Annotated in this window: 44 protein-coding genes, 1 other RNA gene and 1 pseudogene; 22 read left to right on the plus strand and 24 right to left on the minus strand. The window is 74.1% G+C overall.

Annotation, left to right across the window (positions count from 1 at the left end):
* Nucleotides 1-160 precede the first annotated feature (160 nt).
* Nucleotides 161-2,110 carry a helix-turn-helix domain-containing protein gene (locus LWC33_RS27805; protein WP_233307651.1) on the plus strand — a complete coding sequence of 650 codons (1,950 nt, stop codon included), beginning with the start codon at nucleotides 161-163 and terminating at the stop codon, nucleotides 2,108-2,110.
* Nucleotides 2,111-2,335: 225 nt separating this feature from the next.
* Here LWC33_RS27805 and LWC33_RS27810 read toward each other — a convergent pair whose 3' ends face one another.
* From LWC33_RS27810 to LWC33_RS27820, 3 genes are all read right to left on the minus strand, one after another.
* Nucleotides 2,336-2,881, minus strand: a complete 546-nt coding sequence (locus LWC33_RS27810) for a hypothetical protein (protein WP_233307652.1) — start codon at nucleotides 2,879-2,881, stop codon at nucleotides 2,336-2,338.
* Between the two features lie 151 nt (nucleotides 2,882-3,032).
* Entirely contained in the window at nucleotides 3,033-3,587 is a 555-nt protein-coding gene (locus LWC33_RS36275) for a phage holin family protein (protein ID WP_233307653.1), read from the minus strand.
* 41 nt (nucleotides 3,588-3,628) lie between these two features.
* Complete coding sequence (locus LWC33_RS27820) at nucleotides 3,629-4,396, minus strand: trimeric intracellular cation channel family protein (protein ID WP_233307654.1); 768 nt, start codon at nucleotides 4,394-4,396, stop codon at nucleotides 3,629-3,631.
* Nucleotides 4,397-4,801: 405 nt separating this feature from the next.
* On the opposite strand from LWC33_RS27820, the pseudogene LWC33_RS27825 reads away from it, so the two are divergent.
* Together LWC33_RS27825 and LWC33_RS27830 are read left to right on the plus strand one after the other, a co-directional pair.
* A pseudogene (locus LWC33_RS27825) lies at nucleotides 4,802-5,098 on the plus strand (universal stress protein); the annotation flags it as partial.
* Nucleotides 5,099-5,346: 248 nt separating this feature from the next.
* Nucleotides 5,347-5,622: a universal stress protein gene (locus tag LWC33_RS27830; RefSeq protein WP_233307655.1), complete on the plus strand. Its 276-nt coding sequence runs from the start codon at nucleotides 5,347-5,349 to the stop codon at nucleotides 5,620-5,622.
* A gap of 186 nt (nucleotides 5,623-5,808) precedes the next feature.
* Here the strand turns inward: LWC33_RS27830 and LWC33_RS27835 are convergent, their stop codons facing one another.
* Nucleotides 5,809-7,779 (minus strand): potassium transporter Kup, encoded by a 1,971-nt coding sequence (locus tag LWC33_RS27835; protein WP_372476705.1) that lies wholly within the window; start codon nucleotides 7,777-7,779, stop codon nucleotides 5,809-5,811.
* Between the two features lie 174 nt (nucleotides 7,780-7,953).
* An RNA gene (rnpB, locus tag LWC33_RS27840) (RNase P RNA component class A) lies at nucleotides 7,954-8,347 on the minus strand.
* Nucleotides 8,348-8,441: 94 nt separating this feature from the next.
* Here rnpB and LWC33_RS27845 point away from each other — a divergent pair.
* The 3 genes from LWC33_RS27845 (at nucleotide 8,442) to LWC33_RS27855 (ending at nucleotide 11,627) form a co-directional block, all read left to right on the plus strand.
* Nucleotides 8,442-9,527, plus strand: a complete 1,086-nt coding sequence (locus tag LWC33_RS27845; RefSeq protein WP_233307656.1) for a hypothetical protein — start codon at nucleotides 8,442-8,444, stop codon at nucleotides 9,525-9,527.
* A 103-nt stretch (nucleotides 9,528-9,630) separates the two neighbouring features.
* On the plus strand, nucleotides 9,631-10,392 hold the full coding sequence (locus LWC33_RS27850; RefSeq protein WP_233307657.1) for a sulfite exporter TauE/SafE family protein: 762 nt from the start codon (nucleotides 9,631-9,633) through the stop codon (nucleotides 10,390-10,392).
* Nucleotides 10,392-11,627 carry an SLC13 family permease gene (locus LWC33_RS27855; RefSeq protein WP_233307658.1) on the plus strand — a complete coding sequence of 412 codons (1,236 nt, stop codon included), beginning with the start codon at nucleotides 10,392-10,394 and terminating at the stop codon, nucleotides 11,625-11,627. Before LWC33_RS27850 ends, LWC33_RS27855 begins: the two co-directional genes overlap by 1 nt.
* Here the strand turns inward: LWC33_RS27855 and LWC33_RS27860 are convergent.
* From LWC33_RS27860 to cobC, 4 genes are read right to left on the minus strand one after another with little or no spacing between them, the layout of a single operon-like run.
* Nucleotides 11,624-12,313 carry a histidine phosphatase family protein gene (locus tag LWC33_RS27860; protein ID WP_308191020.1) on the minus strand — a complete coding sequence of 230 codons (690 nt, stop codon included), beginning with the start codon at nucleotides 12,311-12,313 and terminating at the stop codon, nucleotides 11,624-11,626. The genes LWC33_RS27855 and LWC33_RS27860 overlap by 4 nt on opposite strands.
* Complete coding sequence (locus LWC33_RS27865; protein ID WP_233307659.1) at nucleotides 12,310-13,047, minus strand: zinc ribbon domain-containing protein; 738 nt, start codon at nucleotides 13,045-13,047, stop codon at nucleotides 12,310-12,312. The genes LWC33_RS27860 and LWC33_RS27865 overlap by 4 nt, the downstream gene beginning before the upstream one ends.
* A 25-nt stretch (nucleotides 13,048-13,072) precedes the next feature.
* Nucleotides 13,073-14,203: a Nif3-like dinuclear metal center hexameric protein gene (locus LWC33_RS27870; protein ID WP_233307688.1), complete on the minus strand. Its 1,131-nt coding sequence runs from the start codon at nucleotides 14,201-14,203 to the stop codon at nucleotides 13,073-13,075.
* Between the two features lie 20 nt (nucleotides 14,204-14,223).
* Complete coding sequence (cobC, locus tag LWC33_RS27875) at nucleotides 14,224-15,354, minus strand: Rv2231c family histidinol phosphate aminotransferase CobC (protein ID WP_233307660.1); 1,131 nt, start codon at nucleotides 15,352-15,354, stop codon at nucleotides 14,224-14,226.
* 24 nt (nucleotides 15,355-15,378) lie between these two features.
* On the opposite strand from cobC, the gene LWC33_RS27880 reads away from it, so the two are divergent.
* The gene (locus LWC33_RS27880) at nucleotides 15,379-15,837 is read left to right on the plus strand and encodes a low molecular weight protein-tyrosine-phosphatase (RefSeq protein ID WP_308191021.1); all 459 of its coding nucleotides are present in this window, start codon (nucleotides 15,379-15,381) and stop codon (nucleotides 15,835-15,837) included.
* 2 nt (nucleotides 15,838-15,839) lie between these two features.
* Nucleotides 15,840-16,652 (plus strand): fructosamine kinase family protein, encoded by an 813-nt coding sequence (locus LWC33_RS27885; RefSeq protein WP_372476706.1) that lies wholly within the window; start codon nucleotides 15,840-15,842, stop codon nucleotides 16,650-16,652.
* 120 nt (nucleotides 16,653-16,772) lie between these two features.
* Here LWC33_RS27885 and LWC33_RS27890 read toward each other — a convergent pair whose 3' ends face one another.
* From LWC33_RS27890 to LWC33_RS27915, 6 genes are all read right to left on the minus strand, one after another.
* Nucleotides 16,773-17,714, minus strand: coding sequence for a GNAT family N-acetyltransferase (locus tag LWC33_RS27890; protein ID WP_233307661.1), 942 nt, complete (start codon nucleotides 17,712-17,714; stop codon nucleotides 16,773-16,775).
* Between the two features lie 52 nt (nucleotides 17,715-17,766).
* On the minus strand, nucleotides 17,767-19,212 hold the full coding sequence (locus LWC33_RS27895; RefSeq protein ID WP_233307662.1) for a WS/DGAT/MGAT family O-acyltransferase: 1,446 nt from the start codon (nucleotides 19,210-19,212) through the stop codon (nucleotides 17,767-17,769).
* Between the two features lie 34 nt (nucleotides 19,213-19,246).
* Nucleotides 19,247-20,491: a class I SAM-dependent methyltransferase gene (locus tag LWC33_RS27900; RefSeq protein WP_233307663.1), complete on the minus strand. Its 1,245-nt coding sequence runs from the start codon at nucleotides 20,489-20,491 to the stop codon at nucleotides 19,247-19,249.
* Between the two features lie 2 nt (nucleotides 20,492-20,493).
* Nucleotides 20,494-21,915 carry an FAD-binding oxidoreductase gene (locus LWC33_RS27905; RefSeq protein ID WP_233307664.1) on the minus strand — a complete coding sequence of 474 codons (1,422 nt, stop codon included), beginning with the start codon at nucleotides 21,913-21,915 and terminating at the stop codon, nucleotides 20,494-20,496.
* Nucleotides 21,916-22,010: 95 nt separating this feature from the next.
* Nucleotides 22,011-22,991 carry an aldo/keto reductase gene (locus LWC33_RS27910; RefSeq protein ID WP_233307665.1) on the minus strand — a complete coding sequence of 327 codons (981 nt, stop codon included), beginning with the start codon at nucleotides 22,989-22,991 and terminating at the stop codon, nucleotides 22,011-22,013.
* A 100-nt stretch (nucleotides 22,992-23,091) separates the two neighbouring features.
* Complete coding sequence (locus LWC33_RS27915) at nucleotides 23,092-24,168, minus strand: polyhydroxyalkanoate synthase family protein (protein WP_233307666.1); 1,077 nt, start codon at nucleotides 24,166-24,168, stop codon at nucleotides 23,092-23,094.
* Nucleotides 24,169-24,241: 73 nt separating this feature from the next.
* Between LWC33_RS27915 and LWC33_RS27920 the strand changes: the two genes are divergently transcribed.
* The 3 genes from LWC33_RS27920 to LWC33_RS27930 all read left to right on the plus strand — a co-directional run bounded on the left by LWC33_RS27920 (nucleotide 24,242) and on the right by LWC33_RS27930 (nucleotide 27,118).
* A complete protein-coding gene (locus tag LWC33_RS27920; protein WP_233307691.1) occupies nucleotides 24,242-25,384 on the plus strand; it encodes an acyl-CoA dehydrogenase family protein in 1,143 nt (380 codons plus the stop codon).
* Nucleotides 25,385-25,481: 97 nt separating this feature from the next.
* Nucleotides 25,482-26,120, plus strand: a complete 639-nt coding sequence (locus tag LWC33_RS27925) for a DUF47 domain-containing protein (protein WP_233307667.1) — start codon at nucleotides 25,482-25,484, stop codon at nucleotides 26,118-26,120.
* A complete protein-coding gene (locus tag LWC33_RS27930; protein ID WP_233307668.1) occupies nucleotides 26,120-27,118 on the plus strand; it encodes an inorganic phosphate transporter in 999 nt (332 codons plus the stop codon). The genes LWC33_RS27925 and LWC33_RS27930 overlap by 1 nt, the downstream gene beginning before the upstream one ends.
* Nucleotides 27,119-27,151: 33 nt before the next feature.
* Here the strand turns inward: LWC33_RS27930 and LWC33_RS27935 are convergent, their stop codons facing one another.
* The 4 genes from LWC33_RS27935 to LWC33_RS27950 are packed head-to-tail and all read right to left on the minus strand — an operon-like array spanning nucleotide 27,152 to nucleotide 31,073.
* Nucleotides 27,152-28,000, minus strand: coding sequence for a PPK2 family polyphosphate kinase (locus LWC33_RS27935; RefSeq protein WP_233307669.1), 849 nt, complete (start codon nucleotides 27,998-28,000; stop codon nucleotides 27,152-27,154).
* A gap of 51 nt (nucleotides 28,001-28,051) precedes the next feature.
* Nucleotides 28,052-28,900 (minus strand): ABC transporter ATP-binding protein, encoded by an 849-nt coding sequence (locus tag LWC33_RS27940; RefSeq protein ID WP_233307670.1) that lies wholly within the window; start codon nucleotides 28,898-28,900, stop codon nucleotides 28,052-28,054.
* Nucleotides 28,897-30,006: a FecCD family ABC transporter permease gene (locus LWC33_RS27945; RefSeq protein ID WP_233307671.1), complete on the minus strand. Its 1,110-nt coding sequence runs from the start codon at nucleotides 30,004-30,006 to the stop codon at nucleotides 28,897-28,899. Before LWC33_RS27945 ends, LWC33_RS27940 begins: the two co-directional genes overlap by 4 nt.
* Nucleotides 30,006-31,073: a FecCD family ABC transporter permease gene (locus LWC33_RS27950; protein ID WP_233307672.1), complete on the minus strand. Its 1,068-nt coding sequence runs from the start codon at nucleotides 31,071-31,073 to the stop codon at nucleotides 30,006-30,008. Before LWC33_RS27950 ends, LWC33_RS27945 begins: the two co-directional genes overlap by 1 nt.
* Before the next feature lie 267 nt (nucleotides 31,074-31,340).
* Here LWC33_RS27950 and LWC33_RS27955 point away from each other — a divergent pair, with 267 nt between their 5' ends.
* From LWC33_RS27955 to LWC33_RS28000, 10 genes are all read left to right on the plus strand, one after another.
* Nucleotides 31,341-32,057 carry a pyrimidine reductase family protein gene (locus LWC33_RS27955; RefSeq protein ID WP_233307673.1) on the plus strand — a complete coding sequence of 239 codons (717 nt, stop codon included), beginning with the start codon at nucleotides 31,341-31,343 and terminating at the stop codon, nucleotides 32,055-32,057.
* A gap of 134 nt (nucleotides 32,058-32,191) precedes the next feature.
* The gene (locus LWC33_RS27960; RefSeq protein ID WP_233307674.1) at nucleotides 32,192-32,713 is read left to right on the plus strand and encodes an Asp23/Gls24 family envelope stress response protein; all 522 of its coding nucleotides are present in this window, start codon (nucleotides 32,192-32,194) and stop codon (nucleotides 32,711-32,713) included.
* Nucleotides 32,710-33,069, plus strand: coding sequence for a hypothetical protein (locus LWC33_RS27965; RefSeq protein ID WP_233307675.1), 360 nt, complete (start codon nucleotides 32,710-32,712; stop codon nucleotides 33,067-33,069). Before LWC33_RS27960 ends, LWC33_RS27965 begins: the two co-directional genes overlap by 4 nt.
* A complete protein-coding gene (locus LWC33_RS27970; protein ID WP_233307676.1) occupies nucleotides 33,066-33,416 on the plus strand; it encodes a hypothetical protein in 351 nt (116 codons plus the stop codon). The genes LWC33_RS27965 and LWC33_RS27970 overlap by 4 nt, the downstream gene beginning before the upstream one ends.
* A complete protein-coding gene (locus LWC33_RS27975; RefSeq protein ID WP_233307677.1) occupies nucleotides 33,413-33,592 on the plus strand; it encodes a hypothetical protein in 180 nt (59 codons plus the stop codon). Before LWC33_RS27970 ends, LWC33_RS27975 begins: the two co-directional genes overlap by 4 nt.
* A complete protein-coding gene (locus tag LWC33_RS27980; protein WP_233307678.1) occupies nucleotides 33,589-34,035 on the plus strand; it encodes an Asp23/Gls24 family envelope stress response protein in 447 nt (148 codons plus the stop codon). The genes LWC33_RS27975 and LWC33_RS27980 overlap by 4 nt, the downstream gene beginning before the upstream one ends.
* Before the next feature lie 12 nt (nucleotides 34,036-34,047).
* The gene (locus LWC33_RS27985; RefSeq protein ID WP_233307679.1) at nucleotides 34,048-34,593 is read left to right on the plus strand and encodes a DUF6286 domain-containing protein; all 546 of its coding nucleotides are present in this window, start codon (nucleotides 34,048-34,050) and stop codon (nucleotides 34,591-34,593) included.
* Nucleotides 34,590-35,246 carry an alkaline shock response membrane anchor protein AmaP gene (gene amaP / locus LWC33_RS27990; RefSeq protein WP_233307680.1) on the plus strand — a complete coding sequence of 219 codons (657 nt, stop codon included), beginning with the start codon at nucleotides 34,590-34,592 and terminating at the stop codon, nucleotides 35,244-35,246. Before LWC33_RS27985 ends, amaP begins: the two co-directional genes overlap by 4 nt.
* 21 nt (nucleotides 35,247-35,267) lie before the next feature.
* Nucleotides 35,268-36,032 (plus strand): 3-hydroxybutyrate dehydrogenase, encoded by a 765-nt coding sequence (locus LWC33_RS27995; protein WP_233307681.1) that lies wholly within the window; start codon nucleotides 35,268-35,270, stop codon nucleotides 36,030-36,032.
* Nucleotides 36,033-36,067: 35 nt separating this feature from the next.
* Nucleotides 36,068-37,648 carry an alpha/beta fold hydrolase gene (locus tag LWC33_RS28000; protein ID WP_233307682.1) on the plus strand — a complete coding sequence of 527 codons (1,581 nt, stop codon included), beginning with the start codon at nucleotides 36,068-36,070 and terminating at the stop codon, nucleotides 37,646-37,648.
* A gap of 113 nt (nucleotides 37,649-37,761) precedes the next feature.
* Here the strand turns inward: LWC33_RS28000 and LWC33_RS28005 are convergent, their stop codons facing one another.
* From LWC33_RS28005 to LWC33_RS28020, 4 genes are read right to left on the minus strand one after another with little or no spacing between them, the layout of a single operon-like run.
* Nucleotides 37,762-38,742 carry a glycine betaine ABC transporter substrate-binding protein gene (locus LWC33_RS28005; protein ID WP_233307683.1) on the minus strand — a complete coding sequence of 327 codons (981 nt, stop codon included), beginning with the start codon at nucleotides 38,740-38,742 and terminating at the stop codon, nucleotides 37,762-37,764.
* The gene (locus LWC33_RS28010) at nucleotides 38,742-39,542 is read right to left on the minus strand and encodes an ABC transporter permease (RefSeq protein WP_233307684.1); all 801 of its coding nucleotides are present in this window, start codon (nucleotides 39,540-39,542) and stop codon (nucleotides 38,742-38,744) included. Before LWC33_RS28010 ends, LWC33_RS28005 begins: the two co-directional genes overlap by 1 nt.
* The gene (locus LWC33_RS28015; RefSeq protein ID WP_233307692.1) at nucleotides 39,539-40,732 is read right to left on the minus strand and encodes an ABC transporter ATP-binding protein; all 1,194 of its coding nucleotides are present in this window, start codon (nucleotides 40,730-40,732) and stop codon (nucleotides 39,539-39,541) included. The genes LWC33_RS28010 and LWC33_RS28015 overlap by 4 nt, the downstream gene beginning before the upstream one ends.
* Before the next feature lies 1 nt (nucleotide 40,733).
* The gene (locus LWC33_RS28020; protein ID WP_232872633.1) at nucleotides 40,734-41,381 is read right to left on the minus strand and encodes an ABC transporter permease; all 648 of its coding nucleotides are present in this window, start codon (nucleotides 41,379-41,381) and stop codon (nucleotides 40,734-40,736) included.
* A 287-nt stretch (nucleotides 41,382-41,668) separates the two neighbouring features.
* Between LWC33_RS28020 and LWC33_RS28025 the strand changes: the two genes are divergently transcribed.
* Nucleotides 41,669-41,887, plus strand: a complete 219-nt coding sequence (locus LWC33_RS28025; RefSeq protein ID WP_233307685.1) for a hypothetical protein — start codon at nucleotides 41,669-41,671, stop codon at nucleotides 41,885-41,887.
* 28 nt (nucleotides 41,888-41,915) lie between these two features.
* On the opposite strand, the gene LWC33_RS28030 is transcribed toward LWC33_RS28025, so the two are convergent.
* Nucleotides 41,916-43,592, minus strand: a complete 1,677-nt coding sequence (locus LWC33_RS28030; protein ID WP_233307686.1) for a heparan-alpha-glucosaminide N-acetyltransferase domain-containing protein — start codon at nucleotides 43,590-43,592, stop codon at nucleotides 41,916-41,918.
* Between the last annotated feature and the right edge of the window lie 321 nt (nucleotides 43,593-43,913).

Consider the following 43,913-nt stretch of genomic DNA (forward strand, 5'->3'; position numbering starts at 1 on the left):
CGTGTGTCACGACTCGCCCGAATCAGCGCGCTTCACCGGTGGATCCAGGCTGAGCCGCGGGACGACCACCGGACCGCCGGCCGCTCGGCGCCATTGCCCCCGTCCCACCCGCCCACCTACAGTGCTTAACGATCGTTCGTCCAGCACCGGGAGGCCGACGATGTCCCCCCTGCAGTCCCCCGAGCGACCGGTCCCGGCGACGCCCGTCGCCGAGACCCTCACCCGCGTGGTGGCGCTGCTCGCCGACGACGCCCCGGCCGGGGCCGTCACCGACGCCGTCGCCGGGCTGCCGGGCGAGCCCCTCGCCGCACGGGCGGCGGCCGACGCGCTCGCCGTGCGCGACCTGCTCGACCTCCGCCGTCGGCGGGAGCGCGAGGGCGCGGCGCTCAACGCGACGGCCCGCGACCTGACCTCGCTGCGTAGCAGCGGCGAGGTGCTGCGCGCGATCGTCGAACGGGCGCGGCGCCTGCTGGGCTCGGACTCCGCCTACATCGCCCTGGTCGACGAGGCGACCGGCGACGCCTACATGCGGGTCACCGCAGGCACCCGGACCGACGGGATCCGGGCCGTCCGGCAGCGGCCCGGGTACGGGGTCGGGGGCTACGTCATCCAGACCGGGCAGGCGCTCGCGACCTCCGACTACCTCGTCGACGAGCGCATCCGGCACGACCCGCTGGTGGCGGCCGCGGTCGGCGCCGACGGGATCGTCAGCATCGCCGGCGTGCCGATGAGGACCGGCTCCACGGTGATCGGCGCGCTCTTCGCCGCGCACCGGGTCCGGCGCGACTACGACCAGGCCGAGATCGCGCTGCTGTCCTCGCTGGCCGCCCACGCGTCCGTCGTGATCGAGAACGCCCGCCTCTACGAGCGCATTCAGTCCGTGACCGCGGAGCTGCGGGAGGCCGGGGCCCGGCTCGCGGCCCAGCGGCACGCGCTCGAGCGGGCGGCGTTCGCGCACGAGCAGCTCATGCCCCTCGCCCTCGAACGGACGGAGGTGGCCGAGCTCGTCCGGGTGGTCCGGCGCATCCTCGGCGGCGGCGCGGTGCTCCTCGCCGGGGACGGCCGGGTGCTCGCCGAGTGCCGCGACGACTCCGGCCGGGCCCCCGCCGACCTGCAGGCGCACGAGGTCGAGGTGCGCGTGGGCGAGGAGTCGCTCGGGTGCCTGCGGCTCCTCCGCCGCGGGCCCCTGTCCCCCGCGGACGAACGCACCCTGGAACGCGCGGCCCAGACGGCGGCCCTGCTGCTCGTGATGGACCGGCAGGCCGCGCTCGTCGCCCGGGAGGTGCACGCCGAGCTCCTGGCCGACCTGGTGGCCGACCGCGCGCCGGACTGGGCGGTGCTGCAGCGCCGGGCGGTCCGCTCGGGCATCGCGGACTTCGAGCGACCGCATTCGGTGGTCGTCGCCGGCACCTCCCGCCCGCAGCAGGGACCGCGGGCGTTGCCGGGACCGGACCAGCCCGTGCTCGGTGCGGCCGTCGCGATCGCGGAGCGGTACGGCGGGCTGGCCGGGGTGCACGGGGAGACGATCGTCCTCCTCCTGCCCGGGCTCGACCCCGACGACGCGGCCCGCCTCGTGGTGGCCGAGCTGTCCGCGGTGGCCGGCCGACCCGTCACCGCGGGGGCCGCCGGGCCCGGCGCGGGCGCCCGGGTGCTGCGCGGGCTGCACCGATCGGCGGCGCGCTGCCACCGGCTGCTGCTCGCCCTCGGCCGGGAGGGTCAGGGCGCCGCCCTGCCCGACCTGGGGATGCTCGGCACCGTGCTCGAGACCGCCGACCCCCGGCAGATCCGCGGCCTGCTGGACCGCACCCTGGGCCCGGTGACGGCCTACGACCGGGCAAACGGCTCGAGCCTGCTCGCCACCGTCGAGGCCTACTTCTCGGCGGGCCAGAGCCCGCCGGCGACGGCGCGGGCGCTCGGCATCCACGTCAACACGGTCTACCAACGGCTCGATCGCATCACCGACGTCCTCGGGGGACGGCGGTGGCGGGAACCCGCCGGCGCCGTCGAGATGCAGCTGGCCCTCGCGCTGAACCGGCAGCTGGGCGAGCCGCTCGGCCGGGCCGGGAGGCCCGCGGCCGCGAGCGGGTGGGGCGGACGAGCGGGCCGGTGAGCCGGCCGGCCGGAGGCACAGCGGTCGAAACCGTCCGGAGCCACCCACGGCCGGCCGGACTCGTCCGTCCTTCCTCGCCCGTCGGCCGCTCAGCGGCGCCGGTCCACCCTACGGGCAGTGCGTCGTGCGGTGCGTCGTGCGACCCTGCGTGATCCGAACATCTCTACCTCCGCGGTGCCGTCGTCGTTGTCGTCGTGATCGTCGTCGTGGTGGTGGGCGCGCCGGTCACCTCCTGCTGGCCGACGCCGTCTCCAGGAGGTGCTGGTCCTTGGCCTCGTCGTTGGAGATCAGGCCGATCTCGACCAGGTCCAGCGGGCTGATGAAGGCGTCGTTGATGCGGAAGCCGTGGGCCTCGGCGACGGCGTCGCGCAACGGCACCGCCCAGTGGTGCTCGATCAGGAGGAGCGCTGCGGCCGAGTCGTTCGGGATGTCGGCCAGGACGTCCCACGCCTCCTCGTCGGAGAACACCGTGGCTCCTTCCGCCGCCGCCTCGGCACCCGCCTCGGCACCCGCCTCCATTCCCTCCTCGCCCTCGAAGCCGAGGCCGATCAGCGCGCCGATCTTGCTGCCGAGCTCGATCGCCTCGTCCTGGGACAGGTTGCTCAGGTGCATCGCCTCGATGTCGCCGGCAGCGTCCTTGTAGACGGCCAAGGAGTCGATCACCCGCACGGTGTCGCTCTCGCGCAACCTCTCCAGTTCCTCGATGATCCGGCCGTGGAAGTCCGGATGCCGGAATCCGAGAACGATCAACTGCACAGGCCCGATTGCCATGTCGCTTCCCTTCGACTGGATCGCGGTCCGGTCCGCTCCCCCGGTGGCCCGGCAGCGGACCGTCGGTGCCGAGCGTCACCGCGTCGTCGGCGGGTCGCCTCACCCGTGCGAGGCGAGGACGGCAGAGGCTCTTCGGCCGGTCCCGGCGCGCTCAGCCCGGCATCGCCTCACGGATCTCCTCGCGCAGTTCGTCGAGGGCCCGCTCCGGAAGGAGCGGGAACACGCGCCGGACCTTCTCGAGCCCCATTGCCACGAGCACGGCAGCGGCGGCGGCGACGACGATCGTCACGAGCGCGGCCGCCACGGTCGGGGGGAGAACCTTCTCCAGCATCCGCATGATCACCACGGTGGAGGTGCCCGCCGCGACGGCGCCGAGCACCACGCCGACGCCGAGGAACAGCACCCCCTCGAAGGCCGCACCCACCTTGCCGGCCAGCTCCTCCTGCGCGGTGCGCAGCTCCCGCGGGAGCAGCTCGCGCATGTCGTCGACGAAGGCGCGCATCGCCTCGGCGCCGGAGTCCGCGGTGCGTAGCTCCTGCTGGAACAGCCGGCGCACGTCGTCGACGAAGCCGCGGATCGCCTCGGTGCCGGAGCTCTCGGTGCCGGAGCTCTCGGTGCCGGAGCTCTCGGTGCCGGAGCTCTCGGTGCCGGAGTCCTCGGTTGCGGAGCTCGTGGGTCGATCGGGACCGCCGGCAGGGCTGCTCACCGATCCGGACGGTCGTGAGGTCGGCATGGGACTCTCCTCGGTCATCGCGTCGGCGGGTCGCTCCGGCCGGAGGGCGCACGGACGGGATCGTTGGTACACGCCTCGGCCCCCGACCGACAGGGCCGGGCGGGCGCACCGGTCGTCGTCCGGTCCGGGTGCGGACTCAGCGCCACCGAGGCGGAAACCGGCTCGGCTCTCGTCGGGGCTTCGGCGGCCCCGCCGCGCTCGCACACCAGCAGCATCGTGGACGCGCACGCCGCGACCACGAGACCGGCGGCGGGGTCGAGCCGACCGACGCGGAGCAGGACGACCGCGGTGACCGAGGTGAGCGCGAGCAGGACCAGGCGGGCTGCCCGCCCGCGCCGGAACACGCCGGGAGCGCGGCCGGTCAGGCTGTCGCGCACGATGCCGCCGCCGACCACCGTCACGAATCCCAGCGCAGCCGCGGCGACCGGGGTCTGCCCGACCGCCAGGGCCCTGGCCGTGCCGTTCACGCACAGCACGCCGAGCCCGACGGCCTCGACCACCCGCAGCGGGACGAGGACCCGCGGCACGTGCCGGCCGAGTACGGCCACGGCGAGGCCCGCGGCCAGCGCGGCGGCGGGGTCGCCGAAACTGTGCACCGCAACGGGCGGCGCGCCCATGGCGAGATCGCGGACGAGACCGCCGCCGAGCGCACTGACCATCGCGAAGAGCGTGACCGCCAGACCGTTGAGGCCGCGGCGCCGGCCCAACTCGGCACCGAGGGCGGCGATGGCGAAGACCCCGCCCAGCTCCAGGGCATGGCCGGCGACGCCGTAGACGGTCATGGGCACCTCCCGCTCCTGCGGCGACCGCTCGAGCGTCGCGTCGGGCAGGCCGATCCGGTGCCCTGCGACCGACCGGTGGAGAGAACGAACGCGGGGTCCCCCGGTTGGTGGACCCCCGCTTCGTGGGTCGCTGCCGCCGGTGGGTGCTCGCCGTTGGGCAGCGCCTGTCCGCCGCGGAACAGCCGGTCGCAGGTTGCCGTACAGGACCGGGCTACGGGGACGAACGTCCCGTATGTCGACGACGCAGGACCTCATCCCCCGGCGACCCTCGGCCGCGGCGGCGCGCAGCCGGCCCGACGGACCGTGGAGGGCGAGGACGAGGAGCCGATGGACGTCACCGCCCGCACCGCCGTGGTCGTCGGTGTCGACGGCTCGGCACGGCGCTCACCGCGGTCCGCTGGGCGGATGCCGAGGCCGCGGAGCGAGGCGCACCCCTGCGGCTGGTCGCCGCGGTGCCCTGGCGGATCTATCAGCCGCTCGGCGTTCCGGCGCTCGGCGCAGTACCAGCGGCAGGCCCTCACCCGGGGTTCCGAGCAGCACCTGCAGGCCGCCGCCGAGGTGGCCCGGGACGCCGCGCCGGAGCTCGTGGTCACGACCGAGGTCCGCGGCGGCGAGGCTCCGGCGGTGCTGCGCGACGAGTCGACCACGGCCCGGTTGGTCGTCGTCGGCTCCCGCGGCCGCGGTGGCTTCACCGGGCTGCTGCTCGGCTCGGTGTCCATCGCCGTGGCCGCGCAGGCGTCGGCGCCGGTGGTCGTCGTCCGTGGCGAGGGAGCCCCGCGGGACACCGGCGCTCCCGTCGTGGTCGGGGTGGACGAGAGCCCGCCCGGCGAGGCCGCGCTCGGGTTCGCCTTCGACGAGGCCGCGCGCAGGCGGGTTCCGCTGGTCGCCGTACGTGCCTGGGGCGACCCGGTCAACGACCCCTACCTGCCGGCATCATCGACTGGAACGCGGTGGAGACCGACGAGCGGGGGCTGCTCGACCAGTGCCTGGCGGCCCGGACCGCCGGCTACCCCGACGTGCCGGTCGAGCGGGTCGTGCTGCGCGAGCCTCCGGCGGCCGCCCTGGTCGCGCGGTCGCACGGCGCCGGGCTGGTCGTCGTCGGTTCACGCGGGCGAGGCACGGTGCGCGGAGCGCTGCTGGGCTCGGTGAGCCAGGCCGTGCTGCAGCACGCCGACGCCCCCGTTCCCGTGGTGCGGGCCGAGGCCGGCAACCTGCCGCAGCAGTGACCCCGACGGCGGAGACCCGAGGCTCGAGGCAGGGGCGAGCGCGACCACCGGCCCTCCGCGTACTGATCATCGGCGCCGGTGTCGGAGGGCGCGCCCTGGGCCAGAGACTCGTCGCGGCCGGCGGTGTGGGAGGCGTTCATCGCGTCGTCCACGGCTCCGCCCGGTGGCATCACGTTCCGCTCGGCGTCACAGTTCGACGCGCGACCCCATCACGACCGTCCGGCCGACGGGCAGCTTGAAGTTGGCCGCCGGCGTGGCGGCGTTGTGGGACAGCCCGATGAACAGGCGCTTGCGCCACGTGCTCATACCGGACTGGGTGCCGCGTTCGATCGTCATGCGGGACAGGAAGTACGACGCGAGATCCGGGTCGAAGTCCAGCTTGTCCGACAGCGCACAAGCATGGCGCAGGACCTCGGGCAGATCCTGCTCGTCCTGGAACCCGAATCGGACCGAGAGGTGCAGGATCCCGTACTGCTCGTCGAGCTCCTCGATCGCCGCCCGCCGGCTCGGCGGAACATGGGGCACGTTCGCCGGCCGCACCGAGACGATGACGACGCGTTCGTGCAGCACGTGGTTGAACGCCACGTTGGCCCGCAACGCCAGCGGGGCGGTCTCCTTCGTCGGGTGAGGGAAGACCGCGGTGCCCGGTACCCGGCGGATGTTCTCGGTGGTCAGCATCAGCAGGAAGTCGGGCAGCGGGCCCTCCACGTCGACGCGCCGCGCGGTGATGGTGCGTCTCCCCCGCTGCCACGTGGTCATCACCGTGATCACGATCGCGGCCACGAGCAGCGGTATCCAACCGCCGTCGAGGACCTTGGCCAGGTTGGCCCCGAAGTAGGCGATCTCGCTGCCACCGAACACGACCGCGACGGCGACCAGCTTCCAGCGCGCCCACCTCCAGGCCGTGGCGGCGTAGGTCACGAACAAGGTCGTCGTCAGGACCAGCGTGCCGGTCACGGCGACGCCGTACGCGGTCGCGAGTCTGCTCGAGGACTGGAAGACCACCATGAGTACGAGCACGCCGGCGAACAACAGCCAGTTCACTGCGGGGATGTAGATCTGGCCGCCTTCGACCTCCGAGGTCTGCCGCACGGTCAACTGCGGCAGGTAGCCCAGCCGCACCGCCTGCCGGGACATCGAGAACGCCCCGGAGATCACCGCCTGGGAGGCGATCACCGTCGCCGCGGTGGCCAGGACGACCAGCGGCAGCCGCGCCCAGGAGGGCGCCAGCAGGAAGAACGGGTTCCTAGCGGCCTGCGGGTCGTCCAGAACCAATGCCGCCTGGCCGAGATAGTTGAGGATCAGGGCCGGGAAGACGAGCGCGAACCAGGACAGCCGGATCGGACGGCGCCCGAAGTGCCCCATGTCCGCATAGAGCGCCTCGGCGCCGGTGATCACGAGCACGACCGCGCCCATCCCGATGAACGCCGTCACCGGATGCTGCACGAGGAACGCGGCGGCGTAGGTCGGCGAGAGCCCCCGCAGCACCCCGGGATGGCGGGCGATGTGCGGCACGCCCAGCACGGCGATCACCAGGAACCACACGATCATGATCGGCCCGAAGAGCCTTCCCACGCGGTGCGTGCCGAACCGCTGCGCCACGAACAACAGCGCGAGGATGACGATCCCGATCGGCAGCACGGCCTCGGTGAGGTCGGGTTGCGCGACCTCGAGCCCCTCGACCGCCGAGAGCACCGAGATCGCCGGCGTGATCAGCGAGTCGCCGTAGAACAACGACGCCCCCAGCACGCCGAGGCCCAGCGCGAACGCAGCCCGCCGCGCAGACGTCTTCATCACCCCGCGCACCAGCGCGGCGAGTGCCATGATCCCGCCCTCACCGTCGTTGTCGGCGCGCAGGATGAAGATCACGTACTTGACCGACACCACGAGCGTGATCGACCAGAAGATCGCCGAGACGACGCTGTACACGTCGTCGATCGTCGGCCTGATCGCCTGGTTGTCGATCGAGAACACCGTCTGCAGCGAATACAACGGGCTGGTACCGATGTCGCCGAACACCACACCCAGAGCGCCGACGGCGAGCCCGACCAGGCCCGACCGGTGCAGTGGCGAATCCTCCTGATTGCCCGCATCCGCTTGTTCGATGCCCGCCGAATCGCCCGCACCCGGTAGGGATTCAGACTTACCCCGGGTCATAGCGCCTCCTACCGACCCGCACGTTGGTGCTCCAGCAGCTCCGCTGTCCGGCCGTGCCAGCGTGTGTTCGTCCCACGATCGCGAGACGGTCAGTATCGGCCCTGGAGCGCGGAGCGGGTGCGGGCACGGCGGGCCAACTTCTTGCGTGTCGATTCGCAGGCCGGCAAGTGAGGGCGGACGAGCGGGCCTGTAAGCCGGATCCTGTTCCCGGGCGCCTCGCGGCGCTCCGTTCGGCGACCATCCATCTAGGCCTGCCGTCACCGGCAGGCTCGAGCGGCCTACCCGCAGGCTCGGACGGGCCGTCCTCGAACACCTGCGCAGCCTCCCGAGGGAGGCCTCTTGGCCTTGCTCCGGGTGGGGTTTACCGAGCCACCCCGGTCACCCGGGGTGCTGGTGGTCTCTTACACCACCGTTTCACCCTTACCGCGCGCCCAGGGGCGCGCGGCGGTCTGTTCTCTGTGGCACTGTCCCGCGGGTCGCCCCGGGTTGCCGTTGACAACCACCCTGCCCTGTGGAGTCCGGACTTTCCTCGGCGGCGTGATGCCGACGCGGTCGCCCGGCCCGCTCGTCCGCGCCACGGATCGTAGCGCGGGGATCACGGCGCGACGCACGCGGCTCCACGAGGATCGGGAAGGTCCCGGAGCCGGGCCCAACCTGGAGGGATGCGGGCGGTGGGTCAGCTGGGCGGCGCGGTCGGGGTGGGCGGGACGGTCGGGGTGGTCGGGGTCGGGACCGGCGTGGTCGGGACCGGCGGGCTCGGCGGCGCCGCGAGCCGCGTCTTGGTCCTCGTCCACGTCCGGGTGGGCGTGGACGTCAGCGCGCTGCCCTCCGTCGTGGGGGCCGGGCCGGGCGGCGTGGTCGACGGCTTGGGCGGACGGGTCCGCGTGGTCGTCGTGGGGGTCGGTGTGGGCTTCGGGGACACCGTGGTCGGCTGCGTGGTCGGTGGCGTCGTCGGTGGGGTGGTCGGAAGCGTCGTCGGCTGCGTCGTCGGTCGGGTGGTCGGAAGCGTGGTCGGCGTACCGAGCGCGGAGGACTCCGGCGCCGGGGGCGTGCGGGGCCCCGGGGCCGTCGGAGCGGTGGGGCCCGACCCGGCCGGAGGCCGAACCGCGGGAGGCCGGTTCGCGACGACCCCGACCGGCTGGGCCTCGTGGGACGCCGGCCCACCCTCCGTGCCACCCGGCCGCACGGGCGCGGCGTCGTCGCCCCCGACCGCCGCGGCCCGCGGCGGCGACGTGTCGTCGTCCACCGGCGCCCGGTCGTCCGCGGTCGAGGAGTCCGAGAAGCCCGAGGAGTCCGAGGTGTGGGAGGAGTCCGACGATCCGCCCGACTGCGCCAGGACGCGCTCCGGCGACGCGGCAGGCTGTTCCGGGCCGGCCACCATCTCCGTGTTCCCCGTCGTCGTGCCGGTCGCCGGCGACGACGGAACCGTGGAGGGAGGGGCCGGCGCGGGAGCGGCCAGCGGCGGACGCTCCGTCGGCGGAGGACCGGTCACGAAGGTGCGCAGCGTCCCCTCCCCCGACGAGGTGCCCACCCAGGCCGCCAGCAGCGCCCCGAGCCCGACGACCGCGACCACCCCGGCCACCGCCGCCCGCACCGCGCGCGTCGGGCCCTCGGGGCGGTGCAACAACAGCCAGATCGGCACCACGCACCAGCCGAGGATCAGCACCGTCGCCAGGACGACACCCCAGCGCTGCGACATCGCGACCTCCCCCAGCGGCCCCGCTCGGCACCGCGACCCCACTCCATAGTGCACCCCCGACCGGTGCGCAATGCAGTACCTCGTACCTCCGGCACCCGGACGTTACGGACGAGGCCGAGCGGCCCGCCGACCGGCCGTCTACTGTTCCCGCCGTGGTGGGCGCGTCGCCGGGTCAGCTGGTCTTCCTCCTCGCCGCCGGGTTGGTGGCCGGCGTGGTCAACGCCGTCGCCGGCGGCGGCTCCCTGCTGGTCTTCCCCGCCCTGCTCGCCGTCGGCCTCAACCCGCTGGCCGCCAACGTCACGAACTCGATCGCGCAGTGGCCGGGCTACCTCGGCATCGTCGCCGGCCAGCGGCTGGAGCTGCGCGAACAGCGCCGGCGCATCGTGCTCACCTGCATCGCCGCCGCCCTCGGCTCGGTCCTCGGCTGCGTGCTGCTGCTGATCCTGCCGGGCTCGGTGTTCGACGCCGTCGTGCCCGTCCTGGTCATCCTGGCCAGCATCCTCATGGCACTCGGCCCGTACCTGAAGCGGTGGATCGGCACGCCGGACGCCGACGCCCCGGACCGGACGGCCTGGCTGCTGCCGGCGGTGTTCCTCGCCGGCGTCTACGGCGGCTACTTCGGCGGGGCGCTCGGGGTCATCCTGATCTCGGTGCTGTCGCTGCTGGCCAACGACACGCTCGTCCGGCTGAACGCCCTCAAGGGCCTGCTGTCGCTCGTGGCCGCGACGGTCACCCTGGTGATCTTCGGGCTGCGCGCCCCTGTCGACTGGTTCGACGTCGCCATCCTCGCGCCCACCACGCTGATCGGCGGCTACCTCGGCGCCCGGATCGCCCGGCGGATGCGCGAGAACATCTTGCGCTGGTGCGTGGTGGCGCTCGGCCTGGCGGTCGGCGTGTACCTGCTCCTCAGCTGATGGCGTTCGTTCTCGCGGTCGCGCTCCTCGCGATCGTGCTGGCGGTCGCGGTCCTGCGGCCCCGCGGCCTCCCCGAGGCCGTGGCGGCGGTACCGGCCGCGGTCCTCGTCGTCGTGCTCGGGCTCCTGCCCTGGCCCGCGGCCGTGGCGGAGATCGGCGAGCTGGGCCCGACCGTCGGGTTCCTGGCGGCGATCCTGCTGCTCGGGCGGCTCGCCGACGCCGAGGGCGTGTTCACGTGGCTCGGCGCCCGGCTCGCGGGAGCGGCCCGCGGCCACGCCCCGCGGCTGTTCGGTCTGGTCTTCGCCGCGGCCACCGCGGTCACGGTGGTGCTGAGCCTCGACGCGACCGTCGTGCTGCTGACCCCCGTGGTCCTCGCGACGACGGCCCGGCTGCGGCTCCCGGAGCGGCCGCACGCCTACGCCTGCGTCCACCTCGCCAACGCGGGATCGCTGCTGCTGCCCGTGTCGAACCTGACGAACCTGCTCGTCTTCGAGGCGTCGGGGCTGTCGTTCCTCGGGTTCGCCGGGCTGATGCTGCTGCCGTGGCTGGTCACGCTCGCGGTGGAGTACGGCGTGCTCCGCCGGTTCTTCCGCGCCGATCTCGGCGAGTCGGTCCCGGTGCCCACGCCCCGCAACGGCGAGCGGGCGCCGCGGTTCGCGCTGGTCGTCCTCGCACTCACGCTGGCGGGGTTCGGTCTCTCGTCGACGGCCGGCGTCGCGCCGGTCTGGGTGGCGGCGGCCGGGGCGGTTGTGCTCGCGGTGCGGGCGCTGGTCCGCCGGGAGATCGGGTTCGGAGGGTTGGTCCGCGGGACCTCGCCGTTGTTCTGCGTGTTCGTGCTGGCGCTCGGCGTGGTGGTCGCCGCCGTCGCGACGCACGGGCTGGCGGGCTGGCTGGCCGGGATCCTGCCCGATGCGCCGACCTTCCCCGGGCTGCTCGGGGTCGCGGCCGTCGCCGCCGTGCTGGCGAACGTCGTCAACAACCTGCCGGCCACGCTCGTCCTGGTCGCCGCGCTCGGCCCGGCGCCGCACCCGGCGCTGGTCCTCGCGCTGCTGCTCGGGGTGAACTTCGGCCCGAACCTCACGTACGTGGGATCACTGGCCACGCTGCTGTGGCGCCGGGTCCTGCCCGTCACGCCGAGCCTGCGCACGTTCACCGCGGTCGGCCTGCTGACCGTGCCGGTGGCGCTCACCGCGGCGACGGCGGCGCTGTGGGCGGTGTGGAGCCTCGTGGGTTAGCTCGGGTCCCCGGGCACGTGGGAGGTGTCGTTGACCAGCCGGACCGACGCCCCGCCGTCGGGGAAGAAGTCCGCGATGCAGAGCGACGCCAGGTCCAGGTGCAGCCGGTAGAGGATCGAGCTGCCGCTGGCGAGAGCCTCCTGCAGGATCAGCTTGATCGGCGTGACGTGGCTGACCACGACGACCGTGCGGCCCGGGAAGTCGGCCACGATCTTGGCGCGCTCGGCGGCGACGCGGACCCCGGCCTCGGCGAAGCTCTCGCCGCCGGGCGGGGCCACCTCCGTGCTGCCCAGCCAGCGCGCGAAGAGCTCGGGATCCCGCTCGCGGGCCTCGACGAAGGTCAGGCCCTCCCACTCGCCGAAGTCCGTCTCGATGAGCCCGTCGCGCACCTCCACCGGCAGCCCGGTGGTGGCGGCGACGGCCTCGGCGGTCTGGCGCGCGCGCAGCAGCGGCGAGGTGAGGATCGCGTCGACGCCACCGAGGGCGCCGATCCGCTCCGCCGCCCCGGCCGCCTGGGACTCGCCCCGCGCGGTCAGCGCGGGATCGCCCAGCCCTGAGTAGCGCTTCTCCACCGACAGCGGCGTCTGGCCGTGTCGGAGCAGCAGCATCCGGGTCGGCGCGCCCTTCTGGCCGGTCCAGGCGGCGGAGCCGGAGGGGGTGGCGCCCGAGGGGGCCGAGCCCGTCACAGCCCCGACTCCCCCGTCCGCACCAGGATCGCCTCGCACTCCTCGCAGTGGACGACGTCGTCGGCGGCCGCGGCCTTGATCCGGCCGAGGAAGGTGCGGTCCAGCTCCAGCCGGCAGGCGCCGCAGCGGCGCTCGCGCAGCAGCCCGGCGCCGGCACGCCCCTGCTCCCGGCGCTTCTCGTAGACGCCCAGCAGGTCGGCGGGCAGGTCGGGGAGGATCGCCTCGCGGGCGCGGCGCCGGCCGGCCTCGGCGGCGTCGATGTCGGCCAGTGCGGTGTCGCGGCGCCCGGTCACGCCCTGCAGGCCCTCCTCGGCCTCGGCGAGCACGCGGCGGGCGTGGTCGAGGTTGCCGCCCAGCGCCTCCCGCTGCTCCATGACCTCGAGCTGCTCGTCCTCGAGGACGCCCTGCCGGCGGGCGAGGGTCTCGAGCTCGTGCTGCAGGTCGGCCGCCTGCCGGGCACTCACCCCGGACCCCGCGAGCGCGGCCCTGTCCTTCTCGGTGCGCGCCCGAACGCCCTCGACGTCGCGCTCCAGCCGGCGGATGTCGCGGTCGAGGTCGCCCGCCGCGGTCTCGGCCTCGACCACCGCGTCCTTGCTCGCCCGCACGCGCGCCTCGGCCTCGGTCAGCTCCGTGTGCTCGGGCAGCGCCCGGCGGCGATGTGCCAGCCGGGTGAGCTCCGCGTCGACCTCGGCCAGGTCCAGCAGCCGCCGCTGCGCGGCGGGATCGGCCTTCACGCCCCTCGTCCTCCTTCTCGGGTGATCACGCGCCGAGGGTCCAGGGATCGGTCCGGAGCCGGGACACGCGGGTCTCGACGCTACCCCCCAGCGCCTCGTCGACGACGGCCGCCGCCTGCGCGCACCACGGCCACTCCGACGCCCAGTGCGCGACGTCGACCAGCGCGGGCGTCGGCCGGCCGGGCAGCGACCCCGCCAGGAGGTGCTCCGACGCCGGGTGGTGGCGCAGGTCCGCGGTCACGTAGGCGTCGACGCCGGCCGCGATCGCCGCGGACAGCGCCGAGTCCCCCGCCCCGCCGCACACCGCGACCCGCCGGACCGGACGGTCCGGGTCCCCGGCCGCACGCACCCCCCACGCCGTCGGCGGCAGGGCGGCCGCCACCCGCTCGGTGAAGGCGGACAACGGCTCGGCCTCCGGCAGCTCCCCGACCCGGCCGAGCCCGCGGCCGGAGGGCAGCGCGGCCAGCTCGAACACGTCGAAGGCGGGCTCCTCGTACGGGTGCGACGCGCGCAGCGCCTCGACGACCGCGCGCCGGCGCTGCCGCGCCAGGACCATCTCGAGCCGGGTCTCCGCGACCCGCTCCAGCTTCCCGACCTCGCCGATCGCCGGGTTGGCCCCCGCGTGCGGCAGGAACTGCCCGGTCCCGGCCGTGGCGAACGAGCAGTGGCTGTAGTCGCCGATCTCCCCCGCCCCGGCCGCGGAGAGCGCCTCGTGCACGCCCCGCAGCGCGGGCCCGGTCGGGACGAACGCGACGATCTTGTCGAGTGGCTCCGCCGGTTGCGGCTGCAGCGGCGCCTCCACCCGCAGGCCCAGGGCCCCGGCCAACGCGTCGGACACCCCGGGGTCGGCCGAGTCGGCGTTGGTGTGCGCGGTGAAGAGCCCGACGCCCCCGCGGATCAGCCTGTGCAGCAGCGCCCCCTTGGGCGTGTCGGCACCGACCCCGTGCACCCCCCGGAGCAGCAGCGGATGGTGCGTCACCAGCAGTTGCGCGTCGGTCCCGAGCGCCTCCTCGACCGTCTCCGCCACCGCGTCGACGGCGAACAGCACGCGGCGCACCGGCTCGGCCGGGTCGCCGCAGACCAGGCCGACGGCGTCCCAGTCCTGGGCGAGGCCGGGCGGATAGACCGCCTCGAGGGCGGCGGTGACGTCGGCCAGCGACGCCTGGGGGTGCTCGCTCACGCCGCTACACCTACCAGGGCGGCGTCGAGCGCCTCGACCAGGAGCGCCACCCGGGCGGGTTCGCGCACCGCGACCCGCAGGTGGTCGGGCCCGAGACCGGGGAAGGTGTCGCCGCGACGCACGGCGATCCCGTTCTGTCGCAACCGCTCCCGCACCTGTGCGCCACGGCCTGCGGGGAGCCGCAGCAGCAGGTACGGCGCCACGCCGGGCAGCACCTCGACGCCGGGCACCTCCGCCAGGGCCGCGGCCTGCGCACGGCGGTGCCGCGCCAGCTCCCCGGCCGCCCGCTCCGCCTCGGCGACCGCGGCCGGCTCGGAGCAGGCGATCACCGCCTCGAGGCCCAGGGTGCCGACGGGCCAGTGCGGCCGCGGGGCGGCAAGCCGCGCGAGCAGGTCGGGATCGCCGAGCGCGTAGCCCGCGCGCAGGCCGGCGAGCGCCCAGGTCTTGGTCAGCGAGCGCAGGACCAGCAGCCCCGGCAGCCGCTCCCCCGCGAGCGACTCGGGCTCACCCGCGACGGCGTCGGCGAAGGCCTCGTCGACGACCAGGACGCGCCCGGGCCGGGCCAACGCCCGCAGGTCCGCGGCGGGGTGCAGCACGCCGGTCGGGTTCGTGGGGTTCCCGACGACGACCAGGTCGGCCTCCTCCGGCACGGCCGCCGGGTCGAGCCGGTGCCCGTCCGCCTCCACGGTGAGCACGTGTCCGACGGCGAGCCCGGCGCCGCGCAGGGCGGCCTCCGGCTCGGTGAACCCGGGGTGCACGACGACCGGTAGGCGCGGCCGCAGGGCCGGGAGCAGCGCGAACCCCTCCGCGCTGCCCGCCAGCACCAGCACCTCGCCGGGCTCGCGGCCGTGCCGGTGCGCGACGGCCTCGCGGGCGCGCCGGTCGTGTTCCGCCGACGGGTAGCGGGCCAGGTCGTCGAGCGCGGCCGCGAGCCGGGCCCGCAGCCAGGCCGGCGGGGCGTCCCCCTGCACGTTGACCGCGAAGTCGACGAGCCCCGGCGTCGCCTCGGCGTCCCCGTGGTGGTGCAGGGGATGACGCAGGGTGTCCGCCTCCGGACCCGGGGCGATCGCACCCGAACCGGACACAGTGGGCTTGATCTCCTCCGGCGGCTCCGCGACACCCTCCATACCGGGGCACCCTACGGTGGCGGTGTGCATGTCAGTTTCGTCTGTACCGGCAACATCTGCCGCTCCCCGATGGCGGAGAAGGTGTTCCGCGCCGCCCTCGACGAGGCCGGGCTGACCGACGCCGTGGCGGTGACCAGCGCAGGAACGGGCGGCTGGCACGTCGGCGAACCGATGGACCCGCGGGCGGCCGAGGTCCTCGCCCGGCACGGCTACGACACCGCCCACACCGCGCGCCAGATCGACTCGCACGTGCTCTCCGCCGACGTCCTCGTCGCCCTCGACCACGGCCACCGCCGGGCCCTGCGCGACTCCGTCCCCGAGCCGGACCGGGTCGTGGTGCTCCGGTCCTTCGACCCCGCGGCCTCGGACGACGCCGAGGTCCCCGACCCCTACTACGGCGGTCCGGACGGCTTCGACGAGGTCCTGCGCATGATCGAGGCCGCCGTTCCGGGCCTGCTGGAGCGGGTCCGCAAGGAACTCTGACCGTGCCCGGGGACGCGCTCGCCGCCGTCGGGCTGGAGCCCGGCGTCGTCCGCGGCGGTGGGGTGCGCCGGGTGACCCTGCCCGACGGGCGGGCCGCCGTCGTCAAGCGGGACCCGTCCGTGCCCGCCGAGGCCGCGGGCCTGCGGTGGCTGGCCGTGCCCGGGGGACCGCCCGTCCCCGAGGTGTACGCCGCCGACGCGGAGTGCCTGGTCAGCCAGGAGGTGCCGGCCGGTCCGGCGTCCGTGACCGCCGCCGAGGACTTCGGCCGTCGGCTCGCCACGCTGCACGAGGCCGGCGCGCCGGCCTTCGGCGCGCCCCCGCCCGGTGGTCCCGCCGACGCCTGGATCGGCGCCACCGGGATGCGCAACGAGCCGGGCGACTCGTGGCCCGAGTGGTACGCCGAGCACCGGGTGCTCGCCTACGTGCGGCGCGCCGACCTGCCGGACACCGCGGTCTTCGAGGAGGTCTGCGCCCGGCTGCCGGAGCTCGCCGGGCCCGCCGAACCGCCCGCCCGACTGCACGGCGACCTGTGGTCGGGCAACGTCCTGTGGTCAACCGACGGCGCGTGGTTGATCGATCCCGCGGCGCACGGCGGGCACCGCGAGACCGACCTCGCGATGCTGGCGCTGTTCGGCCTGCCGCACCTCGACCGGGTGCTGGCGGCCTACGACGAGGCCGCTCCGCTGGCCGCGGGCTGGCGGTCCCGGGTCCCGCTCCACCAGCTGTTCCCGCTGCTCGTGCACACGGTGCTGTTCGGCGAGGGCTACGCCAGCCAGGCGGTGGCGGCCGCACACGCTGCGCTCCGCGCCGCCTGACCCGCCCGGAATGTCGCAGTAGGGAACCGTAACGCGATCAGAACATCCGAAAAGCAGCGCTATGGAACCATACTGCGGTCAGAGCGCCCGAAACTCGCGTTACGGAACCATACTGCGGTCTCAGCGCCAGTCGTCGATCACGAACACGTCGTCCCGGTCGTAGCCGGTGTCGTTGGGCGCGTGCATCGTGACGCCCGGGACGTCCGTGACGAAACCGCGCGCCACCAGGTGCCGGTAGGCCCGGTGCCGGGCGGTGTTGACCCCGACGACGAGCCGATCCGCCCCCACCGTCGCGGCGTGCGCCAGGCAGGCGTCGACGAGCGCGGCGAAGTCCGCCTCGGCCCCGGGCCGGACCAGGCCGACCTTCACGTACGCCACCCCCGAGCCCGCCTCGGACCCCGCGCCGTCGTGGACCACGGCCACTCCGGTGGGCGCCGCCGCCGGTCCGGCCAGCACGACCTCGCCGATCTTCTGGTCCAGCGCGCTCGCGATCTCGCCGGCGATGTCGAGCCCCGGGTAGACGGCGCCGGCGAGCCGCGCGGCCGCGCCGGTCAACTCCTCGCGGTCCCGCGCGGACCCCGGCCCCCACTCCACCGCGGGCGGCGCAGCCGGCACCGGCCGGGACATCAACGCCGTGAGGAACCGCGGCCAGTACCCGAAGCGCTGGTAGAGCCGGTGGTGGCGCGGGCTGTGCGCGAACGTGAAGAGCCCGCGGCGGACCACGCCCCACTCGCGCAGGACGCCGTCGGCCGCGGCCATCAGCTGCGAGCCGACGCCGCGGTCCCAGCACTCCGGCTCCACCGACAGCGGCCCGACGAACCCGACGCTCCCCCACCGTGTGGCGAACCCCGACCCGAGGAGCCGGGACCCGGCGAAGGCCCCGAGGGCGGCCGTGTTCCCCGCCGCCCAGCGGGTACGGACTAGCTCGGTGTCGCGCTGGTCGGCCGCACCCCCGAGGAGCGCCGCGAAGGCCCGGCGCTGGATGCGGTCGGCGGCGTCGAGGTCCGGTTCGCGCAGCGGCCGGATCTCGCACTCCATCCGGTACGGCCTGTGTGGACCCATGCGCGAACGATGCACGCGCACCCGACCCTCGGGAAGGGCTGCGGTGGACCGTTCAGCCGGACGTGCGCTCCGCCTCGGCGGCCGGTGCCTCCTTGAGCTCGGCGAGCGAGTCGTCGATCGCCGCGGCGAGGACGTCGACGTCCGGCAGGGCGTCACGGTCCGCGTTCAGTCCATAACAGACGGTGCCGTCGTAGGACGTCACGCCGATGGCGACGGCCTGGCCGTGCGCCAGCGGGACCACCGGGAACATGTCCCGCATTCGGGCGCCCATCGCGTACAACGGCCGCGGCGGCCCGGGCACGTGGGTGACGACGACGTTGAACAGCCGCGAGGACAGCCGGGAGGACAGACGCGCGCCCATCTGGTGCACGGTGGGCGTGGCCAGCCCCGCGAGCCCGACCACGGCGGTGGTGCCGGCCGACCGGCCGAACCGCTTGCGCGCCTCCATCTGCACCGCGATCGAGCGCAGCCGCTCGACCGGGTCGTCGATGCCGACCGGCAGCTCCACGAAGACCGCGGAGATCTGGTTGCCCGCCACGATCCTTCCGCCCGTCGCGGCGCCGCTGCGGCCGCGCACGCTCACCGGCACCATCGCCCGCACCACCGTGTCGGCGAAGATCGGCTCGCCGCGGCTGATCAGCCAGCGCCGCAACGCCCCCGCGACCACGGCGAGCACCACGTCGTTGACCGAGCCGCCCCCCGCGCCGTGCCGCCGCCGGATCACCCGGTGCTCGAACAGCGAGGTCCTGGCCATCCCGAATCGCCGCTGCTCCCCGATGGGCGCGTTGAGGGCGCCGACGGGCCGCCCGCGGCTGGCGGTGCGCGCGGCGTCGGCCAGCCCGCCGAGCGAGCGCCGGACCGACGACGCGGCCTGCCGCAGGTCGGCGGCCGAGCGCGCGACGGCGTCGACCGCGCTTCGCGGGCGCAGCATGTTCTCCACGACCGCCGAGGCCGCGAGCTCCAGACCGGTGGGCTCGCGGGCCGGCCGCCAGTCGTCCGGCTCGACGTGCCGCGGCGTGGGCGTGGTGTCGAGCAGGACGGCACCGATGTCCATCGAGGCCAGCCCGTCGACCATCGCGTGGTGGGTCTTCGTGACGACCGCGAGCCGGTGTCCCTCGAACCCCTCGACCAGGTAGATCTCCCACAGCGGGCGCGACCGGTCGAGCTGGCGGGACAGCAGCCGGCCGACCAGCTCACGCAGCGCCACGTCCGACCCCGGGGCGGGCAGCGCCGAGCGCCGGACGTGGTAGCTCAGGTCGAAGTCCGGGTCGTCGACCCAGACCGGCAGCCCGAGCCGCCCCGGCACCTCGCGCACCTTCTGCCGGTAGCGCGGCACCAGGGCGAGCCGGTCGCCGATGAGCCGGACGAACGCGCCGACGTCGAAGGGCTCGTCGTCGGACCCCGTCTCGAAGGTCATCACCCCGCCGACGGTCATCGCCGTCGTGCGCTCCTCCATGAACAGGAACGAGGCGTCCAGGGGCGACAGGCGCTCGGGCACGGGAGGAACCCTAGCCGCGGGGATCAGGACCGGCTCACCACACGCCCTCGGCCCGCCAGCCGCGCAGCGGCATGCCCGACGCGCCGTGGTCCCCCAGCTTCACACCCAGCATCTGGTGCAGCTGGATGTTGTCGAGCTCGAACCCGAGCCGGCACGCCGCCATGTAGAGCCGCCACACCCGCGCCCGGCCCACGCCGACCTCGGCCACCGCCTCGGTCCAGTGCTCCTCGAGGTTGGCGCCCCAGTCCCGCAGGGTCATGGCGTAGTGCTCGCGCAGGTTCTCCTCGTGCCGTATCTCGAAGCCGGCGTCGTTCATCTCGGTCATCAGCAGGCCGGGCGACTCGAGCTGCCCGTCCGGGAAGACGTACCGGCCGATGAACGGGTCGACCTTGCGCTTGTTCACGGTGCGCGGCTGCGTGATGCAGTGGTTGAGCAGCCGGCCCTCAGGGCGCAGCTTGCCGTACAGGAAGCCGAAGTAGTGCTGCAGCTGCTTCTTTCCGATGTGCTCGGTGAGCCCGATCGAGCTGACGGCGTCGAACCCCGTCTCGGGGACGTCCCGGTAGTCGAGGTGCCGGACCTCGGCGAGCTCCTCGAGGCCCTCGCGCCGGATCGCCCCCTGCGCCCACTCCGCCTGGTTCTTCGACAGCGTGACGCCCAGGGCGCGCACGCCCATCCGGGCCGCGTGCCGGACCATGCCGCCCCACCCGCAGCCGACGTCGAGCAGCCGCATCCCCGGCTCCAGCGCGAGCTTGCGGGCGACGAGGTCGTACTTGTTCTCCTGCGCCTCCTCGAGCGTCGCGTCGGGGCGCGGGTAGGCCGCGCAGGTGTAGGTCATCGACGGCCCGAGCACCCACTCGTAGAAGCGGTTGGACACGTCGTAGTGGTGCGAGATCGCCTGGCTGTCCCGGAACTTCGAGTGCAGCCGGCCGCGGGGCCGGGCCTCGAGCTCCGGCGGCGCGGGCCGGTACTTCAGCCACACCGGCCCGACGGTCGCGAGCAGCTTCGCGAAGTCCGCCTTGGAAATGCCGTGCAGGGTGACCTCGGACAGCGCGGAGAGCGCGGTGTAGAGGTCGCCCTCCACGTCGATCTCGCCGGTGACGTACGCCCGGGCCAGGCCCAGCGTGCCCGGCGCCGACGCCAGCCGGGCCAGCGCCCGCGGCGACTCGATGCGCAACGCCACCTCGGCGTCGTCCGGACCGGACTTGCTGCCGTCGTAGGCCACCAGCCGAAGGGGCGCATCCGCCCCGACGACGTGCCCGAACACCTCCGCGACCCGCATGCTCACGCTCCCCCTCCGACCTTCGTGTACAGATCAGGTACCCGACCCGTAGGGTCGTAGCGCTCCTTCACGGCCCGGTACGCCGGTCCGTTGTAGCGCTCCCAGAACTCGGTCTCGCCGTAGTGGACGGTCGAGTACAGACTCTTGTGGCCGTCCAGGTCGGCCACCAGCATCTCGACGAAGCGGTTGTGCTCCTCCCGGTCCGCGCCCACCGGCACCGACGACCAGAAGCCGACGTTGACGTACGGCGTGTGCGGCTCCATCGGGTACAGCGGCCAGGTGCGCTCCCCGCGCAGCTGCAGCGGGCAGAGCCACACCGGCGTGATCCCGACGTGCTCGTGGAAGGCAGCCAGGAACTCCGGGAGCCGGGGCGTCGGGATCTCGACGTCCTGGATCACCATCTCCTCCTGGGGCCTGCCGAGGGCGCGCCGCACCGCGTTCGACGCCTGGTACCGCTGGTCGAGCGCCACGAGCCTGCGGTACACGTCGGACCGGCGGTACCGCTTCGGCCACACCCGACGGACGGCGGGCACCTGCACCCCGAAGGCGCGCGAGCACCAGAACCAGTCGGTGTCCCAGCGCCACAGGTAGTCGTGGACGGTGAGGTGGTCGACCGGCCGGCGCTGCAGCGACCGGTAGTAGACGTCCATGCCGGTGTAGTCGGAGACCTGCGCACCGGGCGTGGGGGCGTCGACGAACCGCCCGACGCTCACGTAGTGCTCGTCGGCGGAGAACACGGTGCCGTCGACGAAGTCCGCGGGCCCGTCCGGGCGGGAGGACTCCGCCAGCGCGGCGGTGGCCTCCTCGGCGGTGCGGAAGCGGTGGTGGGTGAGCCTGACGTAGGGCTTCACCGGCAGCAGCTCGATGCGCAGCCGCAGGGCGTAGCCGAGGGTGCCGTACGAGTTGGCGAACGACGCGAACAGGTCCGCGTGCTCCGTGTCCGGCGCCGCCGTCACGAGCTCGCCGGCGGGCGTGAGGACGTCCATCTCGAGCACGGACTCGTGCGGCAGCCCGTGCCGGAACGACGTCGACTCGATCCCCAGCCCGGTCACCGCGCCGCCGAGGGTGATCGTCTTGAGCTGCGGCACCACCAGCGGCATCAGCCCGTGCGGCAGGGTCGCCGCCACGAGGTCCTCGTAGGTGCACATGCCCTGGACGTCCGCGGTGCGTGCCGCCCGGTCCACCTCGATCACCCCGGTCAGCCCCGAGGTGTCGAGCAGCACCGACTCCGCGGCGTGCGTGCCGAACCGGAACAGGTTCGACGTCCGCTTGCCCAGCCGTACGGGAGTGCCGGCCGGGACCGCGCGGTAGGCCCGTAGGAGGTCGGCGACGGTGGCGTCGTGCGCTCGCCGTGCCGCCGACGCGCCCGAGCCTGTTCCCGGGCCTGCTTCCGGCCCCGTGCCCACCCGCTCGATCGTGCCCACGCCGCCACGCTAACGCCGCGGACGCGACTCCGTCAGGGCCGACATCGGGGTAGTACGTCACTCACCTGCGCGGCGAGTACGACGAAACGGACACCTCACCCACGCCGCCGGGCGGCGACGAGCTTCGGGATCGCCGGGAAACCGGTGATCGGCTGGTACGCCTCGGCCGCGGCGGTGAGCCCGGCGTACTCCTCGTCGGTCAGCCGGATCTCCGCCGCCGCCACGTTGCTCTCCAGCTGCGCGACGCTCGACGCCCCTGGGATCGCGACGACGTTCCGCGGGTGTACGACCCAGGCCAGGGCGATCTGGGACGGCGTGGCGTCGTGCGCCGAGGCGACGTCGCGCAGGGTGTCGAGCAGCGGCTTCGCGGCGTCGAGGTTCTCCGGCAGGAACATCGCGTTGGCGGCGCGCACGCCGTTGGTCGGGCGGTGGTCGCGGTCGTAGCGGCCGGACAGCAGCCCCTGCGCCAGCGGGCTGTACGCGATGACCACGTGCCCGGTGCGCTGGGCCCACGGCAGCATCTCGGTCAGCGGCGCACGCTGCACCAGGCTGAACTGGACCTGGTTGGACAGGACCTTCGCGCCGAAGCGTGCCTCCGCAGAGCGCCAGCGCTCGAGCTTGTAGTTGGACACGCCGACGTCGCGGACCACGCCCACGTCGCGCAGCGCCTGCATCCCGCGCATCGTGGTGCCGTCGCTCACCAGCGGGTTGGGCTGGTGCACCTGGTAGAGGTCCAGGGTCCGGACCCCGAGCCGCTGCGCGCTCGCCACCCCCCGCTGCTGCACCACCGCCGCCGTCGGCAGCACCGGGAAGATCTTGGTCGCGACCACGACGCCCTCCGCGCCGCCGGTCTCGGCCAGGGCCTTGCCGAGGATGCGCTCCGAGCGCCCGAACCCGTACACCTCCGCGGTGTCGAACACGGTGACGCCCAGCTCGCGGGCCCGGGCGACGATCCGGCCGGCCTCCGTCTCGTCGTACCCGCCGCCGTAGCCCCATTCCTTGGACCCGAACTGCCAGGTCCCGAGCCCGATCACCGAGTACGGCTTCTCCGTACCGACGTTCTCCACATGGCGCATGGCTCCAGTGTGCCCACGGCGCGACCGGGCCCCGAAAACTCGCTCAGTGGGCCCTCAGGAACCCCGGGAACCCGGTGGGACCGGGGGTGACCTCGGTATCTCAGTGCTCGGCCAGGAACGCGTCGAGCGCGGCCCAGGTGGTGGTCCGCGCCCTGCGCCCGGTGAGGACGCCGAGGTGCCCGCCCGGAGCGGACTCGAACCGCACCTCCGGGGCGCCGGACAGCAGGTCGACGGCACGGCGGACCGCGCGCAGCGGGGCGATCACGTCGTCCCGCCCGCCGACGACGAGGGCGGGCACCTTCACCGAGGCCAGCGAGACCCGCCGCCCGGCCAGCTCGAGGCTGCCGCCGGCGAGGTCGTTGCTGCGCAGGAAGAGATGGAACAGCTGCCCGAACACCCGGCCCGGATAGCCGTGCATGTTGGCCATCATGTGGTCGACGGCCTCGATCTGGGCGAGGGTGTCCCGGTCGTCGAGCCGGGAGAGGATCGCGAGCGGCCGCGTGATCATCTTGTCCACCGTGGTCAGCTGGAACACGGTGCTGACCAGCGGCGCCGGCCAGCTGCCCACCGCGCGGTAGAGCGCCGACACCGCCCGGCCGCCGGCCACCTCCGCGAGCGGGCGCAGCGGCGCGACCAGGGGCACCGCCGTGACGTCGACGGGGCTGCCGATCGCGGCGACCGCGCGGACCGGCAGCGGCTCCCCCGCCTCCTCCGCGGCGGCCAGCGCGAGCAGGCAGAACAGCCCGCCGAGGGACCAGCCGACCAGGTGCACGGGGCCGTCGGTCACCCCGGCGACCCCGCGGACCGCGCGCGGCACGACGTCGTCGACCCAGTGCTCGATGCCCAGCCGCCGGTGCCCGAACGCGATCGGGCCGTAGTCGACGAGGTACACCGGCCGGCCCGTGCCGAGCAGGTGCTCGACCAGCGAGCAGTCCCGGCGCAGGTCGTAGGCGAAGTCCGGCGCCCCCAGCGGCGGGATCAGCACCACCGCGGGCCCCGAGAGCGGCACCCCGGGCAGCGGGTCGTAGCGGTGGAGCGTCCCGCCGGGTTCCCGGGCGATCTCGGTGCGCGGCATGCGCCGCAGGTCGGCGACGCCGCCGGCCACCGTCCGGTCCCAGGCGTTGGCCGCGGCCGCCCCCAGGCGGGAGCCCAGCTCGTCCCTCAGCGCACGGAGCACGGCGGCAGCGTACGGCCCGCGCGGGCCGCGGACGGCCCGCGGGGTTACCGACGAGTATGTGAGACTGCGCGTCATGCAGCGCGACATCTTCGACGCCGAACACGACGCGTTCCGCGACCTCGTCCGCACCTTCCTGGAGAAGGAGGTCGTCCCGCACCACGCGCAGTGGGAGTCCGACGGTCAGGTCGACCGCGACATCTGGCGTTCCGCCGGCAAGGCCGGCCTGCTCGGCACCGACGTCCCCGAGGAGTTCGGCGGCGGCGGCACTCCCGACTTCCGCTACAACGCGGTCGCCCTCGAGGAGATCACCGCCGCCGGGACCAGCGGCCTGGGCTTCCCGCTGCACAACGACGTCGTCGCGCCGTACCTGCTCCGGCTCGCGAACGACGAGCAGAAGCAGCGCTGGCTCCCGGGCTTCTGCTCGGGCGAGATCATCACGGCCATCGGCATGACCGAGCCCGGCACCGGCTCGGACCTGCAGGGCATCACCACCCACGCCAAGAAGGACGGGGCCGACTGGATCCTCAACGGCGCCAAGACCTTCATCACCAACGGCATCCTGGCCGACCTGGTGGTCGTGGTCGCGAAGACCGACCCGGAGGCCGGGGCCCGCGGCTTCTCGCTGCTCTGCGTGGAGCGCGGCATGCCGGGCTTCGAGCGCGGCCGCCGGCTGGAGAAGGTCGGCATGAAGGCGCAGGACACGGCGGAGCTGAGCTTCACCGACGTCCGGGTGCCCGCCGCCAACGTCCTCGGCGAGGAGGGGCAGGGCTTCATCTACCTGATGCAGAACCTGGCCCAGGAGCGCCTGTCCATCGCCGTCGGCGCGGTGGCAGGCGCGGCCGCGGCGCTGAAGATGACGCTGGAGTACACGAAGGAGCGCAAGGCCTTCGGCCGCGCGGTGGCGAAGTTCCAGAACACCCGCTTCGAGCTGGCCGAGATGGACACCGAGATCGACGTGACCCAGACCTACGTCGACCGGTGCCTCAAGGAGCACGTGGCCGGCAACCTGTCCGTGGCCGACGCGGCGAAGGCCAAGTGGTGGGCCACCGACCTGCAGAAGCGCGTGGTCGACCGGTGCCTGCAGCTGCACGGCGGCTACGGCTACATGATGGAGTACCCCATCGCGAAGGCCTTCGTCGACTCGCGGGTGCAGTCCATCTACGGCGGCACGAACGAGATCATGAAGGAGATCATCGGGCGGGCCCTGATCGGCTGAGACCGCTCCGGACGGGGGCCGGTCGCCGTACCGGGCCGGACCCGGCCGGTCGGCCCCGACGCGGATGAGACGCGGGTGAACGGGTAGAAAACCCCACATGGCCTTCCGGTTGACGCCGCACGAACGCGGCTTCTACCCGCTCTTCACCCGTGCCGCGGAGAACATCGTGGTCGCGGCGAACGAGCTCAACGCATTGGTGAGAGCCCCGTCCGACGAGCGGGCCGCGATCGCGAAGCGGGTGAAGGACGCCGAGAACGCGGGTGACGAGGTCACCCACGAGATCCTGGTCAAGCTGAACTCGGTGTTCGTCACCCCGTTCGACCGCGAGGACATCTACCGGCTCGCCGGCTCCCTCGACGACGTCGTCGACGCCATCGAGGAGGCGGCGGACCGGATCGTGCTCTACCGGCTCGAGCGGCTCCCGGCGGGCATCGCGATGCAGGTCGACGTGCTGTGCCGGGCCGCGGCCGCGACCGCCGAGGCGATGCCGCGGCTGGAGAGGATGTCCCAGCTGCGCGACTACTGGATCCACGTCAACTCGCTCGAGGACGAGGCCGACGAGGCCTACCACGCGGTGCTCGCCGGCCTGCTGACCCCGGACGAGGCGATCACCGACCCCGCCGCGGTGCTCGAGATCATCAAGCTCAAGGAGGTCGTCGACACCCTGGAGGAGGCCGCCGACGCCTTCGAGACGGTCGCGAACACCGTCGAGAGCATCGCGGTCAAGGAAGCCTGATGCTGCTCGCGGCGGTCATCGTCGTCATCGTCGTCGCGGTGGCGTTCGACTACACCAACGGCTTCCACGACGCCGCCAACGCGATCGCCACCTCCGTGGCCACCCGGGCCCTCTCGCCCCGGGTGGCGCTGTTGATGGCGGCCGTGATGAACCTCGTCGGCGCCTTCCTCGGCACCGAGGTCGCCGCCACGGTCGGCAGCGGGATCATCGAGGCGCCCCAGGGGCTGCCCGGACTCGCCGTGGTGCTGGCCGCGCTGATCGGCGCGATCATCTGGAACCTCGTCACCTGGTGGTTCGGGCTGCCCAGCTCCTCCTCGCACGCCTTGATCGGCGGCCTGGTGGGCGCCGCACTGGCCTCCGCCGGCACGGTGAAGTGGTCCGGTGTGCTCGACAAGGTCGTGATCCCGATGGTCCTCTCCCCGGTCGTCGGGTTCGTGCTGGGCGGGCTGGTGATGATCGCGATCCTCTGGCTGTTCAAGGACACCCGGCCCATGCGGACCACCCGCGGGTTCCGGATTGCGCAGACGGTGTCCGCCGCCGGTATGGCCCTCGGTCACGGCCTGCAGGACGCCCAGAAGACGATGGGCGTGATCGTTCTCGCGCTGGTCGTCGGCGGCTTCCACCACGGGGACGCGATTCCGTGGTGGGTGGTGCTGACCTCTGCCGGTGCGCTGTCCCTGGGCACCTACTCCGGCGGCTGGCGCGTCATGCGCACCCTGGGCCGGCGGATCATCGACCTCGACCCGCCGCGCGGCTTCGCGGCCGAGCTCACGGCGTCGTCGATCCTCTACACGACGGCGTTCCTGTTCGCCGCGCCGATCTCCACCACGCAGACGATCACGGCGTCCATCCTGGGCGTCGGCGCGACGAAACGGCTGTCGGCGGTCCGCTGGGGAGTGGGCGGCAACATCGCGGTGGCGTGGGTACTGACGCTCCCGGCCGCCGGGTTCTGCGCCGCCGTGGCCTACTGGCTGCTGAGCCTCCTCTTCACGGCGTGACGCGGCAGGGCCTGACGCAGCGGCCCCGGGGCGTCACCGGATGCCCGTGGAGGCCTTGAGCCGCGCCCGTTCCGCGTCGAGGTCGTAGTCCGGCGGCGGGAACTGCGGGGCCAGGTCGTCGAGGGTCTCGGCCAGCAGCGCCGCGACCGCCCAGTTCCGGTACCACTTGCGGTCGGAGGGGACGACGTACCAGGGCGCCACGTCGGAGTCGCAGCGCTCCAGCGCCGCGGCGTAGGCCTCCTGGTAGGCGGGCCACTTCTCCCGGGCGTCGAGGTCCCCCGGGTTGTACTTCCAGCGCTTCTGCGGGTCGTCGAGCCGGGCGAGCAGCCGCTCCGCCTGCTCCTCCGGCGAGATGTGCAGCATGCACTTGAGGATCGTGACGCCCTGGGCGGACAGCTCCCGCTCGAAGTCGCCGATCGCCTCGTACCGGGCCTGCCAGACCTCCTCCCGCACGAGCGCGTCCACCCGGGCGACCAGCACGTCCTCGTAGTGCGAGCGGTCGAAGACGCCGATCCGGCCGGGCACGGGGACCTGCCGGCGGATCCGCCACAGGAAGTCGTGGGCGAGCTCCTCCTCGGTCGGCCGCGTGAACGAGGCGACGTGCACGCCCTGCGGGTTCACCATCCCGAGGACGTGCCGGATCGTCCCGCCCTTGCCGGAGGTGTCCATGCCCTGCAGGACGAGCAGGACCGCGCGCCGCCCGCCGGTCGCCCCCTCCGCGTAGAGGGCCTCCTGACGGGCGTCGAGACGCGCCCCGAGGTCCTCCATCCCGAGCTCGGCGTCGGTCTTGTCCCGGGGGCCGATCGGGCGCCCGCGCGGGTCGATCGCCGTCAGGTCGACGGGCCCGGACGGCACCCGGAAGGTCTCGCGCGCGGTCGCCATGGCGGCACCCTACGGGCTGCCGACGGCGAGATCATCCCCTGCGCCGCACGGTCACCGGGTGCCGACCGGGACGACGAGCGGGGTGCCGGCCACGGGATCGGGGATGACGCGGGCCTCCAGCCCGAAGACCTCGCGCAGCAGCGGCTCGGTGATCACCTCGACGGGCGGACCCTGCGCGACGATCCGGCCCGCCTTCATCGCCACGAGCCGGTCCGCGTAGCGCGCCGCCAGGTTGAGATCGTGCAGGACCATCACGACCGTCCGGCCGCGCTCGTCGTGCAGCCGCTCCACCAGCTCCAGCACCTCCACCTGGTGGGCCAGGTCCAGGAAGGTCGTCGGCTCGTCGAGAAGCAAGAGGTCGGTGCCCTGGGCCAGCGCCATCGAGATCCAGGCGCGCTGCCGCTGACCGCCCGAGAGCTCGTCGACCGGCCGCTCGGCGAGGTCGGAGATGCCGGTCCAGGCGAGCGCCTCGGCGACCGCCTCCTCGTCGTCGCCCGACCACTGCCGGTACCAGGCCTGGTGCGGGTGGCGGCCGCGGGCGACGAGGTCACCGACGGTCAACCCCTCGGGTGCGGTGGGCGCCTGCGGGAGCAGGCCCAGCACGGTCGCGACCTGCTTGGTGGGCATCTCGTCGATCTTCCGGCCGTCGAGCAGCACGTGCCCGCGGCTGGGCTTGAGCAACCGCCCGAGCGCGCGCAACAGGGTCGACTTGCCGCAGCCGTTCGGGCCGATCACCGCGGTCACGGTGCCCTGCAGGACGTCGAGGTCCAGGTCGTCGACCACGACGCGCTCGCCGTAGCCGAGCCGGACGCCCTCGGCGCGCAGCCGCACCCGCGAGCCGTCGGGTCCGGCGGAGGCCTGGGTGTCCTCCGCCAGGGCGGTGTCGGCGTTCGGTGTCATGCGCGGGCCTCCCGGCCTTGTGTGACGAGCAGGTAGAGCAGGTAGGGGGCGCCGAGCACCGCCGTCACGACGCCGACGGGCAGCTCGACGCCCCCGAAGGCCGTGCGCGCGATGAGGTCGGCGACGACCGTCAGCGCGGCGCCGATGACCAGCGAGGCGCCGATGGGCGGGCGCGACGACCCGATGAGGCGCTGGGCGATCTGGGGCGACACCAGCGCGACGAACGCGATCGGGCCGGCCGACGCGGTGGCCACGCCCGCCAGCACGACCGCCACCAGCAGCAGCAGGCTCCGGGCACCGTTCACCCGCACTCCCAGCCCGCGGGCGGTGTCGTCGCCGTACTGCAGCGCGCCCATCACGAACGAGAGGACCAGCGCGGCCGGCACCAGGATCAGCAGGGCGAGCCCGACCGGGACCACGTGCTCCCAGCCGCGGGCGTTGAGGCTGCCGTTGATCCAGACCGTGGCCCGCGCGGCCTCGTAGACCTGCGCGACGATCAGCAGCCAGTTCACGACGGCGACGAGCATCGCGTTGATGCCGATGCCGACCAGGACCAGCCGGAAGCCCTGGATGCCCTTCCGCCAGGCCAGGCCGTAGATCACGGTCGCGGCGAGGAGGCCGCCCACCAACGCCGCGATCGGCAGCCCGACGGCGGCGAGCGTGCCGACCAGGCCCGCGCCGCCCAGCACGATCAATGTGACGGCGGCGGCGCTCGCGCCCCAGGTGATGCCGATGATGTCCGGGCTGGCCAGCGGGTTCCGGGCGATCGACTGCATGATCGCGCCGGACACCGCGAGCGCGCCGCCGACCAGCAGGCCGGTCAGCGACCGGGGCAGCCGCAGCTCCAGGACGATGAACTGCTGGCTCGGGTCGCCGCCGCCGACGAGGGTGGCGAGCACGTCCGGGATGCCGATCGGGAACTCGCCGCGGCCCACGTTGAGCGCCACCGCGAGCACCAGCACGATCAGCGACACCGCGAGGACCAGGACGTTGCGCGCACGCCAGACGCCCGAGACCGGTCCGCGCCGGAAGGGGCGTCGGCCCGGGACGCGCTCGAGGACCTCGCGGGCGGCCGGGCCGAGCGTCGGACGGGCGGGTGCGGCCATCAGATCGACACCCGCTTCCGGCGCCGGACGAGCGCGATGAAGAACGGTGCGCCGACCAGGGCCAGCACGATGCCGACCTGCAGCTCACCGGGCCGCGCGACGAGCCGGCCGAGCACGTCGGCCGTGAGCAGCAGCACCGCCCCGAGCAGCCCCGACGCCGGGAGCAACCAGCGGTGGTCGGGCCCCGTGAAGGACCGCACGACGTGCGGCACCACCAGCCCGACGAAGCCGATCGGCCCGCACGCCGCGGTGGCCCCGCCGGCGAGCAGGGTGATCGCGACGATCCCGAGCACCCGGGTGCGGCGCACCGACTGGCCGAGCGAGCGGGCGACGTCCTCGCCGAGGGACAGCGCGTTGAGTGCCGGCGCGGTGGCCAGCGCGATCAGCGCGCCGATCACGATGAACCACACGACCTGCCCGGCGACGGCGGTGTCGCGGCCGGCGAGCGAGCCGACGTTCCAGAAGCGGTAGGCGTCGAGCGTGTCGGTGTCGACCAGGATGATCGCCGACACCAGGCCGCTGAGCAGGAAGGACAGTGCCGCGCCGGCGAGCGCGAGGCTCACCGGGGTCGGTCCGCCGCGACCGCCCGCGGAGCCGAGCAGGAACACCGCGACGCTCGCGACCATCGCACCCGCGAAGGCGAACCAGACGTAGCCGAACAGCGTGCTCACGCCGAACACGTAGATCCCGACGACCACGAAGAACGCCGCGCCCATGTTCACGCCCAGCAGGCCGGGATCGGCCAGCGGGTTACGGGTGTGGCCCTGGATCAGCGCGCCGGCGAGGCCGAGGGCGACGCCGACCAGCACGCCGAGCACCGTGCGCGGGACCCGCAGCGAGCGGATCACGATGTCGTCCTCGGTGCCCGTCGGCGTGAACAACGCGCTCCAGACGTGCGGGAGCGGGATGACCTTCGTGCCGAACGCGATGCTGGCGAGCACCGCGAGGACGAGCAGCACGAGGAGCGCGCCGAGGGCGATCAGCCGCCGACGACGCAGGGACCGCTTCGGCCGGGCGCGCCCGCGCCCTCCTGCGGTCGGCACCACCGGCGCCGATCCGACCGTCACTTCTCGCCCTCCCGATGGTTCCGGACAGGTGAGGCACCCTGGCTGTGAGCGCAGGATCACCACGGTGCGGCGTACCTCAGTCGTGGTGAGGCTATCCTTAGCCCGTCCGTGCGAAAACCCCTGACGGTCCTCCCGTGGATCACACCTCTGTGGATCCGGCCCGTGGCTCCTGTGGATCCGACCGCGGCTCCGTCCCGCCGATCCGGCCCGTGGATCCGATTCGACGACCGGGGCGCGCCGGCGCGCGAGGGGTGCTGGGATGGGCGGGTGCGCCGACTGCTGCCGGACCCCGACGCCCTTGCCCCGGACGACCTGCCGGCGGTGTACGCCTACCCGCCGGACGCGGGGCGGCCCTGGGTGCGGGTCAACTTCGTGTCCAGCCTCGACGGCGCCGTCTCGGTCGACGGCCGCTCGGGCGGCCTGGGCACGCCGGCGGACAAGATGGTGTTCGGCATCCTGCGCCGGCTCGCCGACGTGGTGCTCGTCGGCGCCGGGACCGCGCGGGCGGAGCGCTACCGCGGCGCCCGCAGGCCCACGATCGGCCGGGACGCTCCCCCGCCGATCGCCGTCGTCACCGGGTCGGCCGCGCTCGAGCCGGACCTCGGGCTGTTCACGGACACGTCGGTGCCGACGATCGTGCTCACCACGGCCGGGGCCCCGGCCGAGCGGCGGGCGACGCTGCGCGGGGCCGGCGCCGATGTCGTCGAGCTGCCGGACCTGACCCCGGCGACCCTGCTCGGCGAGCTGGAGCGGCGCGGGCTGCGGCGGGTGCTGTGCGAGGGCGGCCCCGCGCTGCACGGCGATCTGATCGCCGTCGGGGCCGTCGACGAGCTCTGCCTCACCCTCTCCCCGCTGCTGGCCGCGGGCGACGCCGGGCGCATCGCGCACGGGCCGGGCGGCCGGGCGCCCGAGGGCATGGCGCTCGCGTCGGTCCTCGAGGAGGACGGCACGCTCCTGCTGCGCTACGTCCGGACGGCGAGCTGAGAGCGACCGAAAGCGACTGAGAGCGACAATCCGCCGATCGGGTGAAGCGGCGTGAGGGTGCGGGAGCCCGGTCCGTCGGATCCTGTGTACGGCGCCGGACACCGGCGCACCCCACGGGCTTCCGAGGAGTACGCATGAGCAGCACCACCGGCAGCACCACCGGCGGCGTCCCCGCCGCCGCCACCCCGTCGACCTCGGCCGCCGCGGGTACCGCGGGCAGCCCGGGCCGGCTGGCCGACGAGACCGCGCAGGGCCGGACGACGATCGCGGCATCGGTCGTGCAGAAGATCGCCGGCATCGCGGCCCGCGAGATCTCGGGCGTGCACTCCATGGGCGGCGGCCTCTCCCGCACGTTCGGCGCGCTGCGCGAGCGCATCCCGGGCGGCGGCACGGGCGCGTCGAACATCGCGGGCGTGCAGGTCGAGGTCGGCGAGAAGCAGGCCGCGATCGACCTGGACATCGTCGTGGAGTACGGCGTGGCCATCGTGGACCTCGCGCGTGCGGTGCGCCGCAACGTCATCAACGCGGTGGAGCGGATGACCGGCCTCGAGGTGATCGAGGTCAACATCGCGGTCAACGACATCCACCTGCCCGACGAGGACGCCCTCGAGGCCCCGCCCGTGCCCGCCACGCCGGCCCCGTCGCGCGTCGAGTGACGGGCCCCGCGCCGGGCGCGGAGCGTGACGCCGCCGACGAGCTCGCCCGCCGCGTGGCCGACCTGGTGGCCGCGCACCCCGCGGTCGTCCGGCTCGACGGCGGGATCTTCGGCGCCGTCGGCACGTACCTGCCGGGGCACCGGCTCGTCGGCGTGCGGGTCGACGAGCACGGCGGGCCCGTCGAGGTGGCCGTCGTGCTGTCCCTCGCGGTGCCGATCCCCGAGGTCGTCGCCCAGCTGCGCGCCCGGGTGGCGGCGGTGGCGGGCGGGCGTCCGGTGGACGTCACCGTCTCCGACGTCGTCACCGGGACCGGCCGGGCGGTCGGGCCGGACGCCGTGGTGGAGATCGGCCCGTGACCGAGGGGTCGGTGCCGGAGCCGTGGACGCGGGAGGAGCGGGCGGCCTACCGCGCGTTCGTCCGCGACCACCACCCCGACCGCGGCGGCGACCCGGAGGCCTTCGTGGAGGGCCTCACCCGCCTCCGGGCGGCGCGGGCCGCCCGCCCCGGCGAGGCGCCCGACGACCGGCGCTACGACGCCCCGGTCGAGATCGTCCCCGACCTGCCGCTGGCGGTCCGGATCGTCGTCGCGGCGATCCGGACCGCCCGCCGCCGGGCCCGCACCCGCGTGGACCGGCCCTCTCCCGGCCCCGGCCGCCCCGGGCCGGGACACCCCGACCCAGATCCAGGAGTGGAACGAGAATGAACGCCACCCAGACCGGCCTGCTGACCGGTCTCCTGCTCGGCCTGGCGGCCGCGTTCGGCGGGTTCGTCGCCTTCGTGATCGTGCTGGTCCTCGGCGCGATCGGGCTCGCGGTCGGCCGCTTCCTCGACGGCGAGCTCGACCTGTCCGGCGTCCTCGGCCGGGCCCGCGACAAGTGAGCGCCCCGGCCGCGCCCCGCCCGGCCCCGTTCCCGGTCCCGACCCCGGCGACCCGGGCCCCGGGCTCCGTCGCGCTGCCCGACTGGGCGCCCGACGCGGACGACCGCGGGGCTCTGGACATCGCGCCCGTCGTGCTCCGCAAGATCGTCGAGCACGCGACGGACCTGGTCCCGGGCACGCTGCACCGCGAGCGCCGGGTCGCCGGGCTCGAGGTCGGCGACTCCGGCCCCCGGGCGCGGATCAGCGCCACCGGCGACGCCGTCGACGTCCGGCTCGAGGTGACCTGCGTCTACCCCGCCCCCGTCCGCGAGACCGTCGCGGCGGTGCGGGCCATGGTCGCCGCCGAGCTGGAGCGGCTCGCCGGCTACCGGGTCCGCTCGCTCGCCGTCACCGTCTCGGGCCTGCGCCGGCCGACGGCTCCCGTCCAGCCCCGGATCCGATAGAGGAGGTCTGCCGTGCGCGCGCTGCTCCGCACGCTGTCGCCGCTGCTGGGACTGGCCCTGGCCGCGGTCGGCGTGATCCTCGTGATCGAGGTCGTCACCGCCTGGGTCCGGCCCGCGTCGAGCGGGCTCGTGGTGCCCTGGCCGGCCTGGCAACTCGTGCTCTCCGAGCTGACCTGGTCGGACCGGCCGGTGAAGGTCGTGTCGATCTGTGTGGCCGTGGTCGGGCTGCTGCTCCTGCTGATCGCCCTGCTCGCCCGCCGGCACGACGTCGCGCTCACCGCCCCGACCCCGGAGATGACCGTGGCGACCTCGCCGCAGGTGCTCGCCCGCCTGGTCGGACGCACGGTCCGGGCGTCCGACGACGTCGCGGCCGCCACCGTGAGCGCCTCCGCGCGCACGGTCGTCGTCCGGGCCGAGGGCTGGCCCGACCCCGACGGGAGCTTCCGCGGGCTGACCGACACCGTCCGCGGGCGGGTCTCGACCCTGCTCGACGAGCTGCCGCTCGCCCGGCGGCCGCGCATCTCCGTGTCCACCCGCGGCCGGAAGGAACCCCGATGAGCACGACCGACGCTCCGGCCGACGGCTCGACCGTCGCCGCCCCTCCCCGGCGGGTCCTGCGCGGCTCCCGGAGGGCCGTGGCCCGATCCGCCCGCGTCGACCGGATCTGGCTCGGCCTGCTCGGGTTCGTGCTGCTGGCCGCGGGCACCCTGGCCGCCCTGCTCGGCTACGGCGTGTTCGGCGCCGGGCGCGCCGCCCGGCCGTTGCTGGACCCGCTGATCGTCGACGCCCTGCGCGCCCAGCAGCAGCTGTGGCGCTGGGTCGCGATCGCCGCGGGCGTCGTGCTCGTGGTGCTCGGGCTGTGGTGGGCCGTGCGGTCGCTGCGCCCGGAGCGCCGGCCCGACCTCCTGCTCGACGAGAGCGAGGACAGCACGCTGCTGGTCACGGCCGGGGCGGTCGCCGAGGCCGTCACGGACCGCACCGCAGCGCTGCCCGGCGTCGGCCGCGCGCGAGCGCGGATGGTCGGCTCGCCCGGCACCCCGGCACTGCGGCTCACCGTGTGGGTCACCGACGACGCCGACGTCGCCGACGTGTGCCGCCGGCTGGAGACCGAGATCGTCGCCGAGGCCCGGCGGGCCCTCGGCCTCGCCCACCTGCCGGTCGCCGTGCGGCTGGAGCTCGACTCGGTCACGCGGGCTCCCCGCGTCGCGTGACCTCTGGTTAGCCTCGACGGTATGACGCCCAGCACCCCGCCCGTCCTGTCCGGCCGCACCGCCCTGGTCACGGGCGCGGCGAGCGGGATCGGCGCGGCGATGGCCCGCCGGCTCGCCGCCGACGGCGCCCGGGTCTACGCCGTCGACCTCTCGACCGACGCGGTGAAGGCGCTGGCCGCCGAGGTCGACGGCATCGAGGCGCTGCCCTGCGACCTGACCGACCTCGACGCCGTCGACGCCCTTCCCGGGGACGTCGACGTGCTGGTCAACAACGCCGGACGCCAGCACGTCTCGCCGATCGAGGACTTCGACCCGGAGCTGTTCCACCAGATCCTCACGATCATGCTCGAGGCGCCGTTCCGGCTGGTCCGCCGCGTGCTCCCGCACATGTACGGGCGGGAGTGGGGCCGGATCGTCAACGTCTCCAGCGCGCACGGGCTGCGTGCCTCGCCGTACAAGTCGGCCTACGTCGCGGCGAAGCACGGGCTGGAAGGGCTGTCCAAGGTCACCGCGCTGGAGGGCGCGGGGCACGGCGTGACCAGCAACTGCGTCAACCCCGCCTACGTGCGCACCCCGCTGGTGGAGAAGCAGATCGCCGACCAGGCCCGCCACCACGGCCTCGACGAGGCGGAGGTCGTCGAGAAGATCATGCTGACGCCCGTCGCGGTGAAACGGCTGATCGAGCCGGAGGAGGTCGCCGAGTTCGCGAGCGTGCTGTGGGGCCCCGCGTCGGCCTCCATCACCGGGGCCTCGCTGGTCCAGGACGGCGGCTGGACCGCCCACTAACGACCGGTTCACCGGGGGACGGGCAGACTGGGAGCGTGGGGGCTCGTGCACGCGTCGTGATCGTCGCGCTCCTGGGCGTGCTCGTGCTGGCCGCCTGCTCGGTCGGGCCCTCGCAGCGCCCGCCGGTCGCGGTGCGCGGCGGGACCACCACGGGGGCGCCACCGACCACCGCGGCCGAACCCGCGGACCCGAACGCACTGCCCGTACCGCAGGACCAGAACCCGCTGGTCGACTACGCGGACTGCACCGCGGACACGCTCGAGGCGGTGGCGGCCGCCGGGTTCCCGGCCCCGGCGGGGCGCGCGCTCTCGGCGAGCTGCGGCGAGCTCGCCGTCGCCACGGACCCGGCCCACCCCGGCGCGGGGGCGACCCGGCTCGGGGTGCTCCGCGTCGGGGCCGCCGACGCCCCCCGCACCCGCCCGGCCCTGGTCGTGGTCGGGGACAGCGCCGGCGGCGGCTCGGCGCGGGCCGCCGGGCGCCTCGCCACCCTGGTCTCCGACTCGGTGCTGGCGCACTACCAGCTCGTCGGGCTCGACCGGCGCGGCACGGGCAGCGACCTCATCGACTGTGCCCCGCAGGAGGCCCGCGCGGCGATCACCGACACCCCGCCGGTCGGGGGCGACGCCGACCTCGGCCCGCTGCTCGAGCAGGCGCGGTCGGTGGTGCAGGACTGCTACCTGCTGCTCGACGCCTCGATCGGCTCCTACCGCAGCGCGTCCACCGCCGCCGACCTCGAGCAGCTGCGGACCGCCCTGCGGGTCGACCGGCTCGACGTCGTCGGGATCGGCGACGGGGCCAGCGCGGTCGCGGCCTGGGCGGCGGCGCACCCGCGCTCGGTCGGCCGGGTGGTGCTCGACTCCCCCGTCGACCTGGTGTCCGACGAGCCGGAGCGCAGCGAGGCCCGGGCCGGGGCGGCCGAGGCCGCCTTCGACGCCTTCGCCGCGAGCTGTGTCGCCCGGGGCGGCTGCCCGCTCGGCGCGGACCCGCGCGCGGCGGTCACCGGCGTCGTCACCTCGCTGGGCGCGCGTCCGCTCGCCTCGGCCGACGGCGACCGGCTCACCGCAGGCGGCGCGCTCGCCGCCCTGCGCGCGGGGCTGGGCGAGCCCGCCCGCTGGCCGGCCCTGGCCTCCGGGCTGGCCGCGGCCGGCGCCGGCGACCCCAACGGCCTCATCGCCTTCCTCGCCCCCGTGCTCGGCGCCGGCGGCACGTTCGACGCCGAGCTGGCCACGGCGTGCAACGACACCACCCGCCGGCTCGCCCCGCCCGAGGTCGCGCAGCTGGCGGACCGGTGGTCGAAGCAGTACCCGCTGTTCGGGGCCGCCGCGGCGCAGCGGCTGCTGGCGTGCGGGCCGTGGCCCGCGTCGGCGGGCGCGCCGACCCTCACCGCACTGCCCGCCGACACCCCGCCCGTCCTCGTGCTGGGCACCGCGGCCGACCTGCGCGCCCCGCAGGACGGGTCGCGGCGGGTGGCGCAGCTGCTCGGTCGCAGCTCCTTCGTCGGCTGGCAGGGGGCCGGGCAGGGGGCCTACCCGCGCAACGCCTGCGTGACCGCCCTCGTGGAGCAGGTGCTCGTCGCGGGGTCGATCCCCCGCGACGGCACCGTCTGCCCCGCCTGAAAATCGCAGTAGGGAACCATAACGCGCTTTTCGAGGCACCCCGAACGCATTGCGGAACCATAATGCGCTCCGCACCGAGGTGATTGCGCATCATGGCTCCATAATGGGAGCGCTCAGGACGTATCGGCTCCGATGAAGCCCTTCTGGATCATCCAGTCCCGGGCGACGATGCCCGGGTCCTCCCCGTCGACGTCGACCTTCTTGCCGAGCTCGATCATCTCCTGGTTGTTCAGCGCCATCGCGACGGGCTGCATGACCTGCTCGATCTCGGGGTGCGCCTTGTAGGTGTCCTCGCGGAGCACGACGCAGATGTTGTACTGCGGGAAGAACTTCTTGTCGTCCTCCAGCACCGCGAGGTTCAGCCCGGCGATGCGGCCGTCCGTCGTGAAGATCTCGCCGAAGTTGCAGGTGCCGTTGGCGATGCCGGCGTAGATCGCGCCCGTGCCGAAGGTCTTGACCTCCTTGGGCGTGAACCCGTACGCCTTCTCCGCGCCCGGCAGGCCGTCCTGGCGGCTGGCGAACTCGGTCTCCACGCAGAACACGCCCTGGTCCGGGTTCTGCTTCAGGAAGGTCGTCATGTCCGAGTCGGTCTTCAGGTTGTGCTGCTCCGCATAGGCCTTCGTGGTGCCGAACGCGTAGGTGTTGTTCAGCTCCGAGTACGGCAGCCAGACGATGCCGTTCTCCTTGAGGTCCTCGTCGCGGACCGCCTCGTACTGGCCCCGTTCGTCCGGGATCGGGTCCGTGTGGCCGAGGTAGTTGATCCAGCCCGTACCCGTGTACTCCCAGGTCAGGTCGATGTCGCCGGTCTTGAGCGCGAGCCGGGAGTTCGACGAGCCCTGGATGTTGGTCAGGTCCTTGACGTCCGCACCCGCCGCCGAGAGTGCCAGCTCGGCCATGTAGCCGACCAGGATCTGCTCGGTGAAGTCCTTCGAGCCCACCGTGATCTTCACGCCCTCGAGCGCCGGCACGGGCTTGATCGACCCGGGCGTGACGGTGAACGGGACAGCGGTGTTCGTGGACAGCCCGCAGCCCGCCAGCAGGGCCGCCGAGGCGAGGGCCGCCACCGCCGCCCCGACGCGCCGGATCCGCCGCATCACTCGGCTCCCTTCGGGGCCAGCCAGCGCTCCGCGATGCCGCCGAGCCAGTCGACGAGCAGGGCGAGCCCGATCGCGAGGACCGCGCCCACGTACATCACGGAGTTGAGCTGCAGCTTGTAGCCGGTGTCGATCAGCTCGCCGAGCCCGCCGCCGTTGACGAAGAACGCCAGCGTGGCCGTGCCGACCGCCAGCACCAGGGCGGTCCGCAGGCCGGCGAGGATCAGCGGCACCGCGAGCGGCAGCTCGACGCGCATCAGCACGCCGCCCGCCGACATCCCGATCCCCCGCCCGGCGTCGATCAGCGAGCGGTCGACCTGCTGGATGCCGACCATGGTGTTCCGCAGCACCGGCAGCAGCGTGTAGAAGACCAGTGGGATCGCGACGGCCCACAGGCCCTCGATGCCCGACCAGAGGAAGAACAGGACGATCACGCCCAGGGCCGGCGCCGCCTGCCCGATGTTGGCGATCGCCAGGAACACCGGGGCGAGCCACTTCAGCGCGGGCCGGGTGAGCGCGATGCCCAGCGGCACCGCGATGGCCACCACCAGCAGGCTGACCACGATCGTGATCACGATGTGCTGGCCGAGCAGGCTCATGATCGTGGGGAGGTTGAGCGTCTCGCGTTCGTTGGCATTGAGGTCGCTGGTCAGCGCCCAGATGACGACGGCCGCGACGATCACGACCACGGCGATCGGCTGGAAGAACAGCCGGAACCGCTCCGACCGCGAGGTGACGCTGGGCCTGCGCTCGACGGCGCTGGTCTTGCTGACGCCGGGGAGCTCGACGACGGCGGTCATCCGGCCTCCCCCACACCGTGCTCCTCGCGGACGCCGGCGATCACGTCCGTGACGGTCGTGATGTCGATGGTGCCGACGACCTCGCCGCGCGAGCCCGTGACCACCGCCCGGCCGCCCTCGGTGAGGATGGCTTCCAGCGCGTCCTGCAGCGTGGACTGGGTGCTGACGGAGTCGCCGACGGGCTTGCCCGCCTGCTGCAGCGAGCTGCGGCCCGCGAGCTCCCGCACGTGCACCCAGCGCAGCGGCCGGCCCCGCGCGTCGACGACCAGGGCGTAGGTCCGCCCGGCCTTGGTCATCCGGTCCGCGACGGTCGCCGGGTGCTCGTCCTCGGTCACGGTGAGCACCTCGTCGGAGCTGTACTGCACGTCGCGGACGCGCATCAGCGTGAGCTGCTTGAGCGACGCGCCGGCACCCACGAACCCGGCGACCGTGTCGTTGGCCGGGTTGGCCAGGATCGCGTCCGGGGTGTCGTACTGCTGGATCGAGGACCGGTCGCCCAGCACGGCGATCTTGTCACCGAGCTTCACGGCCTCGTCGAAGTCGTGGGTGACGAACACGATCGTCTTGCCCAGATCGGACTGCAGCCGCAAGAGCTCGTCCTGCAGGTTGCCGCGGGTGATCGGGTCCACGGCGCCGAACGGCTCGTCCATCAGAAGCACGGGCGGGTCGGCGGCGAGGGCGCGGGCGACGCCGACGCGCTGCTGCTGGCCGCCGGAGAGCTGGCGTGGCAGCCGGTCCGCGAACGTGCCCGGGTCCAGCCCGACGAGGTCCATCATCTCCTCGACGCGGGCGGTGATCCGCTTCTTGTCCCACTTGAGCAGGCCGGGCACCACCGCGATGTTCTGCGCCACCGTGAAGTGCGGGAACAGCCCCGCCTGCTGGATGGCGTAGCCGATGGTGCGGCGCAGCCGGTCGGGATCGATGTGCAGCGCGTCCTCGCCGCCGATGGTGATCGTGCCGGAGGTCGGCTCGACCATCCGGTTGATCATCCGCATCGTGGTGGTCTTGCCGCAGCCGGAGGGCCCGACGAAGACGACGATCTTCCCGGCCGGGATCGTCATCGTGAACTCCTCGACCGCGGGGGCCGAGGTGTTGGGGTAGCGCTTGGTGACGCGGTCCAGCCGGATCTCTGCGCCGGAGACGCCCGGGGAGTCGCTGGTGGTCACATCGGCGGTCGGCGACGTCGTCATCTCAGTCACGCACACCCTTCGGGATGGTGAGACGGGAGATCAGGACGAAGACCCCGTCGAGGAGCAGGGCCAGGATCACCACGCCGAGCGTGCCGGCGAGCGCCTGGTTGAGGGAGTTGGCGGACCCGGCCCGGGTCAGCCCGGAGAAGACCTCGGAGCCCAGTCCGAAGCCCTTCGCGTAGGCCGCGATCACCGCAATGCCCATGAGCATCTGGGCCGAGACCCGCATGCCCGTCAGGATCGCCGGCCAGGCCATCCTCAGCTCGACACGGGTGAGCACACCCGTGCGGCTCATCCCGATGCCCTTCGCGGCGTCGGTGACCGCGGGATCGACACCGGCCAGTCCCACGATCGTGTTCCGCACGATCGGCAGCAGGCCGTACAGGGTCAACGCGATCACGCTCGGCGTCACGCCCAGACCGACGATCGGGATCAGCAGGCCGAGCAGCGCGAAGGACGGGATCGTGAGGACCGTGCTGGACAGGGCGGTGGCGACCGCGGAGCCTGCCGGGCTGCGGTAGACCGCGATGCCCACGGCCACGCCGATGATCGCCGCGAGGATCGTGCACTGCACGACGCCGCTCAGGTGGAGCCACGCCTGGAGCGACAGCCGGTCCCACCTCTCGGTCACGTACTGCCAGAGGCTCACCGTCGCCCTCCTCTCGTCACTTCCGGGGAACGTCACCCGGACCGGGTTTCGCCCGAGTGTCAGAGGGAACTTACGTGTATGCGGGTATTTGTGCCCGATGAAGCGACGACGGAGGGCCGCGGTTCGTCCTCCGAGTGGCCGTGCCGCTGCCCCGGACGGCGCAGTCGCACACGACCGTCGTCAACAGTGATGAAACCGACCGTCCGGACGACACATTCTCGCCCGGACGCGCGACGAGCGGGGTGAACACACCGAAACCGGACTTCTCCTCGGGGGTAGAAGCCAGCATGACCGCGATCCTCCCGGACCGCCCCGCCGCTCCGTACGTCGCCGTTCCGGCTCCGGCCACCCCGGCCTCGGCCCGGGTGGCCGGCGTCGTCGACGCCGCCTGCCGCTGCGGGCACGGCGCCACGGCGCACGAGCACTACCGTCGCGGCACCGAGTGCGTGACCTGCGACTGCCCGCGTTTCCGCCGGACCGCCGGCATCCGCCTCTTCCGCCGCTGACTGGCCCCGGGCCCACCGCCCACGGCGCTCAGGCGGGCGGGTCGTCCGGACCGTCCTGAGGGTCGTCGGCCTGGCCGTCCGGCTCCCCGTCCTCGTCGCCGCCCTGTGGGCCGGCCTGGTCGCCGGGCGTGCCCGGTGGGAGCGGTGCGAGGGTGGGACCGGGTGCCGGAGTCGGACCAGGTGCCAGGATGGGCCCAGGCGCCAGGGTGGGCCCAGGTGCCGGAGTCGGACCATCGGCCCCGTCGTCGGGCTGCGCGTCGGGGCCCACGACCGTCTCCACCTCGTCCGCGGGCTCCACCGGACCGTGCCGCCCCCCGGGCCCGAGCGCGACCAGTGCACCCAGCCCCAGCAGCACGACCACCAGCGCGATCGCCACCGCCCGGAACGGATCCGGCCGGCGGGTCGGCAGGGTCGTCCCGGCCTCCCGCGCGCGGCGCCCACCGCCGACCGCCCGACGGGCCGCACCCGCGGGGACCGACACGAGCGTCTCGAGCGGTCCTCGCCCGAACGTCCCTTGCCAGACCACTGCGACCGCGAGAGCGCCCACGATCATCGCCACGAGGAGCAGCACCCGCTCGCCGGACAGCACCCCGCTCGCCAGCACGACGAGGTGGGCGCAGTAGAGCGTGAGCGACAACGCACCCGCCGCGGCCAGCGGGGACAGCAGCCGCCGCAGGGTCTCGACCCGGGTCAGCAGCAGCAGCGCGCCGAGCAGCGCCATCGCACATCCGAGCGTGTGCGCGAGGTCGATCGGCGTGTGTCCGTGCGGCGTGGGCAACGCGAGGTACCACCACGTCGGCATCGGGTGGGCCTCCCACAACAGCCGCTGCGCGACCTCGGCGGCCGAGGCGTCACCGTACGGGGCCGCCGCGGTGAGCTTCGCGAGCCCGCCCAGCGGGTACAGCAGGATCCACGACACGATGCGCGACCCGGCCGCCAACACCAGCCCGCCGCCGACCAGGCCCCAGCCCACGCGTCGCGACGACAGGTCGAGCCGGCCGATCGCCAGGCCTGCCGCGAGGTAGCCGAGGTAGACGACGGCGGGGTACTCGCCCGTCAGGAACAGCTGGAGCAGCAGCCCACCCGGGTCGTGGAGCAGCGTGACCAGGGTCGGGTCGGCGTCCGCGCGCGGAAGTCCGGCAGTCGCCACCAGGGCCACCGGCCCGAGCAGGAACGCGACGGCCGTCACCGCGGCCAGCGCGCGCGGACCCAGCCAGAGCAGGGGCACTGCCAGCAGGAAGAAGATCCCGTAGAAGGGCAGGATCCCGTCGACCCCGTTCCGCGGCGCGAGGAACCCGACGAGCAGCCCGAGCAGGCCGATCAGCACCGCCCGCACGACCAGGCCGGACGCGGCCGCGCCCCGTCCGCCGCTCCGTCCCCTGCTCAGGCCGTCGCTCTGCCTGCCGCTCCGCCCACCGGACAGGAACGCCACGCTCACCCCGGCCACCAGCACGAACGTCGCGACGGCCCGGCCTGCGGCGATCACGGTCGGCGCGGTCGGCGCGCCGTCGGCGCCCAACACCGGGAAGACGTGCGTCGCGAACATCCCCAGCAGCGCCGCACCCCGGGCGGCGTCGACCCCGACCACCCGGCCCCCGCCGCGCGCGGACGCGACCCGGAGCGGAACGGTCGGTGGGTCGGTGGCAAGCCGGACCGTGGGCGCCTCGGCCCACGGCGGTCCGGCCCGGACGATCGATGTCGACACGGTGAGTCCTCCCCGACGGTCTAGGCACCGCCGGGCGGCGCGCCTCGGGACCGAGCCTCGCGACACCGGCCTGCCCCGTCGCTGGGGCGATCCCCCGGAAGGCCGGGTGCCGGCCCCACCGCACCGCATCACACGGTGACGGCCCTCTGCGGCGCATTATGGTTCCATAATGCTTCCGCTCCGGCGCTTGAAGCGCGTTATGGAGCCATACTGCTCGAGGCAGGTCGAATGCAAGAAGGCCCCGCAGCAGTGCTGCGGGGCCTTCTCGATGTTTGATGTCGGCGGCGACCTACTCTCCCACACCCTGGCGAGTGCAGTACC

The organism is Pseudonocardia terrae (genome assembly GCF_021343995.1).
Classification (GTDB): Bacteria; Actinomycetota; Actinomycetes; order Mycobacteriales; family Pseudonocardiaceae; genus Pseudonocardia; species Pseudonocardia terrae.

Coding starts and splice junctions, on each gene's coding strand:
- LWC33_RS27940 (WP_233307670.1), bottom strand. CDS start 28,900: ATGACACCGAACGCCGACACCGCCCTGGCGGAGGACACCCAGGCCTCC.
- LWC33_RS27820 (WP_233307654.1), bottom strand. CDS start 4,396: ATGACCGTCTACGGCGTCGCCGGCCATGCCCTGGAGCTGGGCGGGGTC.
- LWC33_RS27920 (WP_233307691.1), top strand. CDS start 24,242: ATGCAGCGCGACATCTTCGACGCCGAACACGACGCGTTCCGCGACCTC.
- LWC33_RS27975 (WP_233307677.1), top strand. CDS start 33,413: ATGAACGCCACCCAGACCGGCCTGCTGACCGGTCTCCTGCTCGGCCTG.
- LWC33_RS27845 (WP_233307656.1), top strand. CDS start 8,442: ATGCGGGCGGTGGGTCAGCTGGGCGGCGCGGTCGGGGTGGGCGGGACG.
- LWC33_RS27925 (WP_233307667.1), top strand. CDS start 25,482: ATGGCCTTCCGGTTGACGCCGCACGAACGCGGCTTCTACCCGCTCTTC.
- amaP (WP_233307680.1), top strand. CDS start 34,590: ATGAGCACGACCGACGCTCCGGCCGACGGCTCGACCGTCGCCGCCCCT.
- LWC33_RS27995 (WP_233307681.1), top strand. CDS start 35,268: ATGACGCCCAGCACCCCGCCCGTCCTGTCCGGCCGCACCGCCCTGGTC.
- cobC (WP_233307660.1), bottom strand. CDS start 15,354: ATGGAGGGTGTCGCGGAGCCGCCGGAGGAGATCAAGCCCACTGTGTCC.
- LWC33_RS27890 (WP_233307661.1), bottom strand. CDS start 17,714: ATGGGTCCACACAGGCCGTACCGGATGGAGTGCGAGATCCGGCCGCTG.
- LWC33_RS27945 (WP_233307671.1), bottom strand. CDS start 30,006: ATGGCCGCACCCGCCCGTCCGACGCTCGGCCCGGCCGCCCGCGAGGTC.
- LWC33_RS27810 (WP_233307652.1), bottom strand. CDS start 2,881: ATGGCAATCGGGCCTGTGCAGTTGATCGTTCTCGGATTCCGGCATCCG.
- LWC33_RS27900 (WP_233307663.1), bottom strand. CDS start 20,491: ATGCGGGTCGCGGAGGTGTTCGGGCACGTCGTCGGGGCGGATGCGCCC.
- LWC33_RS28015 (WP_233307692.1), bottom strand. CDS start 40,732: ATGACGACGTCGCCGACCGCCGATGTGACCACCAGCGACTCCCCGGGC.
- LWC33_RS27935 (WP_233307669.1), bottom strand. CDS start 28,000: ATGGCGACCGCGCGCGAGACCTTCCGGGTGCCGTCCGGGCCCGTCGAC.
- LWC33_RS28005 (WP_233307683.1), bottom strand. CDS start 38,742: ATGCGGCGGATCCGGCGCGTCGGGGCGGCGGTGGCGGCCCTCGCCTCG.
- LWC33_RS28025 (WP_233307685.1), top strand. CDS start 41,669: ATGACCGCGATCCTCCCGGACCGCCCCGCCGCTCCGTACGTCGCCGTT.
- LWC33_RS28010 (WP_233307684.1), bottom strand. CDS start 39,542: ATGACCGCCGTCGTCGAGCTCCCCGGCGTCAGCAAGACCAGCGCCGTC.
- LWC33_RS27835 (WP_372476705.1), bottom strand. CDS start 7,779: ATGACCCGGGGTAAGTCTGAATCCCTACCGGGTGCGGGCGATTCGGCG.
- LWC33_RS27805 (WP_233307651.1), top strand. CDS start 161: ATGTCCCCCCTGCAGTCCCCCGAGCGACCGGTCCCGGCGACGCCCGTC.
- LWC33_RS27910 (WP_233307665.1), bottom strand. CDS start 22,991: ATGCGCCATGTGGAGAACGTCGGTACGGAGAAGCCGTACTCGGTGATC.
- LWC33_RS27855 (WP_233307658.1), top strand. CDS start 10,392: ATGGCGTTCGTTCTCGCGGTCGCGCTCCTCGCGATCGTGCTGGCGGTC.
- LWC33_RS27930 (WP_233307668.1), top strand. CDS start 26,120: ATGCTGCTCGCGGCGGTCATCGTCGTCATCGTCGTCGCGGTGGCGTTC.
- LWC33_RS27960 (WP_233307674.1), top strand. CDS start 32,192: ATGAGCAGCACCACCGGCAGCACCACCGGCGGCGTCCCCGCCGCCGCC.